We start from the raw sequence: 55,294 nt of genomic DNA on the forward strand, positions 1-55,294 counted from the left end.
GAACCCGGAAGCTAAGCCTTTCAGCGCCGATGGTACTGCAGGGGGGACCCTGTGGGAGAGTAGGACGCCGCCGAACAATTTTTCCGGGAAAGCCCCGCACCGTATGGTGCGGGGCTTTCCTGCGTTCTGATGCGCTATAGGCCGTGGACCGGGTGATCGGGCCTCACATTCGGGATTTCAGCACATCGACCTCACAGCCCGGCGCGAACGGGTCGAAGCCGTGCTCGGTCAGCCAGCGGACCGCCAGCAGGCTTCGCAACGACCACCACGCGCGGATCACGTCGAGGTCGACGTCGCCGCCGTAGCCGGCGAGGACGTCGTCGAGGTGGTTCTCGTGTCCGAGCGTGAAGGTGGCGAGGTCATACAGGGCATCGCCCCGGCCCGCCTCGGACCAGTCGATGATGCCCGTGACCTCGTCGCCGTCGACGAAGACGTGCGCGATCTGTAGGTCGCCGTGGGTGAACGCCGGAGTCCACGGCCGGAGCGCGGCCTCGGCGACCCGGCGGTTACGGGCGACCAGGTCGGCGGGCAGGAGGCCCCTCGTCACGAGCACCTCGCACTCTCCGTCGAGTTCCGCCGCCAGCGCGTCGGTGCTCCGGCCGGCCCGGCCGGGTCGGACCGGCGGCGGCGCGTCGTGCAGCGTCCGGATGGCGGCGCCCGCAGCGGCCCACGCCGACGACGCCCCGGGCGACGGCCCGGGCGACGGCCCGCCGAGGCGTCCGAGCGTCGTCCCCGGGAGCGCGGCGAGCGCGAGCACGGGAGGCTTGCGCCACAGGACCTCCGGGGTCGGGACCGGAGCGAGGGACATCGCCTCGACCTCGGCGTCGGTGCGCGCCTGATCGGCGTCCACCTTCAGGAACACGTCACCGACGCGCAGGGTCGCGCGCTCGGAGTGGGCGACGACGACTTCAACCTCATCCATGGGCGACCAGTATCCCGGGGTTGATCACCGGTGTCGCCGGATTTTCCTACGCGGGCGTCACCAGTCGGCTGTCGTAGGCCAGGATGACCGCCTGCACGCGGTCCCGGCATCCCGTTTTGGCGAGGACGCGGGTGACGTGCGTCTTCCCGGTCCGTCAGTGCGGTGATGCGCGGGTCCGAGGAGGCGGGTGGAGCGGTGTCGCCGGGCGTGACCGGAAGGTGGCGGGCGTAGGCGTCCAGGAGCCGGCGGGTCAGGGACGGGGCGACCACGGCGTCGCCGGCGGCCACGGCGCGGATGCCCGAGAGGAGCTCCTCCGGCAGGGCGTCCTTGACCAGGAAGCCGCTCGCTCCGGCGCGGAGGCCGTCGTACGCGTACTCGTCCAGGTCGAACGTCGTGACGATGAGGACGCGCGTGCGGGAGCCCGTCCTGATGATGCGGCGGGTCGCCTCGATCCCGTCCAGGCCGGGCATGCGGATGTCCATCAGGGCGACGTCGGGCTGGTGCCGGGCGATCAGGTCGATGGCCTCGGCGCCGTTGCCCGCCTCGCCGACGACGGTCATGTCGTCCTGGCTCTCCAGCAGCATGCGGAAGCCGAAGCGCTGCATCGGCTGGTCGTCAGCGATGAGTACGGTCGTCACTGGGGGTGGTCCTCCAGGGGGAGGCGGAGGTGGACGTGCCATCCGCCGTGGTCCGGCAGAGGGCCGGCTGTGGTCGTGCCGTTGTAGAGCGCCGCGCGTTCGCGCATGCCCATGATGCCTTGGCCGTGTGTGGCGGCTGGAGTGTCCTGCCCGTCCTTGCCGGTGCCCGTGCCGATGCCGCTGCCTGTGTCCGTGATGCGGGCGTCGATATGGGTGCGGGTGTAGGCGAGGGTCACCGACGCGGAGAGGGGTGCGTCGGGGGGTGTGGAAGCGTGCTTGAGGGTGTTGGTCAGGGACTCCTGGACCACCCGGTAGACGGTCAGTTGGCGGCCCGGGGTGAGTGGGACGGGTTCGCCGTGGAGTTCCAGGCGTACGGGAAGGCCCGCGCGGCGGACGCGGTCGATGAGGGGGGCCAGGTCGTCGAGGGTCGGTTGGGGGGCGCGGTCGGCGGTGGGGTGGTCGTCGCGCAGGACGCCCAGGAGGCGGCGGAGCTCGGTCAGCGCCTGTCTGCTGGTGGTGCCGATCGCCTCCAGGGCCTGGGCCGCCCGCTCCGGGCTCTTGGCGGCCGCGTAGGCCCCGCCGTCCGCCAGGCCCGTGATGACGGACAGGTTGTGGCCGATGATGTCGTGCATCTCCCGGGCGATGCGGGTGCGTTCGGCGGCCGCGGCCAGGCGGACCTGCTGGTCGCGTTCGTGTTCCAGCCGTTGGGCACGTTCGACGAGGGCCTCGGTGTACTCGCGGCGCGTCCGTACGGCGATGCCCAGAAGAGCGACGAAGACCAACCCCCATACGTACGAGACGATGTGCTGCCCCCAGACGCCGGGGAGGCTGACGGATCCCAGGAGGAGCGGGGCGCAGAACACCAGCGCCGCGGCCCCGAGCGTACGGAGGGACGAGCGCAGGGCGATGTGGAAGACGGGGATCAGCTGGAGGAGGGCGGCCTGGACCACGGCTCCCGTCCAGATGTTGACCAGGGACATCGGGGCCGACAGCAGGAGCACGGTCATCGGGTGCGTGCGGCGCCACAGCAGCGGGAGCGAGAACCACAGGCTCATCAGCAGCACCAGTGCTTCGGGCGCGGTTCCGTCCCGGGCCACGGTCCGCCAGCCGCCGGAGCTGTAGTCGAGGACGGCCGCCACGGCCCAGAACGCGGTCACCGCCACGTCCCAGACCCGTGGCCGGCGTCGGTCGAAGGCGCGGAGCCGGTCCAGTGCGCTGCGGATGGTCCGGGTGAGCGGGGCCGTGACTGTGCCGGTGTGGGGTATCGGGCCGGGGCGGGGTATCCCGCCGGGGCGGTCGCCCTCCTCGGAGTGGTCGTCCGTCACCTGCTTCTTCCTTCTCTTCTTCCCCGGCTCTTCTTGCCTGGTCTCAGGTGTCCCGGCGGTGCAGCGTCCATGCCGCCCCGCCGGGGGATTCCCGCCGTGACACCCGCCGCGGCGCGCAGGACTCCCGGGTCGGTGCCGTGCGTGTGCGCCAGTGCCAGGAGGTGGTCGCGGGCGGACCTGCCGGGGTGGACGGAGCGGGCCCCCGGTCGAGGTCCTGGACGACGGTTCGGTCGCCGTATCGCTTGGTGAGTCCGTATGCCCTGATCATGCGCTTGATCATGCGGTCGACGCTACGGAGCGGTCCCGGGGGTGGTCGTCCGACCAGGGGTGGGACGTGCGCGGGGGCGTAGTACCGGGGTACGACGGGGAGCGGCAGTGCCGGGGGAGAAGGGCGCGCGGGAGCTTGGGCGCGTCATCGGGCGGGGGTGGCCGGATCCCCTCAAAGGGCCCCCGGGGCGGGGGCGTTCAGGGGCTGCTGCCAGCGGGAGCGGCCCTGTTCCCGGGAGCGGAGCAGGGCGATCGTGGGCAGGCCCAGATCCTGGCCCTTCGCCAGCAGTTCGGGGAGCTGGGGGAGCGGGGCCACGGCGGCCACGTCGTCCAGGACCAGCGTCATTGGTGGGTCGAGCCGACCGTCGGATGACCGTGCGGCCATGCGGCGGCCGTGCTCGACCACGTGTGAGGCGAGCGCGGTGAGGAGGGGCATCGCGCCGGGGCGGGTACGGGGATCCTCGATGGGTTCACCGACCACATAGAGCGTTCCCCCCTCGCGGACGAAAGATTCCAGCGCGGACGCATCCGATCGGTTCGCCGTGCATGCCTCGCGGATGTGCACCGAGGAGAGGGCCGAGAAGGCCCGTACGTTCAACTCCTGCGCCACCTCCCGCCGTTCCGGGTAGGCCGTGAGCGCGGACTCCAGGAGCCCGGCGAGTCCGGAGGCGGCCTTGGGGTGCGTACGGAGGAGGCGTACGGGTTCGTGGGCGCCGGCCCCCGAGGCCCAGCGGGCGACCTGGCGGAAGGGGCGGCCGTCCACCGCTGCGGCGTGCAGCCAGCACTGGAGGAGCGTCTGCGCGGTGTCGGCCACCGCCGCGTCGATCCTGGCCTGCGGGCGGACCGGGGCGAGGAGGGCGGCGGCGCGTACGGCGGCCGTTTCGGGGTCCTCGCAGCCCGTGGTGGGCGGCCAGTGAAGGCGGGCGGGGGTGTCGCAGAGGTGGCCGGGGTCGTGGACGAGGACCGGGCCGAGCTTGGCGCGGGCGTCCTTCGTCTCGGCCCAGACCGTGGGGTCCGAGGTGACGACCAGGGCGGGGCCCTCGGCGTCCTGGATGGCCTGGACGACGGTGGGCCGCCGGGTGGGGGCGGAGGCGTAGACGAGGAGGGGGGTGCGGGGGGAGGGGAGGGAGAGGGGGGTGAGGGGTGCTTCCTGCGGTGTTCCCCGCAGCGATTCCTGTGGTGCTTCCCCCGGTGATTCCCGTGGTGCTTCCTGCGGTGCTTTCTGTGGTGACCGGTTGGGTGGGTGGGGCTGGGTTTCGGGGGACTTGGTCAGCGGGGGCGTGGCCGGTGTCCGGGCCGGTGCTGAGGGGTGTTCGGGGGCGGGCGCCTCGTGGGGGTGGTGGGGCTCCGGGCGCTCGTGGGGTGTCCCGTACAGGCGTTCCTCGCGGCGCTGTTCCCGTACGAGCCGCCAGCGGGCCAGGACCCCGAGGACGAACACCGTCAGGACCGCCAGCACCATCAGCTCGCCGATGAACAGGCCCCAGAACAGGCCGTAGCCGGAGAGTTGGGAGGCGGGTGTTCCGGGCCAGGCGCCGGGGAGGTCCTGGGGGGCGGTGGCCAGTTCGCGCAGGGCCAGGGGGGCCTGGGTGAACGTGACGCCGTCCGGCCAGGAGCCGTGCGCGAAGAGACCGGACAGCCCCGCGGCCGTCCAGGAGAGCACGGTGGCCGCGAGCAGGAAGCCGAGCAGGCCGACCAGCAGGCCGTCGGGGACGCCGCCGGCGCGGGCGTCGTCGTGGCGCGGGCCGGGGCGAGGGCGCGTGTGGTGCCGGGGGTCCCGCTCCGGGGCCGGTCCGTGTGCTGCTCGGCGTGCCATGTCAGGCCACCGTGGACCGGGACGACTCGTTCATACGTTGCTGGTTCTCGATCCGGGCCGCCCGTTGCTCCGCCTCCAGCTCCGCGGCGCGGATGTCCTCGGGGAGCAGGTCGTCCGACGAGCCCTCGGTCATGGCGCGGTCGGTGAAGACGAGGGGGCGTTCGGCCTCGGTGATCAGGTGTTTGACCACCTGTACGTTGCCGTTGACGTCCCAGACCGCGATGCCGGGGGTGAGCGTCGGGATGATCTCGACCGCCCAGCGGGGCAGGCCGATGACCCGGCCGGTGGCTCTGGCCTCGTCCGATTTCTGGGCGTAGATCGTGCGGGTGGAGGCCATCTTGAGGATCGCCGCCGCTTCCTTCGCCGCCGCTCCGTCCACGACGTCGCTGAGGTGGTGGACGACGGCGACGAAGGAGAGGCCGAGCCGGCGGCCGAACTTCAGCAGGCGCTGGAAGAGCTGGGCGACGAAGGGGGAGTTGATGATGTGCCACGCCTCCTCGACCAGGAAGATGCGCTTCTTGCGGTCGGGCCTGATCCAGGTGTGTTCCAGCCAGACGCCGACGATCGCCATCAGGATCGGCATCGCGATCGAGTTGCGGTCGATGTGCGAGAGGTCGAAGACGATGAGGGGCGCGTCGAGGTCGATGCCGACGGTGGTGGGGCCGTCGAACATGCCGCGCAGGTCGCCGTCGACGAGCCGGTCCAGGACGAGGGCGACGTCCAGGCCCCAGGCCCGTACATCGTCTATGTCGACGTTCATCGCCTCGGCCGACTCGGGCTTGGGGTGGCGGAGCTGCTCGACGATGTCCATCAGGACCGGCTGGCGGTCGGTGATGGTCGCGGTCACATAGGCGTGGGCGACCTTCAGCGCGAAGCCGGAACGCTCGTCCAGCCCGTGGCCCATCGCGACTTCGATGATCGTACGGAGGAGGGCGAGCTGGCCGGTGGTGGTGATGGAGGGGTCGAGCGGGTTGAGGCGGATGCCGCCGTTGAGGGCTGCGGTCGGGTCCAGGCGGATGGGGGTTATGCCCAGCTCCTGGGCGATGAGGTTCCATTCGCCGACGCCGTCCTCGCCCTGGGCGTCCAGGACGACGACCTGGCGGTCGCGGAAGCGGAGCTGGCGCAGGACGTAGGTCTTCTCCAGTGCCGACTTGCCGTTGCCGGACTCGCCGAGGACGAGCCAGTGGGGGGCGGGGAGCTGCTGCCCGTACAGCTGGAAGGGGTCGTAGATGTAGCCCTTGCCGCTGTAGACCTCGCGGCCGATGATCACGCCGGAGTCGCCGAGGCCGGGGGCGGCGGTGGGGAGGTAGACGGCCTGGGCCTGGCCCGTCGACGTACGGACGGGGAGGCGGGTCGTCTCCACCTTGCCGAAGAGGAAGGAGGTGAAGGCGTCCGACAATGCGGACAGGGGGTCTCGCATGGCGGGGCTGCCCTCTCTTCCTGCGGTTTGGGTGCGGGGTTCTTGGCGGGCGCCCGCGTCAGCGGCGGATGCCGGTGGCGAACGGGAGCGTGTTCACGAAGGCGCGGTGGTGTTCGCGGTCGCACCACTCCAGCTTGAGGTACGACTTGCCGGCCGAGGCGCGGATCGTCCGCTTGTCGCGGGCGAGGGCCTCGGGGGAACGGGACGACACCGTGATGTACCCCACCAGGTTCACTCCGGCCGCGCCGCTGGCGAGATCTTCACCCCGCTGGTCGAGCCGGCCGTGGGCGGCGATGTCGCGGGGGTCGACGGTGCGGTTCATCTTGGCCTGGCGGCTGGCCTCGGCGTCGTCGTTGGTCTTCTCGGTCAGCATGCGTTCGATGGCGACCTCGGTGGGTTCGAGGTCCATGCAGACGGCGACCGTGCGGATGACGTCGGGGGTGTGGACGAGCAGCGGGGCGAGGAAGTTGACGCCGACGGGGGTCATCGGCCACTCCTTCACCCAGGCCGTGGCGTGGCACCAGGGGGCGCGGGTGGTGGACTCGCGGGTCTTGGCCTGGAGGAACGTGGGCTCGACCGCGTCCAGTTCGGCGGGCCAGGCGTTGCGCTTGGTCATCGCCTGGATGTGGTCGATGGGGTGGTCGGGGTCGTACATCGAGTGCACGAGCGAGGCCAGACGGCTCTGGCCGAGCGGCTGGCGTACCCGGATGTCGGCCTCGGCGAGGCGGGCGCAGATGTCGGTGAGCTCGCGGGCCATGACGACGGCGAGTCCGGCGTCGCGGTCGAGCTTGCGGCCGCCGTGGGGGCGGGCGGCGCGGGCCATGGCGTTGGCCTCGGCGGCCAGTTCGCGGCTGTAGTGCATGCAGGCGACGAGGTAGGCGCGGTGCTGCTCGCTGGAGGTGGAGACCATGGACTGGAGCTGGTCGTAGGAGTCCTGGAGCCAGCCGGGGGACGCCTTGTCGCCGCGCTGGGCGACGTCCTTGGCGTGGGCGTCGGGGTCGGCGGGGAGGGTGCGGGCGAGCATCTGGAGGCGGGTGACGAAGCCGTCGCCGTTGGCCACGTGCTTGAGGAGGGTGCCGAAGCGGTCGACCAGGGCCTCCTGGTCCTCGCTGTCGCGGAGGCCGACGCCGGGGCCCTCGATCTCGATGGCGGCGGTGACGGTGCGCCGGTCGGCGTGGAGGAGTACGGCGATCTCGTCGGGGCCGAAGGGGGCGGCGAGCCAGCTGATCCGGCCGATGCCGGGGGGCGGGCCGATCTCGACCTCGCGGCCGTCCGCGCTGACGCCGGCTTCCATGGCGCTGGAGCGGTAGGCGGTGCCGCGGCGCAGGGAGCGCTTGAAGCTGCGGTTGATCTCGAACCACTTGTAGAACGTCCGGTGCTTGTACGGGACGTAGACGATGGCGAGGGCGAGCAGGGGGAAGCCCACGAGGCAGACGATGCGCAGGGAGAGGACGGGGACGAGGAGTCCGCTCATCATGCCGAGGAACGCGCCGACGATGATGAGGGCGATCTCGCCGGTCTCGCGGTTCTTGCCGACGATCGCGTTCGGCCGGGCGCGGCCGATGAGATACGTACGGCGGGGCGTCATCGTGTGGGACTGAGTCGTCAACGCCCTCCACCTCCTGTGCTCGAGTTACCTGTGGTGCCGGTGTTGCCTGTGTTGCCGAAGCCGCCTCGGGAGGAACGGCTGCTGTGGGGGGTGCTGGAGGTGGGGCCGGAGCCGCCGCTGCGGGGCGAGGGTGCGGCGGAGGGGACAGATCCGCCGCCTCCTCCGGAGGAGCGGGAGCTGTGTGCGGCGACGCCGCCGCTGACCGGGTTGGCGGAGCGGCCCCCGCCCCCGCCTCCGCTGTTCTGGTCGGTGCGGCCGCTGTGGGTCTTGATGCCCTGGGAGACGAGGGCGGCCGGGGAGCTGATCAGGGCGGCGGCCTGGGCGCCGTCGGTGGCCTGCTTGCGGTTGGTGCGGGCGCCCTGGATCTCGTCGCCGAAGCCGGGGACGAAGCGGTAGATCATGGCGGAGGCGAAGATGGCCAGCAGGATGATGGCGAGGCCGGAGACGACGGCGGAGAAGGCGTCGGGGCCCTCGCCGGCGGAGAGCGCTCCGGCGAGGCCGAGGACGATGACGATGACCGGCTTGACCATGATCACCGCGATCATGATGCCGGCCCAGCGGCGGACGTGGCCCCACATGTTCTTGTCGACGAGACCGGCGTAGACGACGATGCCGAGCAGCGCGCCGACGTAGAGCAGGGCGGCGCGGATGACGAGCTCCAGCCACAGCACGCCGGCCGCGAGGATCGAGACGAGCGAGACGACGATCAGCATGATCGGCCCGCCGCCGATGTCCTCGCCCTTCTTGAGGGCCTCGGCGAACGAGCCGAAGAACACGTCGGTCTGGCCTCCGGTGGAGGAGGCGATGACTTCGGTGACGCCATCGGTGGCGGAGACGATCGTGTAGAGGATCAGCGGCGTGAAGGCCGAGGCGAGGACGGTGAGCCAGAGGAAGCCGACAGCCTCGGAGATCGCGGTGGTGAGGGGCACGCCGCGGATGGCGCGCTTGGTCACGGCGAGGAGCCAGAGGACCAGGGTGAGGATGGTGGAGGCGGCGAAGATGACGGCGTACTGCTGGAGGAACTTGGGGTTGGTGAAGTCGACGTTCGCGGTGGACTCGACGGCCTCGCTGAGCTTTCCGACGATCCAGGCGGCGGCGTCGGCGCAGCCTCGGGCGAGGGAGGAGAGGGGGTCCAGGGAGTCGCTGGACGGGGCGGAACTTCTCTCTGCCCGACCTGGTTCATCGAGGCAGTACTCCTTGGACATGCCGTGGAGCAGGTCGCAAGCCTTGTTGTCGGCGCTGGGCTCAGGAGACGGCGTCGGCGACGGGGTCGGGGTGGGCGCGGCGGCGGCTTTGGCGGCGACGAAGAACGCGGTGGCTTGCAGCGAGGCCAGCACGGCGAGAACGGTGCGCGCGCCGCGTCGTGGGCTACCGGGCATAGGTGAAGCCTCCGAACTCCTCGATGGCCTTGCTGATCTCGTCGGAGCCGGAAGCCACCGCGTCACCGGGGACGGGAGCCGGGCCGTCCTTCTGACTGTCTTCGGTGATCTTCCAGTCGCCGTCCGACCAGGCGAGCTTCGCGGTCCATGTCTTCCACGAGGTGCTCACCGGGTCGGTCGACCCCTCGCCGGACATGCCGACGAGGCCCGTGTACCAGACGGCGACCGTCGCCGAATCGCCGCCGTAGTCGACGACGCTTGTGCCGACGGGAACGGTGCGCGAGACGAAGGTGCTCCCCCGCGGGGCGGCGCCGTCCGCGTCGAGTCCGAGTTTGGCGAGGAACTCCGCGGAATACGCGGCGTCCTGCGGCGCCTTCAGCTTGGAGGCCGCTTCAGCGGTGTAGATCGCGTCGACGATCTCGTGGCGGCTCTCCTTGCGGAACATGCCGACAGACCCCAGCGCCACCGCGTAGTTCGCCGCCGCGCTCTGCGCCCCCTGCTCGTCGTGGGCGAAGCCGGAGGCGATGCCGCCGTTCTTGCCCGTCACCGGCTTGGTGCCGGTGGCGGCGGTGGGTGCGGAGTCCGTGGTTCCTGGGCCCTTCGCCCCCCGGGAGGCGGTGTCGTCGCTGCCGCCGCCCCGGTTGGCGAAGGCGATCGCGGCGATGAGGAGGACCACGACGCCGGTGATCGTGACGAGGGAGCGGGAGTTCCTGACGGGGCGGCGGGCCGGGGAATGGCCCGTGTCGCCGTCCGGGAGACGGGTACGTGTCTGGCGGGTGCCGCCGAGGGTGCTGTACGGGTCGTCCGCGCGCCCGCCCTGGTCCCTGCCGCGATAGTCGTGCTCGTCGCCGGGGCTCATGCCGCGTTCGCTCCCTCGGTCGGGTGCGGATGCGCGCATGACGACGGGAGCTGTGCTGGTTGCCGCGTGAGCGCGGTGGAGTGACTCGACATCAGGGAGACGCAACCTCAGCCGGTGGGCACGACGGACGGATGGTGGGGAGCGGGCGGGGATGGCCCGGCACGGGCCGGCCGACGGTCGGTCAGACGGCCATTCCGTACACGATGGTGAAGAGCGTGCCCAGGGACCCGATGATGAAGACCCCGGTCAGGCCCGCCACGATCAGGCCCTTGCCCTGTTCCGCGCTGAACGTGTCGCGCAGCGCCGTCGCCCCGATGCGCTGCTTCGCCGCGCCCCAGATCGCGATGCCGAGGCAGAGCAGGATGGCGATCGCCATCACCACCTCGATCATGATGCGCGCCTCGTTGCCCAGCGTCCCGAACGGCCCCCAGTTGGGGGCGATTCCGCCGATGATGGTGGTGATGTCGCCCTTCTCTGCTGCCAGGATCATGTAAGTCACCGCCCCTGTTGGGTAGTTAGCTGCCCGTACCGTTCGGCACGGATTGCCTTCTATCTTCGCTGATGAAACCGCCCTTGCACGACGCCTTCCGGGTCTCTTTACCCGGAACTCGCACGTTCGATCGGAACAGCCGCCCTGACCTGCGGCTCGTCCCGATATCCACATGCATATACCTGGTTACTCTGTGTATCACGGAGTGTGACCGCGAGCAACGACGGGGGCCATAGGTTCGCGGTCCGGTTGCAGCGTTCGTGGGGCACGACGTGTTCGTATGCGCCGTTCGAGAGCCGTCGATGCGCCTGTGGGCCGGGGCGATGCGCCGTCAGGGGGTTTGGGGAGAGGGCGGCTTCGGGCGGCCGGGCTGGTCGACGGGCTTCTTCACGTCCGCCTCCTTCACGTTCGCCTCCTTCACGTCCGGCTCCTTCGCGCTCGGCTTCTCCATGGGCGCTTGCGCCGGCGGGCGGCGTTCGTTCCCGTACCTGACGGGATTTCCGCGCCCGGCTTCTCAACCGGCCGTCGAAGCCCTGCGACGACGGTAGTAGGACACGGTGAGCGCGCCGAGCAGCGGTCCCCAGAGGACCAACGGCTGGTACATGATGCCGACCAGGTGATGCCCGAGGCGTGTCATGTCCTCGTGCGGAAACGTCCACCACAGCGGCATCGCGCCCCAGATCGCGGTCAGGGCGACAGCGCCTGCGGCAGCCGGTACGACAGCGGCCATCGGGTGGACCCTGCGCCCGCCGACGAGGGGCAGCCGGCGCGGGAGGACCTCTCCCCAGGGGCGTACGAGGCCGAGGGCCAGGAGCGCGGCCAGTTCGGTGACCACGCTCAGCATCAGCATCCAGAGCTTCGAGCCGGGGGTGTCGAACGGTACGAAACCGGCGTCCGTGTACCCCGCCGGATACCCGAGCACCAGGGCGATGCGCCACAGGGCACTCGGCAGCACGATCAGAGCGATCAGGTGTGCGGCCCGAACCGCCCAACGAGGGGCGGCCGTGCGGGCGGGGGCAGCGGCGGCGGGCGGGGCGATCCGAGGACTGGGCATACGCCTCATCCTCGTGCCGGGCACGTGAGGTGTCGTCAGTCTCCGGTCCGGCCGTGTTCCGCCCGGCGGATGAGGGCGCCTCCGCCGTGCGGCGGAGAGCGCGAAGGGCGGTGGTGGCGGGCGATGCGGGGAGTGCGGCGGAAGCCCGTGGGTCCATCGTCCGGGTGAAACCCGTGCCCGCCCGGCGAGCCGATCGGCCCCGGGATCACGGGGCGCCCGCTCCGGAGCCGTTCACGGCGACGGCATGTCGCCCGCGCCGCCTTTGACACAGTGCCGCTCCACGATCAAGGAACGGGGTGAGCGGTGTGGGCGGAGTGACCGTGGTGGGGCGACCGGCCGGAGACCGGCCGTCGTGGGACGGGCCGCACGGCGCGGCGGCCGGGGGCGGGGACCTGAAGCACAGCGACGCACCGTGGAAACGCGCCGCGGGGCAGGCGGAGGGGCTGGTCACGCACTTCGGCCCGGTGAAGGGCGAGCTGGGGCGGGCGCACCAAGGGCTGGTGGCGGGGGCCGGAGCGCTGTCCGCGCTCGCCGAACTGAGCGCCGTACGGACTTCGTGGGAGCGCCGGATCGAGACGGCTCGCGACGAGTGCGGCTCTCTCGCCGGGAAGCTGCGGGCGGTGGTCGTTTCCCAGGCCGGGGCGAACGAAGCGGTCAAGAGCTCCTTCGCCCGGGTGCAGATTCCGGGCGTCGCCGGGGAGCGGTGAGCCGTGAGCGGGCCGATCGCTCCGGGCGCGGTGGGGACGGCGCTGACCTGGGCGGAGTTACGTGAGGTGAAGTGCGCCGAGCTGGAGGAGGCGGCGGACGGTTGGGGCAGGGTGAGCAACCGAGCCGACGCCGCCCGGCACCGCATCGACACGCAGCTCATCAACGAGCTGCGCAAGACGCAGGAGAGCGAGGCGGCGCGGGCGGCGGTCAGGCGGTTGCGCCGGCTGGCGATGAACTTCCAGTACGTCTACACGGAGTGCGGGCTGCTGCGGACCACGCTGAACAGCCTGGCCCATGAGATGAAGGCCCAGCAGCGCGCTCTCCAGCGAGCGCTGGACGATGCGGCGGCGCTGAAGTTCAGGGTGCACCCGGACGGTTCGGTGACGTACCCGGCGGGCGGCCAGGGGCTGATCGACGGCAAACCGCTGGCGGGCGGGACCGCGGCCGGGGTCCCCAACCCGGGCCTGGTCAGCCCGTCCGGTCTCGTCGCGCCCAACCCGAACGCCGGCAGGGCCCAGGACATCGCGGACCGGGTGGCCCAGGCGGTACGGACGGCGGCCGACGCGGACTGGCGGTACGCGAGGATCCTGCGGGAGCTGAAGGCCGAGGCGGGCCTGAACGTCCCGACCGCGACGTGGACGGATGCCGCGAACGACGCGGCGGCGGTACGGGAGGCGGCGAGCGGCTACCTCAAGCACGGGATCCCGCTCGACGCGTCTCCGGCCGAGCGCAAGCAGTGGTGGGAGGGCCTGACGGACGAACAGCGCGAGGAGTACCTCGCGGTGTACCCGGACCGGATCGGCAACCTGGACGGGATCCCGGCCCTGGTCCGGGATGCGGCGAACCGGGACAACCTTCAGCTGCTGATGGGGAAGCTGGCAGGGCAGGACGACGACGATTCGGCGACCAAGCTGGCGGCGCTGCGGGAGATCGACCGACAGTTGCAGGCGGTGCCGAAGCCGGGGGATCCGCCGATGTACCTGCTCGGTATCGGGGATCAGGGCAACGGGCGGGCGATCGTGTCCTTCGGCAATCCTGATACGTCGCGGAATGTGGCGGCCTATGTGCCGGGGCTGAACACGTCGTTGGACGAGGAGTTCGCCAAGGACGATCTCAAGCGGGCGCGTGACCTGGCCGTCGCCTCGAATCGCCAGGGCGCGCCCGCCGCTGCGATCACCTGGCTCGGATACGACGCCCCACAATCGCCGGACGGCTTGGGGACCCTTGCTGTCGCGTCCGGCGGCAGGGCGGAGGAAGGCGGCCGATTGTTCAACGGGTTCATGGGCGGACTCGAAGCGACCAACGAGAACAAGGACCCGCACATGACGGCCATCGGCCACTCCTACGGCTCACGGACTGTTGGCGCGGCGACGCAATATGAAGGCGGGATTCCCGGCGTCGACGACATCGTGTTCGTCGGAAGCCCGGGGGTGGGCGTCGAGAGCGCCGACGAACTGGGGGTCGGCAGGGATCACGTCTTCGTCGGAGCGGCCGCCAACGACATCGTGACCAAACTCCCGTCGAAAGGAGAGTTCGCCGCCGGGGCAGTCGGGTTCCTGGCCGGCGGGCCAGTAGCCGCCTACACCTTCGGTGACTTGGTGGACCGGGATGACGACGACGTCTGGTTCGGTAAGGACCCGGCCAGCGAGGCGTTCGGGGCGAGGCGGTTCGAGGTGGGGGACGGGCCGCCTTTGGTCGGGGCGAGTGGGCTTTCGCTCGATGCGCATTCCGACTATTTCGACCCGGAGGTCGATATGACATCGGCTGAGAACATGGCATTGATTGTTGCCGGGAACAATCACAAGATCAAAACGGAAGAGCCGCGTTGAGATTCCGAGCCAGGTCGATGTGTGTGGTTCTTGTCTTGTGTTCGTTGATGGTGGGGTGTGCCAGCATGAGAGGCGAGGATATGAATATGCAGGAGGCCGCAGAACATGCGGACAAGATCCTTGATGACGTTCTCTCGGAGATCGACCCGAAAGTGCGTTGGGTGCATGGGCCGACGACGACGGGGAGTTGCACAGTTACCCGTAGGAGAACGGTGATGACCGTTGTCTCCGCTCAGCGGCGGGGCAGCTTCCTGGGAGTGGTGGATCGTTTCTGGCGGAAGAGCGGCTATCGCATGACGGCGATCAATAACGATGTGGACGTCCCGGCGATTTATGCAAGAACCAGACAGGGATTTCAAGTGGGGTTGATTGTAGCCGACAAGGGGCAGGTGCATTTCGACGTGTACAGCCCTTGTGTCCGTCCCTCTGAGGTCACCGATTCCACCAGTCTGGCCACCGCTCCGCTCGACCCGGATCTGGAGTTCATCCCCCGCCCCAACATCCACTCCGACTTCTGGTCGGCCGAGGGCGCATGATCAGGCGTTGCGGGTGGGGCTGACGGGTGGTCAACGTCCTTGTGCGCTCCGGGTGCGCCGGTGATGTGCTGCGGATGACTCGTACACACCCTCGAAAACACTCCTGAACCGTTCCCCGATGGGGGATGGTTGTGGGGTGCGGAAAATCTGGGTCTTCGGTGGCATCGGCGTGGGCATGGCCATGTGCTTCATGGCGCTGCTCATCGTCGGTACGTACTCGGCCGCCGCCGGCCTCGCGAGGGGCGGTGGGGGTGCCGTCGCGCTGGCCAAGGGTGCGGTTCCGGCCCGGTATCAGTCGCTGGTCCAGAAGTGGGGCAACCTCTGCCCGGCCATCAACCCGGCCCTGCTGGCAGCGCAGTTGTACCAGGAGAGCGGCTGGAACCCGCGGGCGCAGAGTCATGCCGCCGCGCAGGGCATCGCCCAGTTCATCCCCGGCACCTGGGCCACGCACGGGATCGACGGCAACAAGGACGGCAAGCGGGACGTCTGGGATCCGGCCGACGCGATTCCCTCGGCCGCCTCGTACGACTGTGAGCTCGCCGGGTACGTGAAGAAGGTGCCGGGCGACCCGACGAGCAACATGCTGGCCGCGTACAACGCCGGGGCGTACGCGGTGATCAAGTACGGCGGCGTTCCCCCGTACAAGGAGACGCAGAACTACGTCAAGATCATCCGGTCCCTGGAGAAGAGCTTCGCCCGGCCGGTCGGCCGTGTCGCGCCCTCCCGGCAGGCGGCCGGAGCCATCCACTTCGCGCAGACCAAGCTGGGCACGCCCTATCTCTGGGGCGGCAACGGGACGCCGGAACAGCAAGGGCGGTTCGACTGTTCGGGGTTGACCCAGGCGGCGTACCGCACCGTGGGGATCGAGCTGCCGCGCGTCGCGAACGACCAGTACAACGCGGGGCCGCACCCCTCGCGGGACGAGTTGCTTCCGGGGGACTTGGTCTTCTTCTCTGATGATCTGACCAATTCGCGCACCATTCGGCACGTCGGGTTGTACGTCGGCGGCGGATATATGATCAACGCTCCGTTCACCGGAGCGGTGATCCGCTTCGACAAGATCGACACACCGGACTACTTCGGTGCGACGCGGGTCACCAGGGACGGGGCCGCGGCCCTCCCGAAGGACCGGCCGGAGAATCTGGCGCCGGACCTGTCGGAGGACTGACGGGAGTCGGCGGTGGCTGGAACTCTCCGTGAAGCCTGGCCCCTGAGCTGCGACGACCAGTCACTCTTCGATAACGTCATGGTGATCATTCGGTGGAGAGCGGAACGCGGATGCGCGCCGGACCGTTCCCTGAACGGGAACAGCACGCGCACTGACCATGCGTGCGCGAAGACGGGATCGCACCGGCTACGGGGGTTCGACCACGGGCGGCACGCAAGGACGCGCGTCGCCGCAGAAGAAGCAGACAAGGCAAGGGGCGGCAGCAGATGGCTGGACTCGAACTCGATGGGTCGAACCCGGACGTCAGCCTGCTCTATGACATCAACGGGCTGGCGAAGGCCGCGCCGACCTGGTTCGACCGGGTCATGGAATTCGTCGGTGAGTACGGCACCATGTTCGGCCTCGTCCTGGTGGGCCTCTGGTGCTGGTGGAGCATGCGAAAGCGCGGGAGCGCCGAGGACTCGGTGACGACGGTCGCCGCGCTCGTCTGGGCGCCGCTCGCCGCCGCGCTCGCGGTCGTGATCAACATCCCGATCCGCGGTTTCGTCGAACGGCCGCGCCCCTTCAACGATCACGACGGGCTGGAAGTCCTGATCCACGGCAAGACGGACTACTCGTTCGTCAGCGACCACTCCACCCTGGCCATGGCCCTCGCCGTCGGCATCTTCGTGGCCAACCGGAAGTTCGGCTTCGTCGCGCTCGGCCTGGCGTTCTTCGCGGGCGTCAGCCGGGTCTACATGGGCGTCCACTACCCGACCGACGTGATCGGCGGATTCGCCCTCGGCACGGCCGTCGCCCTGCTGCTGGCGCCGCCCGCGATGGCCCTCCTGACCCCGCTGATGGCCGCCGTCTCCCGCTCCGGCCGGGTCGGCTGGGTCGTCCGGTCGAAGAAGGCGGACGCCGCGTACGCCGATGAGGGCGGGGACGCGCTGGGGCTTCCCGAGCAGCGACCGGGCACGCGGCGGCGCGTCAACCCGGGGGAGAAGGACCTCGCCGCCTGATCCCCGGCCCTGTCCCTGTCCCTGTCCCTGTCCTGAGCCCGACCCGGTCCCTGCCTGACCCCGGCCGTTTCCACCGATCCCCCAGGTGCTCCGAGCACCTGGGGGATCGCGCTGTTTCCGGCCGCCCGCCGACCGCCCCGGGTCAGGGCGCCGCGCCCTCCAGGTGTTCCGCGGCGTCCGTGCGCGCCCGGTCCCGGGATCTGCGCGCCGGTCCCGCCCAGCCGCAGGTGCAGCGGGCCAGGCAGAACGAGCCGCGCTCGATGGTCGTGGCGTTGTGCCCCGCCGAGGGCGGAGAGGGGCACGGAGGGGGATGCGGGGCGGTGGTGCGGGCTGGGGCGGGGGGTTCCTCGTGCACGCGACCACGGTACTGGGGGCGGGTGACGAACCGGGGCCCGAGGACCGCACGCCCCGTGGCCGTACTGCGGAGGTTCCGGGGCCGGCGTGACGGGGAACGCGCCGAGGCCCGCGGGCGGGGGACCGGCGGGCGGGGGATGCGCCGGGGTCGGTGGACGAGGAACGTGCCGGGACCGGTGAACGGAGGACGCGCCGGGGTCGGTGGACTGGGGGACGTGCCCGGGGCGGCGTCAGGGCGGATGCCCGGGGTGGCGTGCGGGCGGACACCCGGGGCGGCGTGACGCCGGATGCCCGGGGTGGCGTGCGGGTGGACACCCGGGGCGGCGTGACGCCGGATGCCCGTGGTGGCGTGCGGGCGGACACCCGGGGCGGCGTGACGCCGGATGTCACGGGCGGCGTGTGGGTGGACGTGGCGGGGCGGCGTGACGGGGGACGCCGGTGGTCGTTATGCGAAGCGGGTGAGGGCTCGGTCGGGCGGCAGTCGTTGGGGGTTGGCAGGCGATGGTGGTGCAGCAATACAGGTACGGAGGCGGGGCCCGCGCTGCCTGCGCCCTCGCCGTGGCCGGGGTGATCGCGGTCACCGCCGGGTGTTCCGGTCGAGGCGGGGGGAGCGGCGGCAGCGACGGTTCCGGGCAGCGCGCCGTGGCCGCCGAGCGCCCCCTCGACGTGCTCGACCGGGCCGCCGGCGTACTCGCGGAAGCGGGTGGCGCGAAGGCCCGTACGTCGATGGAGACGGCGGCCGGCGGGACGCGGGTCACGATCAAGGGGCAGGGCGCGTACGACTTCCGCCGGCAGCTCGGGCGGCTCCAGGTGGTGCTGCCCAAGGACGCGGCGGGCGCGGACGACCGCCGGCCGATCACCGAGCTGCTGGCCCCCGGCGCGCTGTACATGAAGAACCGCGGGGCCGGGGTGCCCGACGACAAGTGGGTCAGGGTCGACACGACCGCCCTCAAGGACGGCAACCTCGTCACCGGCGGGGTCACCGATCCGATGGCGGCGGCCGAACTGCTGCGCGGGGCCGCCGATGTGACGTACGTGGGGAAGTCGGAGCTGTCCGGGGTGACGGTGCACCACTACCGGGGCGTCGCGGACCTCGGCCGGGCGGCGCGGGCCGCCTCACCCCTGTCGCGAGGGGCGCTGAGTGCGGCGGCGAAAGGGTTCAGCAAGGACGCCGTCCCCTTCGACGCGTATCTCGACGAGGAGGGGCGGCTGCGGAAGGTCCGCCACCGCTTCAGCTTCGCCTCCGAGGGGCCGGAGGTCTCGGTGGTCTCGACCCTGCTCCTGTACGGGTTCGGGGCGCCGGTCACCGTGACCCTGCCGGACGAGGACGATATCTATACGGGGGAGATCCGGCAGGGCTGAGCGGGGGTCCCTCCCGAAGACGCGACCCGCCACCCGGCGAAAACGCGAGCCGCCACCCGGCCAAGGCGCGCCCCGCGCCCCACGGCAAACGGGGAAAGGAGCGGGGAGAGGACGCGGGAAACAGGGAGGGGCAGCGGGAAGAGCGGGGCGGGAGGGGTCGGTTGGGAGGGGGCCTAAATGGTCCGTCCGTGCCATGCGCGGCGCACATCCGGCTCCCTACGCTAGGAAGCCGGTGCGCCAAAGGGTCGGCAAGGGCCGGCGACGGCAGATGGACGGCAGAGAGAGGTGACGCAGGTGGTGACGCTCAGCGCTCCGAACGCTCAGGACTGTATGGCCCTCGCCGAGATCGAGCTGTGCGGCGAACTCATGATCGCGGCCTCGGCGGCCCGTGAGGAACGCCTCAGTCCCGACCGTATCGACGAAGTGCTCAACGGCGGATGCGCGGATGAGTGGATGACGGTTCCCCGGCAAGGTGCGCGTCAGGATGCCCGCCAGGACGCCCGCCCGGACGCCCGGCAGGGCGCTCACCAGGGATGACGCCCCCGCGACGCTAGGGATGACGCCCCCGCGACGCTGAAGTCGGCGCGACCCTGGAATCGGCCCCGCTCGCCGTCCTCGCCCCGCTCGCCGTCCTGATCCCGCCCCCGCACCCGCCCACCCTCACGTGCGCAGCAGGCGGGCGATCGCCTTCGTGGCCTCCGCGACCTTCGCGTCGATCTCCTCGCCGCCCTTGACCGCCGCGTCGGCGACGCAGTGGCGCAGGTGCTCCTCCAGCAGCTGGAGGGCGAAGGACTGAAGGGCCTTGGTGGAGGCCGAGACCTGGGTGAGTATGTCGATGCAGTAGACGTCCTCGTCGACCATGCGCTGGAGGCCGCGGATCTGGCCCTCGATCCGGCGCAGCCGCTTGAGGTGCTCTTCCTTCTGGTAGTGGTAGCCGTGGATGCCCCGGTCGTGGTCGGTGACGATCTCCTCGGCTTCGACGACGGCCCCCGTCTCCGGGCCCGCCGGGCCCGTGGGTTCCGCTCCCGCGCCTGCTCCCGGGGTCTCGGTCGTGGTCATCTGCTTCCTCCCGTTGTCCTCATACACCCTGGTACAGCCTGCCGCACCCGGCTGGGCCGTGCGCCATGGCCTGATATGGCCCCTGCCGGTCTCCGCTGCACCCCGTGCAGCTGCCCTTGATATACCCCCGCCGGGTATATCGTAACGAATCCGGCCGAAACGTGACCGGGGGCCCGTGCTGATCACCGTTCCCGATGGGCGACACTGAAGAACGCCGGTTAGCCGTGGCCGGATGATGCGCCTAGCATCAGCCTGACCGAATCCAAAGCACCCCGAGGACCCCACGTGCGCTTTCGTCTGACCCCCAGGGAGACGAGCTTCTACGACATGTTCTCCGCGTCTGCGGACAACATTGTCACGGGCTCGAAACTCCTGATGGAACTGCTCGGGGCGGATTCTGCCTCCCGAGTCGAGATCGCGGAGCGTATGCGGGCAGCGGAGCACGCGGGGGACGACGCCACCCACGCGATCTTCCACCAGCTGAACTCCTCCTTCATCACGCCGTTCGACCGCGAGGACATCTACAAGCTGGCGTCCTCGCTCGACGACATCATGGACTTCATGGAGGAGGCCGTCGACCTGGTCGTCCTCTATCAGGTCCAGGAGCTCCCCAAGGGCGTCGAGCAGCAGATCGAGGTGCTGGCCCGGGCGGCGGAACTGACCGCCGAGGCCATGCCGGGGCTGCGGACCATGGACAACCTCACCGAGTACTGGATCGAGGTCAACCGCCTGGAGAACCAGGCCGACCAGATCCACCGCAAGCTGCTGGCCCAGCTCTTCAACGGCAAGTACGACGCCATGGAGGTGCTGAAGCTCAAGCAGATCGTGGATGTGCTGGAAGAGGCGGCTGACGCGTTCGAGCATGTCGCGAACACCGTGGAGACCATCGCGGTCAAGGAGTCCTGAACCTCGTGGACACCTTTGCGCTGATCGTGACCATCGGCGTCGCGCTCGGCTTCACGTATACGAACGGCTTCCACGACTCCGCGAACGCCATCGCCACCTCGGTCTCCACCCGGGCGCTGACCCCGCGTGCGGCTCTGGCGATGGCGGCGGTGATGAACCTCGCCGGCGCCTTCCTGGGCCAGGGGGTCGCCAAGACCGTCAGCGAAGGGCTGATCGCCACGCCCGTGGGGCAGAAGGGGATGGGCATCCTGTTCGCGGCGCTCGTCGGCGCGATCATCTGGAATCTGATCACCTGGTATTACGGTCTCCCCTCCTCGTCCTCGCACGCGCTGTTCGGCGGCATGGTCGGAGCGGCGCTGGCCGGCGGTACGGACGTCATCTGGTCCGGGGTGCTGGAGAAGGTCGTCATCCCGATGTTCCTCTCCCCGTTCGTCGGCCTCATCGCCGGTTATCTGGTGATGGTCGGCATCATGTGGATGTTCCGCAACGCGAACCCGCACAAGGCCAAGCGCGGTTTCCGGATCGCGCAGACGGTCTCGGCGGCGGGCATGGCGCTCGGGCACGGCCTCCAGGACGCGCAGAAGACGATGGGCATCGTGGTGATGGCCCTGGTCATCGCCGACATCGAGGGCCCCAACGACGAGATCCCGGTCTGGGTCAAGATCGCCTGTGCGGTGATGCTGTCGCTCGGTACGTACGCGGGCGGGTGGCGCATCATGCGTACGCTCGGCCGGAAGATCATCGAGCTGGACCCGCCGCAGGGCTTCGCCGCCGAGACGACCGGCGCGTCGATCATGTTCGGTTCGGCGTTCCTCTTCCACGCCCCGATCTCCACGACGCACGTCATCACCTCCGCGATCATGGGCGTCGGCGCGACCAAGCGCGTGAACGCCGTGCGCTGGGGCGTCGCGAAGAACATCATCCTGGGCTGGTTCATCACCATGCCCGCCGCCGCGCTCGTCGCGGCGCTGAGTTACGGCGCGGTGCTGCTGCTCTTCGGCTGAGCCGGCGAGCCGATCCCGTAGGACATCACAGACGTGCCGACGAGCTGACCCCGTGGGACGTCTCGGACGTGCCGGCGAGCTGACCCCGTGGGACATGCTCGGACGTGTCGGCGAGCCGATCCCGTAGGACATCTCAGACGTGACGTGGGTCCGCCCCCGCTCTCCGTACCAGGGAGAGCGGGGGCGGACCCTTTCGCCTTGTGGTGGCACCGCCATGCAGCACCGCAAGGCCGTCTGGGGGCGGAGGCTCAGCCGAAGCGGCCCGAGATGTAGTCCTCCGTGGCCTGGACCGACGGGTTGGAGAAGATCCGCTCCGTCTCGTCGATCTCGATGAGCCGGCCGGGCTTGCCGACCGCCGCGAGGTTGAAGAACGCGGTGCGGTCCGAGACGCGGGCCGCCTGCTGCATGTTGTGCGTCACGATGACGATCGTGAAGCGCTCCTTCAGCTCGCCGATCAGGTCCTCGATGGCGAGCGTCGAGATCGGGTCGAGCGCCGAGCACGGCTCGTCCATCAGCAGGACCTGCGGCTCGACCGCGATGGCGCGGGCGATGCACAGGCGCTGCTGCTGGCCGCCGGAGAGGCCGGAGCCGGGCTTGTTGAGGCGGTCCTTGACCTCGTTCCAGAGGTTCGCGCCGCGCAGGGACTTCTCCACGACGTCGTTCAGCTCGCTCTTGCGGTAGCTGCCGTTGAGCCGCAGGCCCGCCGCCACGTTGTCGAAGATCGACATGGTGGGGAAGGGGTTGGGGCGCTGGAAGACCATGCCGACCGTGCGGCGCACGGTGACCGGGTCGACGTTGGAGGCGTAGAGGTTCTCGTCGTCCAGGAGCACCTTGCCCTCGACGCGGCCGCCGGGGGTGACCTCGTGCATCCGGTTCAGGGTGCGCAGGAAGGTGGACTTGCCGCAGCCGGACGGGCCGATGAAGGCGGTCACGGAGCGGGGCTCCACGGTCATCGAGATGTCCTCGATGGCCTTGTGGTTGCTGTAGAAGGCGCTGAGGCCGCTGATGTCGATGCGCTTGGCCATGGAGATCACTGCTTCTTTCGGGAGGTCGCTGATGGCCGCGTCAGCGACCGGTCTTCGGGGCCTTCCAGCGCGCGATGGCGCGGGCCACGAGGTTGAGGATCATGACGAAGGCGATCAGCACCAGGGCAGCCGCCCAGGCCCGGTCGTAGGACGCGGCCTCGCCGACCTTGTACTGCTCGTAGATGTAGAACGGCAGCGAGGACTGGGCGCCGTCGAAGGGGTTCGCGTTGATCAGCTGGCTGCCGAAGACCAGCAGGATGATCGGGGCGGTCTCACCGGCGATACGGGCGATGGCGAGCATGACGCCCGTGGTGATGCCGCCGATCGCGGTCGGCAGGACCACCTTCAGGATAGTGCGCCACTTCGGGATGCCAAGGGCGAGCGAGGCTTCGCGGAGCTCGTTGGGGACGAGCTTGAGCATTTCCTCGGTGGAGCGCACCACGACCGGGATCATCAGGATCGTCAGGGCCAGCGCGCCCATCAGGCCGGAGGGCTGGATCTCGAAGATCAGCATGATCGACAGGATGAAGAGACCGGCGACGATGGACGGGATGCCCGTCATCACGTCGACGAAGAACGTGACGGCTTTGGCGAGGGATCCCTTGCCGTACTCGACCAGGTAGACGGCGGTCAGCAGGCCGAGCGGGGCGGAGATCACCGTGGCGATGCCGACCTGCTCCAGGGTGCCGATCAGCGCGTGGTAGACGCCGCCGCTGGCCTCCGAGCCGAGCACGCCGGCCATGGAGTGGGTCAGGAAGTAGCCGTCCAGGCGCTCGGAACCGCGGCTGATCGTCGTCCACAGCAGGGAGGCGAGCGGGATGACCGCCATCAGGAAGCAGACCCAGACGATGCTGGTGGCCAGGCGGTCCTTGGCCTGGCGCTTGTTCTCGACGACGCTCGTGGCGACGTACGAGATCGCCAGGAAGAGCAGCGCGGCGATCATGCCCCACTGCACCTTGCTGTGCCAGCCGGCGGCGGTGGCGATGCCGACCGCGAGCGCGATCGACACGGCGGCGAAGCCGACCGGGGCCAGCCGGGGCAGCGACCTGCTGCTCAGGCCGGACTTCGGGGCGGCGGGGCCGGCGGGCGGCGTCGGGCGTTCCTGGACGCCGGTGGATGCGTGGCTCATGCGTTGGCCCCCGAGTACTCCTTGCGGCGGGCGATGATGAGCCGGGCCGCGCCGTTGACCAGCAGGGTGAGGACGAAGAGGACGAGGCCCGAGGCGATCAGGGCGTCGCGCCCGAACTCGTCGGCCTCGCCGAACTTGGCCGCGATGTTCTGCGCGAACGTCCCGCCGCCCGGGTTGAGCACGTGCAGCGAGATGATGAAGCTCGGCGAGAGGACCGTGGCGACGGCCATCGTCTCGCCGAGCGCGCGGCCGAGGCCGAGCATCGAGGCGGAGATGATGCCGGAGCGGCCGAAGGGCAGCACCGAGAGGCGGATGACCTCCCAGCGGGTGGCGCCCAGCGCGAGGGCGGCCTCCTCGTTCATCTTCGGGACCTGGAGGAAGACCTCGCGGCTGACGCTGGTCACGATCGGCAGGATCATGATCGCGAGCAGCACGCCCACGGTGAAGAGGGAGCGGGCGACGCCGACCTCGGTCTTCTCGAAGATGTACGTCCAGCCGAAGAACTGGTCGAGCCAGAGGTTCAGGCCCTCCAGGTACGGCACCAGGACGAGGGCGCCCCAGATGCCGTAGACGATGCTGGGGACGGCGGCGAGCAGGTCGACGACGTACGCGATGGGGGCGGCCAGCTTGCGCGGCGCGTAGTGCGAGATGAACAGGGCGATGCCGACAGCGATCGGAACCGCGATGACCATCGCGATGATCGAGCTGACGACCGTGCCGAAGAGCAGGACGGCGATGCCGAAGACCGGCGGGTCGCCGGCCGGGTTCCAGTCGAAGGTGGTGAGGAAGTTGCCCTCGTCCTTCGAGATGGCGATGGCGGCGCGGTAGCTGAGGAACACGGCGATCGACGCCATGATCACGAGCAGCAGGATGCCCGAGCCGCGTGAGAGGCCCAGGAAGATCTTGTCGCCCGCGCGTCCGGTGGACTTGGGGCGGTCTTCCCGGCCCGGAGGCGCCGGCGGGGCCGGTGATGTGTCTATCGGTGTGGTGGAAGCCATGGTCTTTCCGGTCTGTGTGGGGGAGCTGTGCGCTCCCCTGGCGGCGGTGCACCGGATGGGGGTGGGGGCGGCGGGCCGGTCCGGAGGGGTGCGCCGGGCCGGCCTGCCGGGTTTCGCTCGCCGCGCGGGGTGTCCGGGTGGTGTTCCGGCCGGGACCCCGCGCGGCGGGGTGTTACGAGAGGCCCTTGACGGTCTCGCGGACCTTCGCGTTGATCTCGGCCGGGATCGGGGCGTAGCCCGCGTCCGTCAGGATCTTCTGGCCGTCGTCGGAGGCGGCGTAGGAGAGGAAGGACTTGACGGTGCCGAGGGTCTCGGCCTTGTTGCCGGTGTCGCAGACGACCTCGTACGTCACCAGGACCAGCGGGTAGGCGCCCTCGGCCTTGGTGGTGTAGTCGAGCTCCAGGGCCAGGTCCTTGCCGGTGCCCTTGATCTTGGCGGCGGCGATGGCCTTGGAGGCGTTCTCCGAGGTGGCCTTGGCCGGGGCGGAGCCGCCGGTGTCGATGTCCACGGTGGAGATGCCCTGGGACTTGGCGTAGGAGAGCTCGAAGTAGCCGATCGCGCCGTCGACCTGCTTCACCTGGGCGGCGACGCCGGACGAGTTGGACGCGGCCTGGCCGCCGGGGGCGGGCCACTTCTTCTCGGCCTCGTACTTCCAGTCGTCCGGAGCGGCGGCGCCCAGGTACTTGCCCAGGTTCTGCGTGGTGCCGGAGTCCTCCGAGCGGTGGAATGCCTGGATCGCCTTGTCCGGCAGCTTGACGCCGTCGTTGAGCTTGGCGATCGCCGGGTCGTTCCACTTCTTGATCTTCGTGTCGAAGATCTTGGCGAGGGTCGGCGCGTCCAGCGTGAGGCTGTCGACGCCCTCCAGGTGGTAACCGATCGCGACCGGGCCGCCGACCATCGGGAGGTTGATGCCCTGGCCGGTCTTGCACGCCTTCTTCGACTCGGCGACCTCTTCGGGCTTCAGCGCCGAGTCGGAGCCGGCGAAGCCCACGGTGCCCTGGTTGAAGGCGACGATGCCCTCGCCGGAGGAGGAGGAGTTGTAGTTGATCTCCACTCCGGAACAGGCGGCCATGTAGTTCTTGACCCAGAGGTCCATCGCGTTCTTCTGCGCGCTGGAGCCGGAGGCGCGGAGCTGGCCCTTGGCGTCGCCGCAGTCGACCTTGGACGCCGCGGACGTCTTCTCGCCGCTGCCCCCGGTGCTCCCGCTGCCGGTGTTGTCGTCCGAACCGCACGCCGTGAGGACCAGGGCGCCGGAGACGGCGAGGGCACCGAGCGCGGTGGCACGAAGCCGGTTCTTGCGCTGAAGCTTCACTTTTCGGGTGTTCCTTCCAGGAGCCGCCGTGATCTGTTCGTTCTACGACGGCGTGCGATGAGGTGTGGTGCTGCGGCTTGTCGCCGCGCTCCGTGTACGTCCGAAATTAGGCAGAACAGGTGAAGCCGCCTACGGGAGAGAGTGAACGGCAGGTGAACCGTGTCGGGCAGGCGGGTGTGGGCCGATCGGGTGGCTCTGCCGAGAACGTCGCACGGAGGGGGCCTCCTGCCGAGAACGTCGCACGGAAGGGGCCTCCTGCCGGGGGCGCCGGCTCAGAGGCTGGGCAGTGCGGGGAGCAGGGCGGTCAGCTGCTCGCGGTCGCGGGGCTGGGTGAGGCGGGTGCGGGCCGCCTCGGGGGAGAGCCACAGGACCCGGTCCACCTCGTCGTTGGCGATGAAGGCGCCGCCCGTGGCCTCCGCGGCCCAGTAGGCGACCTCCTTGGGGCGGCCGTCCACGAGATACCGGGCCGTGGGGAGCCGGTGGCCCGGGGCGCAGTGGTGGCCGGTCTCCTCCAGGACTTCCCGTACGGCGGCGGCGAGCGGGTCCTCGCCGCGCTTCAGCTTCCCCTTGGGGAAGCTCCAGTCGTCCCAGCGGGGTCGGTGTACCAGGCACACTTCCACCCCGCCGCCGGCCGGGGCGCGCCGCCACAGGACGCACCCCGCCGCCAGGACGGTCGTGGCCGGGGCCGGTGTGCCGCCGCTCACGGGCTCCCGGCCCGTGGCGTCCCGGCCCGTGGCGTCCCGGCCCGTGGCGTCCCGGCCCGTGGCGTCCCGGCTCACGGGGCCCCGGTTCGGTGGGCCGTCATGGCCGTCGCGTACGGCCAAGTCTCCCGGAACACCGCCCGCGCGGCCTCCACCTCGTGCCGCTGGTCCGCGTGGAGCACCCCGAGGGCGTACGCGGTGGCCGGGGCGATCCTCGGCGTACGGGCCGCCGCTGCCGCCGCCGCGGCCGCCTCCGCCGCGTCCCGGTGCAGGTCCAGGGCGTGCCCGGCCCCCGTCAGGACCGGGTCGGCCGCGCCGGCGACGACCTCGTGGGCGTACCGGTGCAGCCGCAGCAGCAGGCGGGCCTGGTGCCAGAGCGTGTCCTGCGCCTCGTTGTACGGCTCCGTCGTCGCGTCGGGCGGGAGGGCCGCCACCGCGCCGAGCAGCCGTTGTCCGGCGCGTTCGGCGGGCTCCAGGAGCGCTTCGGCCCCCCGGCCCGTGGTGCCGGGTGCGAGCGGGACCTCGGAGGCCAGCAGTGCCACGGCGTCGGCGACCGCGTGGAAGCGGGAGGAGCCGAGGGCCTGGAGCGCGGCGGAGTGGGCCCGGGTCCGGGCGAGGGTGAGCTGCCGTTCCAGCAGGGCCCCGGCCCGCGCGGTCCCGACGCCGAGGGCGGCCCGGCTCTGGGCGTCGGGGGTACCGGTGGCGGCGGACGCGGCGGAACCGGCGGCGGGGGCCTTTCCGGTGGGCCGGGAGCCGCGGGCGGCGGGGAGGGCGGCCCCCGAGAGCTGGTGCAGGGCCTCCAGGAGGCGGGCGAGCCGGGCCGCGTAGGCGTGCTCGCGGCCGAGGGTGCCGGAGAGCCAGGCCAGTTCCGTACGGAGATGGTCGGCCCAGAGCGGGTCCAGCGCGTTGCGGAAGGTGTGGAGCGAGCCGCTGATGCGCCGGGCCGAGCGGCGCAGGGCGTCGGCCGCCGCCCGGGCCCCGTGGTCGCCGGGTTCCGAGGGGGCGCTGCGCTCGCGGTGCAGGCGCAGGCTGCGCAGGAAATCGGCGGCCTGCCCCCGGAGGTAGGGCGCGAGGGCGGATTCCGCGGTGGGATCGCCGGGCCCGCGCCCGCTTGCGGGGCGGAGGTCGCCGGGCCCGCGTCTGTCCTCGGGGCGGGCGTCCCCTCGGCGGGCGTCCCCGGGACTGAGGTCCTCGGGCCCGCGCCCGCCGCCAAGGCGTCTGTCTCCGGAGCGCCCGCCTTCGGGCAGCCTGCCCTCTGGGCTTCCGCCTTCGGGCCCGCGCCCGCCCTCCGGCCCGCGCCCGCCCTCAGGGCTTCCGTCCTCGGGCCCGCGCCCGCCCTCGGGGCGAACACCCTCGGGTCCGCGCCCGCCCTCCGGCCCGCGCCCGCCTTCGGGCAGCCCGCCCTCTGGGCTTCCGCCTTCGGGCCCGCGCCCGCCCTCCGGGCGAACACCCTCGGCACGGACACCCTCGGGGCGGCCGACGTCCTCAGAGCTGAGGACCCCGGAGGGAAGGCCCTCAGAGCTGAGGCCCTCAGAGGAAAGGCCCTCGAAGGAAAGGCCCTCAGAGGAAAGGACCTGCGGGGTCCCGGCCTCCGGGCCCCCGGCCGCGGCGGGGGGCCGTCGCGTCGTCGTCTGGTGGTCAGGGCGTCGCACGCCGGCGCCTCCGGGCGTCAATGAGCATTTCCTGGACGTGCCGCAGCGGCTGTCCCTCCGCGTCCGTGGCGTGCCGGGTCCAGTTGCCGTCGGGGCCCAGGTGCCAGGAAGAGGTGGTGTCGGCCATACCGGTCTCCAGGAGTCGGCTGAGTGCGGCGCGGTGGGCGGGGTCGGTGACCCGGACCAGGGCTTCGATCCGGCGGTCGAGGTTGCGGTGCATCATGTCGGCGCTGCCGAACCACACCTCGGGCTCGCCGCCGTTGCCGAAGGAGAAGAGCCGGGAGTGTTCGAGGAAGCGCCCGAGTATGGAGCGGACCCGGATGTTCTCGGAGAGGCCGGCGACGCCGGGGCGGATCGCGCAGATCCCGCGCACCCAGATGTCGACCGGGACGCCCGCCTGGGCCGCCCGGTAGCAGGCGTCGATGATCGCTTCGTCGACCATCGAGTTGACCTTGATGCGTACGTAGGCGGGGTGCCCGGCGCGGTGGTGGACGATCTCCTTGTTGATGCGGGCGACCAGCCCGTCGCGCAGGGACTTCGGCGCGACCAGGAGCCGGCGGTAGGTCTCGCGGCGCGAGTAGCCGGAGAGCCGGTTGAACAGGTCGGAGAGGTCCGCCCCGACCTGCGGGTCCGCCGTGAGCAGGCCGAGGTCCTCGTACAGCCTGGCCGTCTTGGGGTGGTAGTTGCCGGTGCCGACGTGGGAGTAGCGGCGCAGGGTGTCGCCCTCCTGGCGGACGACGAGCGAGAGCTTGCAGTGGGTCTTCAGCCCGACGAGTCCGTACACGACGTGGCAGCCGGCCTCCTCCAGCTTGCGGGCCCACTTGATGTTGGCCTGCTCGTCGAAGCGGGCCTTGATCTCGACGAGGACGAGGACCTGCTTGCCGGACTCGGCGGCGTCGATGAGGGCGTCCACTATCGGGGAGTCGCCGGAGGTGCGGTACAGCGTCTGCTTGATGGCCAGCACGTCCGGGTCGCCCGCCGCCTGCTCCAGGAACGCCTGGACGGAGGTGGAGAACGAGTCGTACGGGTGGTGGAGCAGCACGTCCCGCTCGCGCAGGGCGGCGAAGATGTCGGGTGCGGAGGCGGACTCCACCTCGGCCAGGTCCCGGTGGGTGCCCGCGATGAACTTGGGGAACTTCAGCTCCGGCCGGTCCAGCGAGGCGATCGCGAACAGACCGGTCAGGTCCAGGGGGCCGGGCAGCGGGTAGACCTCCGCGTCGGACACCTTCAGCTCGCGGACCAGCAGATCGAGGACGTACGGGTCGATGGACTCCTCGACCTCCAGCCGCACCGGCGGGCCGAAACGGCGGCGCATGAGCTCCTTCTCCAGCGCCTGGAGCAGGTTCTCCGCGTCGTCCTCCTCCACCTCCAGGTCCTCGTTCCTGGTGACCCGGAACATGTGGTGCGCCAGCACCTCCATCCCCGGGAACAGCTCCTCCAGGTGCGCCGCGATGACGTCCTCGATGGGCACGTACCGCTGCGGGGACGCCTCCAGGAAGCGGGTCAGCAGCGGCGGGACCTTGACCCGGGCGAAGTGGCGGTGGCCGCTGACCGGGTTGCGGACGACGACGGCGAGGTTGAGGGAGAGCCCGGAGATGTACGGGAAGGGGTGCGCGGGGTCGACGGCCAGCGGGGTCAGCACCGGGAAGACGCGCTGCCGGAAGAAGGTGAACAGGCGGGCCTGCTCCTTCTCGGTCAGTTCCGGCCACCGGATGAGCTGGATGCCCTCGTCGGACAGGGCCGGGCAGATGTCCTGCTGGAAACAGGCCGCGTGCCGGGCCATGAGCTCGCGCGAACGGGTCCAGATCAGGTCGAGGACCTCGCGGGGCTGGAGGCCGGAGGCGGAACGGGTGGCGACGCCGGTGGCGATGCGGCGCTTGAGACCGGCCACCCGGACCATGAAGAACTCGTCGAGGTTCGAGGCGAAGATCGCGAGGAAGTTGGCCCGTTCCAGGATCGGCGTCGCCGGGTCCTCGGCCAGCTCCAGCACGCGTTCGTTGAAGGCGAGCCAGCTGCGCTCGCGGTCCAGGAAACGGCCCTGGGGCAGCTCGTCGCCGTCCCGGTCGGGCTCGTACGCGTCGGCGTCGGCGTCGAGGTCCGGATCCAGGTCGGCGGCGGTGGAGAAGCCGACGTTGCCGGAGGAGGAGTGCGCGACGGCGTGCGGCCGGTGCGCGGCGAGAGCGCCGACGGACGGCTGGGCGGGCTGGACCGGGACCTCGGAGCTGGGCTGCTGGCTCATGGACCTATTGTTCCGCGCGGAGGCCGAAGCAGGCGCGTCGGAGCCGGGAAAGATCGCGGAGGGCCCGGGAAACCCGGGGTCGCGGGGGGTGCCGGGGGCGCTCGGGGGCGCGTCCTTGGCCGTGGCTTCCTCGGGGGCGCGCCCCCGAGGATGGCCGGAGGCGCTCCCTCTGCGGCGGGGGGCTGGCAGAGCTGGCTGCATCCCGTGAGGGTCGCAAGGGCGTCTGAATGGCCGGTAACGGCGACATGACGTACAGGAAGCGGTGTGCCTGCGGGTGGGGCTCGCGGTGACGGCGGGAGCGCGGTTCCGTGTCGGCCCCGGCGCATGGGCGGCCTGACACGTGCGCGCCGCCCGGGGCCCGGCGTAGGGGCCCGTCACGTGCGCGCCGCCCCCGGGCCCGCCCCGCGTCGGCCCGGCATGCGGGCGCCGCCCGGGCCCCGGTGTATCGGCCCGGTACGCGGTCGCCGCCCGGGCCCACCCCACGTAGGGCCCGGACGGCGCAGGGTCTCACCCGCCCCGGACCTCAGCCGTGCCGGCGGCGCAGGATCCGGAAGGCGGCGAACACGGCGAGCGCGGCGAGGGCCAGCAGGATGCCGGTCTCGACGAGCTGGAGGGGCCAGAAGTGCGAGGCGGGGTGGTAGTCCGTGAACCACTCGACGCCGCCCAGTCGCTGCATGCAGTTGTCCGGGACGAACCCGTCGGCGTTGGGCGTGCAGTCCTCCCAGCGCACCTCCTTGCCGGAGGCGGTGAGCATGCCCGCATCCGTCGCCCAGGACTCGTTGCCGGGGTAGTCGCGCCCGAGGGAGCGTTCGGTCGGCCACAGCAGCTGCCGGCGCTCGCCGAAGCCGGTCATGACCAGGCCGAGCACGGCGGCGGTGACGGCCATCGACAGCAGCGTCCGGCGGATCAGCACGGCGCACAGAGCCCCGACCGCCACGCCGAGCAGGGTGTAGGCGGCGGCGACGGGGCCGATGCCCGGGAAGACGGCGGAGCTCAGCCATTCGAGACCGGACGCGTACGAGCTCACGCGGAGCTCGTCGCGGCCCCAGCGGTAGACGAGGGTCAGCACCGAGACCGCCGCGCCGGCCAGGACGGCGGGCACGACGAGCCGGGCGGCCAGCCACCGGGCGGGGGAGACCGACTGGGCCCACGCCATCCGGAACGTACCGCTCTCCAGCTCGCGGGCGATCAGCGGACCCGCCACGAACGCGCCGACGAGGCAGGCCAGCACCAGGAGGCTTCCGCCGCCGAGGGACAGATAGCTCTCGGCCGACGTCCGCGCGAACGTGGGCATGTACGTGTCGTCGTCGCACGGGGTCACGTCCCCGTCCGGGCACTGCTCCCGCCATGACGCGGTCCGGACCCACAGCATCAGCCCGGGCACGACACCGGCGGCGAGGAGCAGGAGGACGCCCGCCGCCCACAGGCTCCGCCGGTGCACGCGCAGCAGCACGCGGACGGACCCGCGCAGGGTGGGCGGGGACGCCTTGGCCGTGTCGGGCTTCGGCGGGGTGGTCAGGGTGGTGGTGCTCATGCCGACGCCACCGCCTCGCGGGTCCCGAGGGCTCCGGCGGCCGCGACCGACGCGGTCGGGGTGAGCAGCGGCGGGGCGTCCGGGGAGCGGAGGTGGGCGAGCAGCAGCTCCTCCAGCGAGGGTTCCGTGACGGCCCAGGCGGACTCGTCCACGGGGCCCTCCTTCCTGACGAGCGCGGTGAGTTGACGTCCCGTCGTACGGGATTCGACGACGGTGTGCGGGGCCAGGTCGTGGCCGGCCTGTCCGCTGACCAGGGCGTGCGCGCAGACGATGTCCTCGGCCTCGCCGCCGAGCCGGACGCGGCCGCCGTCGACGAACAGCAGGAAGTCGCAGGCCCCTTCCAGCTCGGTGAGGATGTGCGAGGACATCACGATGGTGGTGCCGTGGTCGGCGGCGTGCGCCATCAGGGAGCCCATCAGCTCGTGCCGGGCGAGCGGGTCGAGATCGGCCATCGGCTCGTCCAGCAGCATCAGTTCGGGCCGCTTGCCCAGGGCGAGGGCGAGGGCGAGCCGGGTCCGCTGCCCGCCGGAGAGGGTGCTGACGCGGGCCTTGCGCGGCAGGGGTCCGGCGATCCGGTCGGCGGCTTCGCCGTCCCAGCGCCCGGGGTTCAGCTCGCTCCCGGCCCACAGCGTGTCGGCCACGCTGAGCTGCGGGTACAGCGGCTTGTCCTGCGGGACGTAGGCGATGCGGTGGCGTACGTCGGCGGGGCCCTCGGAGCCCAGCACGGCGAGGGACCCCGCGCTCGGCCGGGCCAGCCCCGCCGCCAGGTTCAACAGCGTCGACTTCCCGGCCCCGTTGGGCCCCACGAGGGCGCAGACGCGTCCGGCGGGAAGGCGGAAGGAACAGTCCTCCAGAGCCCGGCGGGCGCCCCCTCCCCGCCCGTAGGTCATGGCGAGGCCGCGTGCCTCGATCGCAGCGCCTGTCATCGGTCCTGGTCCCCCTTGTACGTGCTGTCCAGTACGGCGGTGAAGAGCGCGCTGACGTCGTCCTTCTCCAGCCCGGCCGACCGTGCCCGGCGGGCCCAGTCGGCGAGTTCGGTGCGCAGCGGAGCGTCGGAGGCGGATGCCTCGGCCGCGCCGCCGAGCGTCCTGCGGACGAAGGTGCCGAGCCCGCGCCGGGCCTCGACGAGGCCCTCGCGTTCCAGCTCCCGGTACGCCTTCAGGACGGTGTTCGGGTTGATGGCGGTCGCCTCGACCACCTCGCGAGCGGTGGGCAGCCGGTCGCCCGGCTCCAGAACGCCCAGGCGCAGGGCCTGCTTCGTCTGCTGGACGATCTGGAGGTAGGTGGCGACGCCGCTGCGCCGGTCGATGCGGAATTCGACCGCTGCGGATTCTGCCATGTTCACCACCCTTTCACTAATTGAGTAGTGAAAGGGTGGCCCAAAGAAGGGGCGGCGTCAAGTGACGCCGCCCCTGTATGTGCCCGCTGAGGTCTACATGTGTCTGCGGAGGTCTACCGCGCCCGTGCGGCGCGCAGTTCCTCGTTGATGCGCTGGGCTTCTTCGAGCTGGTCCTCGAGGATGACGATGCGGCAGGCGTCCTCGATCTTCGTGCCCTGGTCCACGAGCTCCCGGGCGCGGGCGGCGATGCGCAGCTGGTAACGGGAATAGCGGCGATGGCCGCCTTCCGAGCGCAGCGGGGTGATCAGGCGGTTCTCACCGAGGGTGCGGAGGAAGGCGGGCGAGGTGCCGAGCATCTCGGCGGCCCGGCCCATGGTGTAGGCGGGATAGTCGTCGTCGTCCAGGTTGTCGGTGGGGCGGGTACCGCGAGGGGGCATAGCACCTCTTCTTTCGGGGACACGTCGGGGGGCCCGAGTGCCGTACGGCACTCGGGCCCCGAGCTTCAACACCATCTGCCGACCGACTGCGTCGGCGTTCTCTTTCCGCCGGTCCGCCCGGAGGGGCGGGTGAGCGGGGATCGCGGATGCGTGACCGGGGACCACCTTCCTATCTGGGGCCTGCGGTACCCGGGCGGTGTGCGCCTCGCCCGGGCGATCCTGATGGCGTCTGCTCCTTACCTCGTTCGGTTTGCTTCACTTCGCTGTTTCGGTACTGCGGTGCGGCCCCTGGGGCCGCCCGGCCCGGCAGCCAGCGAGGGAACCCACCGATTCCGGCTCCGCCGCTCCACTGCCGTTCCGCTCACTGCTCGTACTGCTGGCACTGCTCGTACTGCGCTTACTGCTGGTACTGCTTGCGCGGCAGTTCGTGTCTGCCGTGCCCTCTTGGATCTCTGGCTACGGGGAAAACACTAGACCCGCCACAAGCCAGATGTCTACTCCCGACGCGACAGATTTTCTTCAGAGCGGAGGAGGGGGTCGCCAGGGCCCGCCTCACGACTCCGTGCGGTACATCAGGTCCACCTCATGCGTGGTGAAGCCGATGCGCTCGTACACCGTCACGGCCGCCGTGTTGTCCGCGTCCACGTAGAGCATCGCGGTGGGCAGCCCCTCGGCGGCCAGATGATGCAGGCCGATCGCGGTCAGGGCCTTGCCGAGGCCGCCGCCCTGGGCGTCGGGCAGCACGCCGACGACGTACACTTCGCCGAGCCGCTCCTCGGCGTGCACCTTCGTCCAGTGGAAGCCGACGAGCGCGCCGGCCCGCTCGGCCAGGAAGAAGCCCTTCGGGTCGAACCAGGGCTCCGCCTTGCGGTCGTCCAGGTCCTGCTGGGTCAGCGAACCCTGCTCGGGGTGATGAGCGAAGGCGGCACGGTTCACGGCGAGCCAGGCGGCGTCGTCACGGCCCGGCTCGAAGGTCCGTACGGTGACGCCCTCGGGCAGTACGGGCTCCGCGAGGTCCAGGGGCGACAGGCTCCGCCGGAGCTGGCGCAGCTCGCGGAAGAGGGAGAGGCCGAGGACCTGGGCCAGGTGCCGGGCGGCGGAGCTGCCGCCGTGCGCCCAGACCCGCAGCCGCTTGCCGGTCGCGGCGAGGAGCGCGGAGCCGAGGGCCCGCCCGTGGCCGGTGCCGCGCCGCGCGGGGTGCACGACGAGCTCGGCGGCCGGGGCCTCGACCGGGTCGGTGTCCTCCAACTGCGCGTAACCGGCGAGGGCCCCGTCGACGGTGAGCAGGAAGTGGCGCACACCGACGCGGTGTCCGCCCCTGATGCGGAGCCTGCCCTGCTCGGAGACCGCCTGCCTGCCGTCGAACCGGGCCGCCTCGCCGAGGAGTTCGAGCACGGCGTCGGCCTGCGCCGGGTCCAGTGCGTCGAGGGCCTGAATCTCGCGTCCGGGGGAGGGGAGGGGTACGTCAGTCGTCATGAGGACGAGCGTACGGCGAGCGGGGGCGCGTACGGAGGTGCGGCGGGAGCACGGCGGGGAGCATCGTCCGACCCCGAGAGTTGTCCGACCTCCAGAGTTGTCCGACCCCGAGAGTCGTCCGCCCCCCAGAGTCGTCCGCCCCCGAGAGCCGTCCGCCCCCGAGAATCGTCCGACCCCGACCCCGACCCCGACCCCGAGCCGCGTCCGGCAGACAGCCTCACTCCCTCCCGGTGACCCCTTTTGGCCGGATGGCAACCAGGTCGTAACCCCGAACACCTGTTGCGCTACGCGCGTTGACTCTAGGCTGCGGCACGCAGGATTCCAGAAGTGACACCACTGACGTAACTGACACACAAGGGGACCGATGTCAGCGACTCCGCAGAAGAACCGTGCGTCCCGGCGGGTGCTCGCCGCCGCGGCCGGTCTGGCCACCATGGGCGCGCTCGTCGCCGCGATGCCGGCCGGGGCCCATGACCGGGGCCACGGACACGGTCATGGCCACGGCCACAAGCCCCGTACCGTAGATGTGCAGTTGCTGTCCTTCAACGACCTGCACGGCAACCTGGAGCCCCCGGCCGGTTCCGCCGGCGAAGTCTCCGAGAGGCAGCCGGACGGCACGGTGAAGCCCATCCCCGCCGGGGGTGTCGAGCACCTGGCGACCTCGCTGCGCACGGCGCGCAAGGGCAGCCCGTACTCCGTCACGGCGGCCGCGGGCGACATGGTCGGCGCGAGCCCGCTGCTGTCGGGCCTCTTCCACGACGAGCCGACGATCGAGGCGCTCAACAAGCTGAAGCTGGACGTCTCGGCGGTCGGCAACCACGAGTTCGACGAGGGCGCGGCCGAGCTGACCCGCCTCCAGAAGGGCGGCTGTCACCCGGTCGAGGGCTGTTACGAGAAGGGCAAGAAGTTCAAGGGCGCGGACTTCCCCTACCTGACGGCCAACGTCACCAAGGAGAAGACCGGCAAGTCGCTGCTGAAGCCGTACACCATCTGGAAGAAGAACGGCGTCAAGATCGGCTTCATCGGCGTGACCCTGGAGGGCACGCCGGACATCGTCACCGCCGAGGGCGTCAAGGGCCTCAAGTTCCACGACGAGGTCAAGACGATCAACAAGTACGCCAAGGAGCTCGACCGCAAGGGCGTCAAGTCCATCGTGGCCCTGATCCACGAGGGCGGGGCCCCCGCCTCGACCTCGTACAACTACAACTGCGACAGCCCCGGCGCGGGCGACGGCATCTCGGGCCCGATCGTCGACATCGCCAAGGGCATCACGCCGAAGGTGGACGCCCTCGTCACGGGCCACACCCACCAGGCGTACGTGTGCACCGTCCCGGACCCGGCGGGCAACCCGCGCATGGTCACCTCGGCCTCGTCGTTCGGCAAGCTGTACACGGACACCACGCTCACCTACGACCTGCGCACCAAGGACATCGTCCGTACGTCGGTGAAGTCCGCGAACCACGTCGTCACCCGGGACCCGGAGGGCGGGGCCAAGGACATGCGGGACCTGATCACCCGCTGGAACAAGCTCGCCGCCCCGATCGCGAACGCCCCGCAGGGCTGGATCAGCGCCGACATCAACGGCCGCGGCTCCACGGCCCCCGAGAAGCCCCTCGGCAACGTCATCGCCGACGCCCAGCTCGAAGGGCTCGCCCCGGCCGACAAGGGCGGCGCGGACGTCGCGTTCATGAACCCGGGCGGTATCCGCGGGGACCTGGTGTACAAGGCGTCCGGCAGTGAGGGCGACGGGGTCGTCACGTACGGCGAGGCGTTCACCGTGCAGCCGTTCACCAACATGATGAACGTCGTCGACCTGACCGGCGCCCAGCTGGTCACCGCACTCCAGCAGCAGGTCAGCGGCCCGAACGAGGCCAGCCCGAAGATCCTCCAGGTCTCCAAGGGCCTCACCTACACCCTCGACCTGACGAAGACCGGCGCGGCCCGCGTGGTCACCGACTCCATCAAGCTGAACGGCGCGGCGATCGACCCGGCCAAGACCTACCGCGTCGCGATGAACGAGTTCCTCGCGGGCGGCGGCGACGGCTTCCCGGCCCTCGGCCAGGGCAAGAACAAGCTGGTCGGCGCGTCGGACCTGGACCTGTTCAACGCCTACCTGGCGGCCCACTCCTCCGCCTCCGCCCCGCTGGCCCCGCCCGCGACGGACCGGATCACGGTCATCCGGTAGCTCTCTGCCCGACGTCGGCCGCGACTGACGGCTTCGATTGACGGCCCCGGCTGTCGGCTTCGACTGACGGCCGCGACTGATGGCTTCGGCTGACGGCTTCGGCTGACGAGGGGAGGGGCGGCGGGACCTACGGGTTCCCGCCGCCCCTTCGTGCTGTTCAGGGGGCGCGGAGCAGGTCGCGAAGGCCGGTGATGTGGGTACGGATGTCGGGTGCGTCGGCGGGGGCGGCAGCCGAACTGCCGTGCCCGGTAGCTGAGTCGGCGGGTTTCCGGCAGGACCGGCAGAGGCCGTCCGGGAGCGCTTCCGGACGGCCCGGTACGCCGCAGGCGGTGCATTCGACGAGTACGCGGAGGGCGGGCGCGCCGGGCGCGGGTGCGGCGGGCACGCGGGGCGGGATCTTGTCGGTGAGGCGACGGCGGACGAGGCCCACGGGGGAGCCGACGTGGGCGGGGAGCCCGGCGGTGAGGGCCTGCACCACGTAGTCGCCGTCCACGCCCCGGTCGAGCCACGCGGCGGCGAGCGCTTCGAGGGCGGTGCAGTCGGCGGCGGAGAGGGCGAGCCGGGGATCGGCCCGCCCGAGCCGGGCGAGTGCGAGGTAGGCGGGGGAGGGGGTGTCGGCGGGGGGTTCCGCGGGCGCGGGTGCCGCAGGTTCTGCTTGTGCGGATGCGGATGCGGATGCGGGTGCGGATGCGGGTTCAGGTACGGGCGCGGGGGCCGATTCGGAGGCCGGGTCCGGGTCCGGGGCCGGGTCCAGGTCCGGGCCGGAAGCCGGAACCGGGCTCAAGTCCACACGCGAGTCCGCCTCCTGGGGCGCGCCCACCGCGGCTTCCTTTCCCACGTCCCCTGCCGCTTCCCCTTCCGCATCCGGCACCCAGGGCGGTGGAGGAGCGGCGTCCTGGGAACTCAGCGGGGCGCGGGGGTCCTGGGCGGCCTCGGAGGCGAGATAGGTGTTCCACCACTCGTTGTCGCGGGCGGTGCGGGACCAGAAGGTGCGGAACGACCAGCGGATCTCGTCGCCGTGGCCGATCGGGCACCGTACGCGGCGGAGGTATCCCGCGACCGACAGGGCGGTGAGGGCGGAGCTGACGGCTTGCTGCCCGTAGAGCGGGAGCTGCCTGGCGAGGGACTTCACGCTCATCGCGGCCCCGGTGGGGAGGCGTTCGATGAACCCGGCGATGTAACGCTCGCGGACCGGGAGGAGGGCGAAGTCATCCGCCTGGCGCGGCCGTTGGCCGGGGGCGGGGCGCTTGCCGTAACCGGGTGTGGCCATGGGGTACGGGAGCGAGGATGCGGGCGCGTGCGGGGCGGCACTAAGGTGCTCTGTAACCACGGGATCGGCTTTCTATGGGGTTGATCTTGCGGTGAGACCCCGGCCTGGTGCTTCCAACACCGCGTCGGGGTCGTTTGGTTCCCGAACCGTAAGCATTCGTGACGCCGCGTCGCAAGCTGTCACGATTAGTCATACTTGCTGGCCGTTACGGGTGGGGGAGGTGGGGAGGGTTTTCCCAACCCCCTTCTTTTCCCTACCTGTTAAAGACGCGGCTCGAATCCCGGGTCTCGTGTCCCGAAGCTCGGGTCCCGGGACCCGAGCTTCGGGTCCGGACCCCACCCGCGTACACCCGCACGAGTGAATCGACGACGGGACTTCCGCTCCCGAAGCCCGGGTCTCGGGTCCCGAGCGTCGAGCCCCGGTCCGAAATCTCCCCGCCCCTCCCGCCTTCGCTCCCTGGCACGATGAATCCCATGGACGCCCGAGACGAAGAAAGCTCAGCCACCAAGTCCACGTCCCAGCCCCTGGCGGTCGAGACGCTCGCGGACGAAGCGCTGGACCTGGTCGGGACACGTTTTCCCCAGGCTGTGGGCGCGCTGCTCGGAGGCTCGGCCGCTCAGGGCCGCGCCACGGCGAGCAGTGACCTGGATGTGGCGGTGCTCCTCCCGGACGGAGACACCGGCCGACGTGAACTCCTGCGCCACCACGGCCGGTTGGCGGAGCTGTTCGTGCACACCGTGTCCGACGTGCCTGCGGCGTTCGAGCGGGACCGGTTCCAGAGGCGGGGCACGATCCTGTTCCTCTACGAGAACGGGTTGCCGCTGCTGGACCCGTACGGCCATGTGGTCAGGGCGCGCGAACGCGCCCGGCAAATCCTGGCGGCCGGGCCCCCCGCCCTCACCCCGGCGGAGTGGGAGCGGGGCCGCTACCTGCTGACCTGCTTCATGGACGACCTGGCCGACGCCCCGCCGACCGCACGCTACGAGCAACTGGCCCTGGCGGACGGGGTCCTGCGCGAGGCGGTCCACCTGCTGACCGCCCACCTCAACGCCTGGACGGGCATCGGCAGATGGCTCCCCCGCCGCCTCCTGAACGCGGATCCGGTACGGGGCAGAGCCCTGCTGGCCGGCCACCGAACCGTGGCCGAACACGCCGACCCGGCCCCGCTCGCGACCGCGGCGGCCCAGGTCCTCTCCCTGTGCGGCGGCCCGCTCCGCGAGGGATACCGCCAGACTTGGGGACCCGGCCCCGGTGACGCCGCGCCCCCTCCGCTCAGTCGCCGGAGCCCTCGCTGAGGAGCGGGGCGAGGCCGTCCAGGAGGCGTTGGAGGCCGAACTCGAAGAGGGCGTCGAGGTCGAGGTCGTAACCGGTGGTGGCGAGACGGGAGAGTGCGGGGAACCGGCCGGGGGTCAACACCGTGAGCAGCGCGGGCCCTTGGGCGTCCATCCATTCCTCGCTGTCGAGGCCGCTGTGCGCCTCGGCTTCCTGCTCCGCCTCCAGATTGAAGGCGATTCCACGGGCGTAGTTGAGCAGCATCAGGTGGGCGGTGAAAGCGGATTGAAGGTCGAGTCCGTGTGAGTGCAGGGTGTCGAGCATCCACTCGCTGTAGGCCATGGCCGAGGTGATCGTCTGGGGGCGGGTCACCGACACGGCCGGTCCGAGCCAGGGGTGGCGGCGGAACACGCTCCAGAGCTGCCGGGCCGCCAGCTCGATCGCCGGACGCCAGCCTGCCGGTGGATCGGCGGGCAGGGGATCGTTCGCGATGACCGTGTCCATCATCCGGGTCAGCAGGTCGTCCTTGTCGGCCACGTGCCGGTACAGCGACATGGGAGCCATGCCCAGATCGGCGGCCACCCGCCGCATCGAGACGGCGGCCAGCCCCTCCGCGTCGGCGATCGTGACGGCGGCGGCGACGATCCGCCCGGTCGTGAGCGACGCCTGCGCCGACGCCGTGGGGAGTGAGGCATCGGCTGACGTACCGGATGCCGCACCCGATGACGTACCGGCCGACGCATCGGACGGCGCGGCGGGTGACGCGTCGGACGACGGCCCGCCCGGACGTGATGCGGCTGCCGCTGTGGGGCGTGTGGCGCGCACCGGTCGGCTCGGCCGGGACTCCACCACGGTCCCGACCCCGGGGACGACACGGACCAGGCCCTCCCGGCGGAGCTCGGTGAGCACCTTGGTGGCGGTCGCCATCGCGACGCCCCACTGTTTGGTGATCTCGCGGGTCGAGGGCACGCGATCGCCGGGCGACAGCTCGCCCGCTTCGATGCGCTGCCGCAGTTCGTCGACGATTTGGCTGTAGCGCGGTACCGCCGCCTGCGAGCCGCCCATCGAACATCCTCCGCACTAGGGCACCTGAGAGGCGGTCATCCTAGCGGCCAAGGCCGGACGACCGCCGCGCGCGGGGGCCTTCCCTGTCTGTGTGCACTAGTACGGCACGACTCAAATAGCTGCGCTGACAAGGGAATTAGCGCTTGCGTAGTGCAGTGCGTACGGCGTATTTTCGCGTCATGACGAACAACGAGATACTTGTCAGCGGTGCGGGCATCGCAGGACCCGCCCTTGCGTACTGGCTACGCGCAGGAGGCTTCAAGGTCACCGTCGTGGAACGCGCTCCGGGACCCCGGCCGGGCGGGCAGACCGTGGATCTGCGCGGCGCGGGCCGCACCGTGATCGAGCGGATGGGCCTGATGGACCGGGCGAGGGCGGTGAGCGTGGACCAACGCGGTCTGGCGCTCGTGGACGCCTCGGGCCGGATCACCGCGCGGGTGCCCGCCGACAGCTTCGGCGGCGAGGGGATCGTCTCCGAGATCGAGATCCTGCGGGGCGATCTCGCCCGCCTGCTGTACGACTCCACCCTGACGGGCGGGTCACCTCTTCCGTACGGCTCCCCTCTTCCGTACGACTCCACTCGCCCGTACGACTCCACCCCGCCGGACACGGAGTACCTGTTCGACGACACCGTCACCGGGATCAGCCAGGGGACGGACGCCGACGCGGACGCGGTCACCGTCACCTTCGAGAAGGCCGCGCCCCGCCGGTTCGGGCTGGTCGTCGGCGCGGACGGGCCGCACTCCGTGGTGCGGGCCCTGGCCTTCGGCCCCGAGCGGGAGTTCGTCCACCCGCTCGGCCTGTACACCGCCTGGTTCACCGCCGTCGACGACGACCTGGAACTCGACGGCTGGTACATGATGCACAACGCGCCCGGCGGCCTGGTCGCCTCCGCACGGCCCGGCCGCCTCCCCGGCGAGGTCAAGGTCGGCCTCAGCTTCCGTTCGCCGCCCCTCGCCCTCGACCGCCGAGACGTCGCCGCCCAACAGGACCTCCTGGCCCGGCACTTCGCGAACGCCGGCTGGGAGACGCCGCGCCTGCTGCGGGCGATGCGCACCGCCCCGGACTTCTTCTTCGACTCCATGGGCCAGGTCCGCCTGGACCGCTGGTCTCGCGGCCGCGTGGCGCTGCTGGGCGACGCCGGATACTGCGCGTCCCCGCTGACCGGCCTGGGGACGAGCCTGGCCCTGGCCGGCGCGTACGTCCTGGCCGGCGAGATCACCGCCGCCAGGGGCGACCACCGCATCGCCTTCCGCCGTTACGACGAGATCATGCGCCCCTACGTCAGCCAGGCCCAGCAGCTCCCGCCGGGCGGCGCATCGGGGTTCGCGCCCTCGGGGCGGCTCGGGATCCGTCTGCGGGACCTGTCCATGCGGCAGATGACCCGCTGGCCGATGCGGAGCGTGCTCGCCGCGCAGTTCGCCAAGGCCGGGGACATCGCGCTGCCGGAGTACGGCCCCGCCGAGCGCGTGGGCCCGGCGGGGGGAGGGCGCTGGGGGACAGGGTGACGGGGTGGTGCGGTGCTGCGCGCGCCCTACGGAGCGGTGCTGCGCGCGCCCTACGGATGTGAGGGAGGCGGCAGCACCGCGACCGGGTGGGAGATCAGATGCTGATCGCTGGGCTGTAGTAGGTGTCGGCCGTTATCTGCCATCCGATGGCAGACTTGTCGAACCCGGGGGGGCAGGTGATCGTGCCGGAGAGGTACCCGCCGCGCGCCGAAAGGTTCTTCTTCAGGTCATAGACGCGCTGGCCCTGGCTTCCCTGGCATGTCACGCCGAACCGGCCCTTGACGGCCTTGTTCGTCTTGTTGACGAAGTTCACCCGGACCTTGTTGTTGCCGACCTTCTCGATGCACCGCGAAATCTTCACGCCGGAACAGTGCCATACGCCGGTGGCGGTGGCCGTGCCGACGCCTGCGGCGCGGGGTGCGGCTTCGGCGACGCTGACGGACGTTCCCATCAGTGCTATCGCTGCGACACCCGTGGCCATCATGCGAGCTGTAGTCTTCACGTTTTCCCCGTGCTTTCTCTGCGTGAACAGGACGGCTCTGACGGCTGGTTCCGTGCCTGAGCCGGAACCAGCCTCATCGAACAAGAACCGAGTTAATCACGGCCGTCGGCTCGGCCGCGCTCGCGCTTCCCCGCTGCGGCCGGGCACCCTCCGGGTGGCGCCGGCCAGGCCCGTAGGGCCACGCGGAGAGATTCCGGGGCGACACAGCGCCACCCTTTTGGAGCTCCCCGGGCATTGCCGCTGAATTCAAACAATTCCGGAATGTGGTACTGCCGAAACCAATTCGGGCGTCCCCGTACGCGGCCGCCGCCCCGTCCCCGTACTCTCCACTTCAACGAGGGACGCATGGCATGCAGCACGAAGTGCCGTAAAAGCGGGGGGATTACATGGAATACCGACGTGCGGTGATACCGGCACTGGTCGGAGGGCTGTTGCTCACAGGGCTTCTGTGGTGGGCGGGTGCGAGTACGGAGGCGTTGCGGCTACCGGGAGCGAGCAGTGTGCTCGGCGGGCGGGCCGCCGCCGAGCTCGAACACTGGCTCGTCCCCTGGTCGTACGAGGTACCGGCATCGGTCCGGTACGGCGCGGAGTCGTACGGCGCGGACACGCTGGACGGAAGCGGCCACTATCTGTCCCTGTACACCACGGGGATGCAGATCCGGTTCGCGGCGGTCCTCCTCTTCTTCGTCGCCGGGGCGCTGCTCCTGGTCCGCAGGCTGCCGCCGGTGAACGGCCGGATGCCGGCCGCGCTGCTCGCGGTGTGGGCCTGGGGGCTGGTGGCCGGGAACCTGGCGGTGGCCGTCTCCGCGCCCTGGCTGATCGCCGCAGCCGGGCGCGGCAGTTACCGCTTCCTGCCCCAGCTCGCGAGCGTGATCTCCTCCGGACGGCAGATCCTGGTCCTGGCCGCGCTCGTCGCCGCGGTGGTGACGGTGCTCGCGGCCCGGATCACCGCGAAGGGCGCGGGCCCGTTGCCCCAGGCGGTCGTCCCGGCCGCCGCCGCCCGCTGGGCCGCCACCGCGGGGACGGCCGTGGTCGCCGTGTCGCTGGTGGTCCTGTCGTACCAGCCCGTGGCCGCCGCCATCCAGACATCGCCCTCGGGCACCGGATTCCTCGCCGAACCGGGCGAACTCCTGCGCCAGTGGCTGCTGCTCGGCGCGTGGTCGAGCCCGGCGGGCACGCCGGTGGGCCACTGGTTCCTGTACCGCCTCGTGGACGCGCTGCTGCTCGTGGTGGTGTGGTGGTCGCTGCGGAAACTGCCCGTCCTGCTCACCCGGACCACGATCCCGGCGATGGCGGTCGGCGCGGTCTGCGCGGTCGTACTCGGGCTGCTGGTCAGCCAGTTGGTGCAGGTCGCGATGAACGACGCGGGCATGCGCTGGGGGCTGCTGCACCTGTCCGGCGTCCTCGGCGGCAACGTACCGGCCGCCATGACCTTCGGCCTGCTGGCGGGGATCACGGCCGCCGTGACGCTGCGGGTGGCGGCGGGCCTGGTGGGGACCGGCATCACGGGCTCGGGCATCACGGGCTCCGGCACTGCGGGCCCCGTCGCCGCGAGCTCCGGCTTTACGGGCCCCGTCGCCCCGAGCTCTGGCTTTACGGGCCCCGATGCCACGGGCCCCGATGCCACGGGATCCGGTGTTACGGGGCGCGAGGCGACCGGCTCCGGTGTTACGGGCCCCGATGCCACGGGACCCGACGTCCCGGACACCGGAAAGGGCCCCTCCCGGCCGTAACAGGGCCCTCCGCGCGGGACGGGGTCACCGGTCGTTGACGAGACCCGGCAGGGGAGCGCTGGGCACGATCGTGTGGCCGCGCCCGGCGAAGTGGTCGAGGAACCTGCTGCGGATGTCGGCGGTGCGCACGGCTTCGGTACTCCGGTCGGGTCAGAAGCGGTCAGGGTGGGTCGGTGGGTCGGTGGGTCGGTGGATCAGTGGGGCAGTGGGGCTGAGGCGGTCCCAGGCGGTTAGAGGTGGTCAGAGGGGCCGGGAAGGGTGCCGGGGAGGGGGCCGGGGCCGGTCGCGCGGGCCGAGGCGGTCGCTTGCGTCGGGGGGCGTGCGCCCGGGTGCAGGGCGGCGTACTCCAGCGGCGCGGACGGGTCGATGGAGACGTCCAGCGGGGCCGCCTCCGCGCCGGCCCGCACCAGCAGGTCGCCCACGGCGGCGATCATCGCCCCGTTGTCGGTGCACAGCCCCAGCGGCGGCACCCGCAGGGTGATCCCCGCCGCGCGGCAGCGCTCCTCGGCCAGCGCCCGCACCCGCGAGTTGGCTGCCACCCCGCCCACCACCACCAGCGTCCCGACCTCGTGCGCGCGGCAGGCGGCCACCGCCTTCCGGGTCAGGACGTCGGCCACCGCCTCCTGCAACGAGGCCGCCCCGTCCGCGAGCGGGATCTCCTTGCCCTGGAGGCGGTGCTGCTCGGCCCAGCGGGCGGCGGCCGTCTTCAGCCCGGAGAAGGAGAAGTCGTAGCGGGAGTCCTTCGGCCCGGTCAGCGGCCGGGGGAAGCGCACCGCGTGCGGGTCGCCCTCGCGGGCCGTGCGGTCGATGGCCGGCCCGCCCGGATAGGGCAGCCCGAACACCCGGGCCACCTTGTCGAAGCACTCTCCCGCCGCGTCGTCGACGGTGTCCCCGAGGTGCGCGATCGGATCCCGTACGAGATCCCGCACCAGGAGCAGCGAGGTGTGCCCGCCGGAGACGATCAGCACCATGCACGGATCCGGCAGCGGCCCGTGCTCCAGGGTGTCGGCGGCGACGTGCCCCGCCAGGTGGTGCACCCCGTACAGCGGCACCCCCAGCGAGAAGGCCAGCGTCTTCGCGCCCGCCAGGCCCACCTGGAGCGCCCCCGAGAGGCCGGGGCCCGTGGTCACGGCGACCGCGCCGACGTCCGCCATCCGCAGCCCGGCCCGGTCCAGCGCCTCCCGGACCACGGGCGTGAACGAGTGGAGGTGGGCCCGCGCGGCGATCTCCGGCACCACCCCGCCGAAGCGCGCGTGCTCGTCCATGCTCGACGCCACGGCGTGCCCGAGGAGCCGCCCGTCCCGCACCAGTCCCGCACCGGTCTCGTCGCACGACGACTCGATCCCCAGCACCACCGGAGAGCCCACGGCGACCTCCTCTCGCATGACGAACGCAATTGCAATCTATGTGCAATAAGGTACGCCGCCGCGATCGGGCGGCGCGGGGAGGCGTCAATCCGGAGGCGGTCGGGCGCCCTCGGGTGATAGGCACGCGACATGGACGACGACCTCACGACACCCCGACTGACACTGCACCGGCTCAGCCCCGAGGAGGCCCGCGAGCTGATCGAGTGCGGGCCGCAGCCGGGCGAGCCGGACCAACCGGGCAAACCGGACCAGCCGGGCGGGCCGGACCAGTCGGGCGGCGGGCTCAACGCGGCCCGCTGGGCCCCCGATTACCCGGACGGCGGCGATGTCTCCGCCGCCCGGCGCTATCTCGACAGCCTGGCCCGCGCCGGCGAGCGCCCGCACCCCGGGGTGTACGAGATCCGCACCCGCGAGGACGGGCGGGCGGTCGGCGGGGTGGGCTTCCACGGTCCGGCCGACGACACCGGAAGCGTCACCATCGGCTACGGGCTCGTGCCGTCCGCCCGTGGCCGGGGATACGCCTCCGAAGCCCTGCGCGCGGTCCTGGAGTCCGCCCGCCGCAGCGGCATCGCCCGGGTGAAGGGCGACGCCGACCACGACAACACCGCCTCCCACCACGTCATGACGGCGGCCGGGATGCGGCGCGTGGGCGAGGACGAACGGGTGGGCTACTACGAGAGCACCTGGACGCCCGAGCCCGCCCCGCCGGGACCTGAGGACCGCGCCTGACCCGGAGCGAGGGACCCGCCGAGCCACCAGGCCACCAGGCCGCCGAGCCTCCAGGCCGCCGACCCGCCGAGCCTCCAGGCCGCCAGGCTGCCGAGCCGCCTCCGGAACGTCAGCCCAGCGACTCCTGTGTGGCGACCACGACCCCGTAAAGGTCCCCGATGGTCGCCAGAGCGCCGGAGTGCACCTGCCCGGCGTCGAGATCGGCGCCCAGCACCGGCAGCGACCTGGTCGCGCAGGCGTCGGCCACGACCGTGGGGCGGTTGCCGTGCAGGAACGCGCCCTGCGCGGTGAACGCCACGCACATGTGCGTCATCCAGCCGGCGAGGACGACGTCCTGGCCCTCCGGAACGTGGTCGGCCAGGTCGGTGCCGTAAAAGGCGTTCGGGGCCTGCTTGACCACGACGGGCTCCCCGTCCGCCGGTGCGAGGTCCGGGTGGATGCGGCCGATCTCGGCCCTGATGTCGTACGGAGTCCCCTCGCCGCCGTCGTTGACGACGTGGACGACCTTCGCCCCCTCCCGGCGGGCGCGGGCCAGCAGGCGCGTGGCGGCGTCGAGCGAGGCCCGCCAGCCGTCCAGCTCCATCACGCCCCGGGTGTAGGTGTTCTGGAAGTCGATCAGGATCAGCGTCGAGCGGGAGAGCGCGGCCGGGGCCGGATCGAAGCCGTTGAGCTCGCGCAGGGTGGTTCTGGACATGGGGGTACCGCCTTCTGGCCGTGCTTAGGGAGGAGTTGGGGTGTCGGAGGGGACATCCGGCAGCGCCGGTGAGCTCCGGTCTCGACGCTATGACCCGCCCTGGCATGTCGGCAATGACGACTAACATGCAGATACGGACATGGGCCCACCCCGTCCGGGGCCTCAGGCCCGGAACCAGCAGCCTGAAGGGAGCCCACCATGGCCGACGCCAGCCGACTCGACGTCAACCGACTCGCCGCCAGCCGACCCGACGTCGGCCGACTCGTCGTCATCGTCCTCTTCGACGGCGTCGACCTGCTCGACGTCACCGGACCGCCGGAGGTCTTCTCGCTCGCCCGGCGCGAGACCGACGACGCGGCCGGTTACGCGGTCGTCCTCGCCGCCGGGACCATGGACCCCGTCACCACCGGGGCCGGGGTCCGCATCCTCCCGGACGCCACCTTCCGCGAGGTCGCGAGCAGGAGCATCGACACCCTGATCGTCCCCGGTTCGGTCGAGGTCGACGGCGAGCGCCGGGTCCGTGCCCTCGTCGATCCCGAACTGGTCGGCTGGGTGAAGACCCTCGCCGGACGGGCGCGGCGGGTCACCTCCGTATGCGTGGGGGCCCATCTCCTCGCCGCCGCCGGGCTCCTCGACGGTCGGCGCGCCACCACCCACTGGTCGACCGCGCGGCAACTGGCCGACGAGCACCCGGAGATCGAGGTCGACGCCGACCCGATCTTCGTCCGGGACGGCGATGTGTGGACCGGGGCCGGGATCAGCGCCTGCCTCGATCTGTCGCTCGCCCTGATCGCGGACGACCTCGGGGAGACCGTCGCACTGCGCGTCGCCCGGCAGCTCGTGATGTACCTGAAGCGGCAGGGCGGGCAGAGCCAGTTCAGCGTTCCGCTGGAGCAGGTCGCGGCGACGCGGCGCATCGACGACCTGCGGCACCACATCATGCGCAACCTCGGTGAACCGCTGACTCTCGTGGACCTGGCCGGACACGCCCACGTCAGCGACCGCCACCTCACCCGGATCTTCAAGTCCGAGCTCGGGACGACCCCGCACGCGTACATCGAATCCGTACGGGTCGAGAAGGCCCGCAACGAGCTGGAGTCCTCCGACGCCACCCTCGAACGGATCGCGTCCGTCTGCGGATTCGGTACGACGGACACCCTGGTGCGCGCGTTCCGGCGACGGCTGAACACGACGCCGACGGAGTACCGGCGCAGGTTCAGGTCCGGCTGAGGCTTCCCGCCCTCCCCGGTCTGCGTTCAGCCAAGCCCCGCCGGTGTCGTCGTACCGGTCCTGGTCTCGCCGAAGAGGCGGCGGTACGCGCCCGGGGTCGTCCCGAGGGCGGTGTGGAACCGTCGCCGCAGGTTGACCGCCGAGGACAGACCGACCCGGGCGGCGATCGTCTCGACGGGAAGATCGGTCTGTTCCAGCAGGGACCGCGCCGCGTCGATGCGCTGCTGGAGCAGCCAGTGCCCCGGGCTGGTGCCGAGCTGCCGGGCGAACCGGCGGGCGAACGTGCGCGGCGAGAGACCCGCCCGCGCGGCCAGCCGGTCGACGGAGAGGTCCGTGTCCAGGCGCGTCAGGGCCCACTCCAGGACCGGGGCCAGCGAGTCGTCCGCACTGCCGCCCGCCCCGACCGGCGCGGGCCGCTCCGCGTACTGGAGCTGGCTGCCCTCCCGGTGCGGCGGCAGCACCATGCTCCGGGCCATCTGGGCGGCATAGGCCGCGCCATGGTCGGACCGTACGAGATGGAGGCAGAGGTCGATGCCCGCACCGCTGCCGGCACTGGTCGCCACATCGCCGTGGTCCACGTACAGCACGTCCTCCACGACCGTCACCCGCGGATAGTCCTCAGCGAACTGCGCGGTCCGCCGCCAGTGCGTGGTCGCCCGGCGGCCCTCCAGGAGCCCGGCCCGCGCCAGGACGAACGCGCCGGTGCAGATCGACACGATGCGCGCGCCCCGCTCGTGCGCGGCGCGCAGGGCGCCGAGCACAGCGTCGGACACGGGCCCCCCGGGCGACGGCCAGCTCGGGATGATCACTGTCTCCGCCCGCTCCAGGGCTCCGAGACCGGACTCGATGAGCAGGGAGTGCCCGACCGTGGTCCTGATGAGACCGGGCCGCTCCGTGCAGACCTCGAAGTCGTAATGCGTCGGAATGCCGGGGTGGTCGGTGCCGAAGACCTCGGCTGCCGAGGCCAGCTCCAGCGGCGACTGCGGCTCGTTGAGCAGCGCCACCACGCGGTGGCGGGGAGCGGGCTCGGTCTCCGGCTCGGGTATGCGCAAGGACATCACCATGTCATTAAAGTACCCGTGAATGTCATTCGCGACACTCGTCCGGACGTATCGGTCGGCGGCACGATCGAGCCATGACCAACGACACGCAGACCAACGCCGAAACCCTCCTCAAGACCGTCGTCCACATCGACGACGTCGAGGCCCACCAGGTGGTCCCCGGAATCGTGCGCCGCAGGCTGCCGGGCACGGACTACGCCCGGGGCTGGCTGATCGACTTCGCGGCGGGCACGGAGTGGCCCGAGGTCGACCACCACCTCACCGAAGAGCGCTACTACGTCCTGAGCGGCGAGGTGATCGACGGCGGTGAGCGACACGGTCCCGGTACGTACGTGGTCTTCGCTCCCGGCAGCGAGCACCGCCCGAGCACGGAGACGGGCGCGCGGATGCTCGGCATCTCGCTGATGGAAGCCTGAGCCTCAAGACCGCCCGTCCGGTCCGGGGGTCCGGGCGGGCAGGCCGGGGCCCACCGGGGGCGATGCGCCCTCGGTGGGCCCCGGCGCGAGTGAAACAGCGCCGGCGAGCAGGCCGAGGGCCAGGGCCGCCACGCCGAAACCCCACGACCCGCCGGACATGCTCCCGGCCGCAGTCGCGGCCGTGCTCACCGGACCGGACAGGGTCGCGGCCAGGGTCGTGGCCGCACTCACGGGGTCGGTTCCGGCCGCCCGAGCGTGAACCAGACGACGGTGCGCCCCGGATACCGAGCGCCCCCGCTCCGCGTCCCCCACGCCTGCGCCAGGCTCTCCACGAGGACGAGCCCGCGCCCGTTCTCCTCCTCCGGCCCCACCGCCGCCCGCATCGACCCGAACGTGCCGAGCGCCGCCGCTCCGGCATCGCCCGCCCGCCCGCCGTCATCCGTTACGGCGACGGTGACCCGCTTCCGGTTGACGGCCACATGGACCCGGATCAGCGGCGTACGCGTATGACGGTGGGCGTTGGTGACCAGCTCACTGACACAGACCCGGGCGTCGTCGACCAGCCCGGGGTGCCTGCTGACGCCCAGCAGCGAGGTGACGAAGTCCCTCGCGAGCCGCGCGGCGCTGGCGGTGTTGGGCAGGGTGAGGCGGTAGTTCTCCCCGCTGAGCGGGTTGGGCTGTAGGGGCATTGGGGTTGCAGCGGTCATGTCGTTCTCCCCATGAGGTTCGTGCTGCGAACTGGTGCGCTATTCCTCGCCCTTGAGGGTCAATCCGGGGCCTGGATCTCAACGCACGTCTGTGCGGCAGCACTTCGGGAAACCTGGGCCGAAGTGCTGTGCTGGGCACGACCATAGCTTCAAGTCTCACTTGTGCGACCCATGTGCAAAATTAAGTGACCGAATGGATTACGGTGAGGTCGCCAGCCACACTGGGAGCCGACAAGAGGAGACGTCGATGCCACCAAGGAAGGCGCCGACCGCGCGGCAGCGCCGTGTGGGTGCTGAGCTGCGCAAGCTGCGGCAGAGCGCGGGACTTGCCCTCGCCGAGGCCGCCGCCCTGCTCGGCGCGGAGCGCACCACCATCAGCAACACGGAGTCGGGGCGCTTCGGCGTGAGCGGTGACCGCGTCCGTAACTGGGCGGGCGGCTATGCGTGTCCCGACGAGGCGTACGTGGAAGCGCTCGCCGCGATGGCGGAGGAGCGGGGCCGGGGCTGGTGGGAGGACTACCGCGACGACCTCACCAGCGGCGCGCTGGATCTGGCTGAACTGGAGCATCACGCGGTGGCGATCAGGGCCGTGCAGATCATGCATATGCCGGGGCTGCTCCAGACCGAGGACTACGCCCGTGCGGTACTTGCGGAGACCGTTCCGCCCCCGGCCGCGGCTCGACAGAGACGTCATCTGTCACTTCGGCTCAAGCGCCGAGACGTCCTCGACCGGCAGAACCCGCCGACCTGCACGTTTCTCATCCATGAGGCGGCGCTGCGGATGACGTACGGCGACTCCAGCGTCGCGCGCGGTCAGTTGGAGTACGTGCTGCGCGAATCGGAGCGCGACAATGTCACCGTTCGGGTGGTCCCCTTCGCCGCCGGCGGCTTTCCGGAGGCCGGAAGCTCGACGCAATATGTCTACGGACGCGTTCCGCAGTTGGATACCGTGCTGACGGACACGGCCACCGGGTCTGCGTTCCTGGACGCTGAGACACCTCTGGCGAACTATCGAGCGGCGATGGATCGGATCGAGAGGCTGTCTCTTGATCCGCCAAAGTCAAAAGACTTCATTCGTGAGGTCGCACAACAAGTGTGAGGCGTGAAGCACGTGGAAATTCAGTGGCGCAAGTCGTCGAAGTCGTCGAACGCCGAAGGTAGCGCCTGCCTGGAGCTTGCCGAGCACGACGGCGAGATCCTGCTGCGTGAGAGTGACAACCCCGACGTGGTCGTCCGCACGACGCGAGTGAAGCTCCGGGCGTTCCTGGGTGGTGCGAAGGAGGGCGAGTTCGACGACTTCGCCTGAGATTTCGCGCTTCGGCGGCAGGCGGTCCTCACCGGCGCAGGTGGGGGCCGCTTTGTCGTTCGTATCACTTGTTAATCGCTGAAAAATCACTCGTTAGACGTCAAACACTTGATACGCGCCCGCCCCGCGCGCTAGCTTCCTGATGTGCCGCCCCGTCACGTGGCGGCCAACTCCCCCTGCGTCTGCGCCCGTTGGGGGAGAGGTAAGCCGGTGCGCCCCCTCCCGCAGCTCGTCACGCCGGTCGCGGTGAGGGGGCGTTCCCGGTGCTACGTCAGGAGGCCGCGCATGCTCGAAGACGTCCCCGGCCCTGTGGGGCCCGGCCCGTTCGCGTACTGGTGCGAGCGCTACACGTACGCCTCGGAAGACCTCGACGAGCCCGACAGCCTCGCGCGGTACTCCGCCCGCACGCCCGACCTGGCGATCCAGCGGATCCGGGAGGAGGCGCGGGGCCTGCTCAGCGCTTTGCCTGCGGCCCAGCGGCCGGTTCTGGGCTGGGCCGAGGGGCCGGGGAGGGTGCGGGCCATCGGTGCGCTGCATCGGGGGCGTACCTGCGGGTTCACCCTGCGGCACGGGGCGGGGTGGAGCGAGTGGATCGTGCGCCCCTACCTCGCGTTCTCGGTGGACCCCAAGGCCCTGCTGACCGTCCTGCCCACGCGGACCGGGCCGTGCACGGCGTGCATGCCCGGTCCGCAGGGCTGCTGACCCGGAGCCGCGGTCGCAGGACTTCCGCGTCGGCTGACTACCGGACCGCCTCGGTCCGGCCGCAGGTCACGTTGGCGGCGGGAAGGGCGCCGGTACGCAGGTAGTCGACGACGGCCCGGTCGGCGCAGGGGACGGGCGTGAGGCCGTCCAGCCCGCGCCCGAACACCCCGTGGGCCCGGATGTCCGCCGTCAGCAGCCGTGAACCGGTCAGGCGGCGGTGCAGGGCGAGGGCCCCCTCGTACGGGACGTTGTTGTCGCGCCGGGCCTGGAGCATCAGCGCGGGGACGGGGTTGCCGATCACCGTGGCGGGCTCGCGGGAGGTGCTCGTCCAGAACGCGCACGGCGCGATCATGCCGTTCACGAGCGGGCCGAACACGGGCTGGCCCACGCGGCTGCTTTCCATGTTCCGCCAGTACGTCTCCGGGTCCTTCGGCCAGCCCCCGGCGGGCCAGCCGCGGTCCCCGCACATGTAGACCGCCCCGCCCAGCATGCTGTCCGCCAGGTCGGGGGAGGCGAGCATGTCCAGCACGGAGGCGAGCGCCGGGCCGGGCTCGACCGGCCGGCCCGCGGCGGCTTCGACCAGGTCGTGCACCGTGGAGGCGAGCGCCGGATCATGCTCCTCGTGCTGGATGAACTGCCTCAGCACCAGCCGCAGCAGCGGTGCCGTGAGGCGGACGCCGGAGACCACGACCGGCCGCCGTTCCGCCCCGTCGAGCAAGCCCTCGACCCGTGCGCGGACGCGGGCGGGCGTGTTGCCGAGCCGGTACGTCCTGTCGTGCCGGGCGGTCCATCCGGCCCAGGCGTCCAGTGCCTCCTCAAGGGGCAGCCCCGCCCGCTGGAAGAGCTGGTACTGGGTGGCGGCGGGATCGGTCGACGAGTCGAGGATGATCCGGTCGGAGCGGTGGGGGAACATCTGGGTGTAGACGGCGCCCAGATCGGCGCCGTACGAGACGCCGTAGTACGAGAGTCTGCGCTCGCCCAGCGCGGCGCGGATCGCGTCCATGTCACGGGCTGCGTTCCGGGACGTGGCGTGGCGCAGGAGCCGGGCGTTGTCGCCGTGCTCCTGGCAGCGGCGCGCGGTGTCCCGGGCGTCGCGCACCGTGCGGTCGAACTCCGCACGGCGGGTCGTGGTGGGACCGGGAGGGGGCGCCGGGGCGGCGGGTGCGCAGACGACGGGGGTGGACTCGCCGAGGAAGCGCGGGTCGAAGCCGATCAGGTCGTAGCGGTCGGCCGCGTCCTTCAACGCGGGCCGCAGATAGAGCGTGTTGGCCAGGCCCGGGCCGCCGGGGCCGCCCGGATTGGACAGCAGGATGCCCCGGCGCTTCTCGCGCGCCCCCGTCGCCGCGATCCGTGAGACGGCGATCTCGATCGTCGGGCCGCCGGGGTCGGCGTGGTCGAGGGGGACGGTCACCTTCGCGCAGCGTGCGCCCGCGGCGCGCAGTTCCGTCTGCCGCGCCGAACAAGGCCCCCAGACGACGGGGTGGCGCGCCGGCTCGGCGGACGAGGCGGAGGAGGCGGAGGAGTCGGACGAGTCGGACGAGGCGGACCCACGGGGCGGGGCGGACGCGGCGGACGCGGGCATGCCGCCCGCGAGTAAACAGGTCAGGCCGAGTCCCGCGGTGACCAGACGGATGACGCGCATCGTGCTCCTCGGATCGGGTGGGAGGTACCCGCACGACGCTAGGGACTCGTGTGACCTGGGAACATCGGGCCACCCGGTCGACGGAACCGGGGGGAATCCCCCCGTCACCCGCCGCAGCGGCCCCCTCGGTCCGCAACCGATGGCCAGGTCGCGTGCTGCCGTCGTGCGAGGGCTCCGCCCCGCCTGTACGGCCCTGCCCCGGCGCCCGCCCTGCCCGTGCGGGCGCCGGAGCGTCGAGCGGGGTCAGAACTCCATGGGGACGAGGAGGAAGGACTCCGAGGGACCGGAGAGCTGTGCCTTGCTCGCACGCAAGGTGTACTGGAGGGGCCCGGTGGAGGTGGTCTCCAGACTGACGAAGTT

General features: G+C 71.3%; 51 protein-coding genes, 1 rRNA gene and 2 pseudogenes (1 of these 54 cut by a window edge). 20 read left to right on the top strand and 34 right to left on the bottom strand.

Annotated features, from left to right (window positions below):
* Window positions 1–76, top strand: a 5S ribosomal RNA gene (rrf, locus tag ACLJPL_RS32520); the annotation flags it as partial.
* Window positions 77–163: 87 nt separating this feature from the next.
* Here the strand turns inward: rrf and ACLJPL_RS32525 are convergent.
* From ACLJPL_RS32525 to ACLJPL_RS32575, 11 genes and pseudogenes are all read right to left on the bottom strand, one after another.
* Window positions 164–922 (bottom strand): phosphotransferase family protein, encoded by a 759-nt coding sequence (locus ACLJPL_RS32525; protein WP_411084546.1) that lies wholly within the window; start codon window positions 920–922, stop codon window positions 164–166.
* Window positions 923–968: 46 nt separating this feature from the next.
* A pseudogene (locus ACLJPL_RS32530) lies at window positions 969–1,560 on the bottom strand (response regulator).
* A complete protein-coding gene (locus ACLJPL_RS32535; protein ID WP_411084547.1) occupies window positions 1,557–2,885 on the bottom strand; it encodes a sensor histidine kinase in 1,329 nt (442 codons plus the stop codon). The pseudogene ACLJPL_RS32530 and the gene ACLJPL_RS32535 overlap by 4 nt, the downstream one beginning before the upstream one ends.
* 43 nt (window positions 2,886–2,928) lie before the next feature.
* Window positions 2,929–3,165 (bottom strand): hypothetical protein, encoded by a 237-nt coding sequence (locus ACLJPL_RS32540; protein ID WP_411084548.1) that lies wholly within the window; start codon window positions 3,163–3,165, stop codon window positions 2,929–2,931.
* Window positions 3,166–3,324: 159 nt separating this feature from the next.
* Window positions 3,325–4,965 carry a type VI secretion protein gene (locus ACLJPL_RS32545; RefSeq protein WP_411084549.1) on the bottom strand — a complete coding sequence of 547 codons (1,641 nt, stop codon included), beginning with the start codon at window positions 4,963–4,965 and terminating at the stop codon, window positions 3,325–3,327.
* Between the two features lies 1 nt (window position 4,966).
* Window positions 4,967–6,385: an ATP-binding protein gene (locus ACLJPL_RS32550; protein WP_411084550.1), complete on the bottom strand. Its 1,419-nt coding sequence runs from the start codon at window positions 6,383–6,385 to the stop codon at window positions 4,967–4,969.
* A 58-nt stretch (window positions 6,386–6,443) separates the two neighbouring features.
* A complete protein-coding gene (locus ACLJPL_RS32555; RefSeq protein WP_411084551.1) occupies window positions 6,444–7,994 on the bottom strand; it encodes an SCO6880 family protein in 1,551 nt (516 codons plus the stop codon).
* A complete protein-coding gene (locus ACLJPL_RS32560; RefSeq protein ID WP_411084552.1) occupies window positions 7,991–9,373 on the bottom strand; it encodes a hypothetical protein in 1,383 nt (460 codons plus the stop codon). The genes ACLJPL_RS32555 and ACLJPL_RS32560 overlap by 4 nt, the downstream gene beginning before the upstream one ends.
* A complete protein-coding gene (locus tag ACLJPL_RS32565; protein WP_411084553.1) occupies window positions 9,363–10,232 on the bottom strand; it encodes a hypothetical protein in 870 nt (289 codons plus the stop codon). Before ACLJPL_RS32565 ends, ACLJPL_RS32560 begins: the two co-directional genes overlap by 11 nt.
* Window positions 10,233–10,413: 181 nt before the next feature.
* Window positions 10,414–10,722 carry a hypothetical protein gene (locus ACLJPL_RS32570; protein WP_015610155.1) on the bottom strand — a complete coding sequence of 103 codons (309 nt, stop codon included), beginning with the start codon at window positions 10,720–10,722 and terminating at the stop codon, window positions 10,414–10,416.
* A 514-nt stretch (window positions 10,723–11,236) separates the two neighbouring features.
* Window positions 11,237–11,776, bottom strand: coding sequence for a hypothetical protein (locus ACLJPL_RS32575; protein WP_411084554.1), 540 nt, complete (start codon window positions 11,774–11,776; stop codon window positions 11,237–11,239).
* 296 nt (window positions 11,777–12,072) lie between these two features.
* Between ACLJPL_RS32575 and ACLJPL_RS32580 the strand changes: the two genes are divergently transcribed.
* From ACLJPL_RS32580 to ACLJPL_RS32600, 5 genes are all read left to right on the top strand, one after another.
* On the top strand, window positions 12,073–12,483 hold the full coding sequence (locus ACLJPL_RS32580; protein WP_411084555.1) for a hypothetical protein: 411 nt from the start codon (window positions 12,073–12,075) through the stop codon (window positions 12,481–12,483).
* 3 nt (window positions 12,484–12,486) lie between these two features.
* Entirely contained in the window at window positions 12,487–14,313 is a 1,827-nt protein-coding gene (locus tag ACLJPL_RS32585; protein ID WP_411084556.1) for an alpha/beta hydrolase, read from the top strand.
* Between the two features lie 80 nt (window positions 14,314–14,393).
* Complete coding sequence (locus ACLJPL_RS32590; protein WP_411084557.1) at window positions 14,394–14,849, top strand: hypothetical protein; 456 nt, start codon at window positions 14,394–14,396, stop codon at window positions 14,847–14,849.
* A gap of 118 nt (window positions 14,850–14,967) precedes the next feature.
* Window positions 14,968–16,017, top strand: coding sequence for an NlpC/P60 family protein (locus ACLJPL_RS32595; protein WP_411084558.1), 1,050 nt, complete (start codon window positions 14,968–14,970; stop codon window positions 16,015–16,017).
* A 266-nt stretch (window positions 16,018–16,283) separates the two neighbouring features.
* Window positions 16,284–17,018: a phosphatase PAP2 family protein gene (locus ACLJPL_RS32600; protein ID WP_411084559.1), complete on the top strand. Its 735-nt coding sequence runs from the start codon at window positions 16,284–16,286 to the stop codon at window positions 17,016–17,018.
* Between the two features lie 142 nt (window positions 17,019–17,160).
* On the opposite strand, the gene ACLJPL_RS32605 is transcribed toward ACLJPL_RS32600, so the two are convergent.
* The gene (locus ACLJPL_RS32605; RefSeq protein WP_411084560.1) at window positions 17,161–17,373 is read right to left on the bottom strand and encodes a hypothetical protein; all 213 of its coding nucleotides are present in this window, start codon (window positions 17,371–17,373) and stop codon (window positions 17,161–17,163) included.
* 500 nt (window positions 17,374–17,873) lie between these two features.
* Between ACLJPL_RS32605 and ACLJPL_RS32610 the strand changes: the two genes are divergently transcribed.
* Both ACLJPL_RS32610 and ACLJPL_RS32615 read left to right on the top strand, forming a co-directional pair.
* Window positions 17,874–18,734, top strand: coding sequence for a hypothetical protein (locus ACLJPL_RS32610; RefSeq protein ID WP_411084561.1), 861 nt, complete (start codon window positions 17,874–17,876; stop codon window positions 18,732–18,734).
* A gap of 285 nt (window positions 18,735–19,019) precedes the next feature.
* Window positions 19,020–19,217 (top strand): annotated as a pseudogene (locus ACLJPL_RS32615) (hypothetical protein); the annotation flags it as partial.
* 177 nt (window positions 19,218–19,394) lie between these two features.
* On the opposite strand, the gene ACLJPL_RS32620 reads toward ACLJPL_RS32615, so the two are convergent.
* Entirely contained in the window at window positions 19,395–19,793 is a 399-nt protein-coding gene (locus ACLJPL_RS32620; protein WP_411084562.1) for a metal-sensitive transcriptional regulator, read from the bottom strand.
* Window positions 19,794–20,078: 285 nt separating this feature from the next.
* On the opposite strand from ACLJPL_RS32620, the gene ACLJPL_RS32625 reads away from it, so the two are divergent.
* Window positions 20,079–20,699 carry a DUF47 domain-containing protein gene (locus ACLJPL_RS32625; RefSeq protein ID WP_007449359.1) on the top strand — a complete coding sequence of 207 codons (621 nt, stop codon included), beginning with the start codon at window positions 20,079–20,081 and terminating at the stop codon, window positions 20,697–20,699.
* A gap of 5 nt (window positions 20,700–20,704) precedes the next feature.
* Window positions 20,705–21,703, top strand: a complete 999-nt coding sequence (locus ACLJPL_RS32630; protein WP_411084563.1) for an anion permease — start codon at window positions 20,705–20,707, stop codon at window positions 21,701–21,703.
* A 248-nt stretch (window positions 21,704–21,951) separates the two neighbouring features.
* Here the strand turns inward: ACLJPL_RS32630 and pstB are convergent, their stop codons facing one another.
* The 12 genes from pstB to mshD all read right to left on the bottom strand — a co-directional run bounded on the left by pstB (window position 21,952) and on the right by mshD (window position 35,545).
* Window positions 21,952–22,728, bottom strand: a complete 777-nt coding sequence (gene pstB / locus ACLJPL_RS32635) for a phosphate ABC transporter ATP-binding protein PstB (RefSeq protein ID WP_128846562.1) — start codon at window positions 22,726–22,728, stop codon at window positions 21,952–21,954.
* Window positions 22,729–22,768: 40 nt separating this feature from the next.
* The gene (gene pstA / locus ACLJPL_RS32640; protein ID WP_411084564.1) at window positions 22,769–23,857 is read right to left on the bottom strand and encodes a phosphate ABC transporter permease PstA; all 1,089 of its coding nucleotides are present in this window, start codon (window positions 23,855–23,857) and stop codon (window positions 22,769–22,771) included.
* Entirely contained in the window at window positions 23,854–24,855 is a 1,002-nt protein-coding gene (pstC, locus tag ACLJPL_RS32645) for a phosphate ABC transporter permease subunit PstC (RefSeq protein ID WP_411084565.1), read from the bottom strand. The genes pstA and pstC overlap by 4 nt, the downstream gene beginning before the upstream one ends.
* A gap of 172 nt (window positions 24,856–25,027) precedes the next feature.
* Complete coding sequence (pstS, locus tag ACLJPL_RS32650; protein ID WP_411084566.1) at window positions 25,028–26,167, bottom strand: phosphate ABC transporter substrate-binding protein PstS; 1,140 nt, start codon at window positions 26,165–26,167, stop codon at window positions 25,028–25,030.
* Window positions 26,168–26,439: 272 nt separating this feature from the next.
* Window positions 26,440–26,871 (bottom strand): NUDIX hydrolase, encoded by a 432-nt coding sequence (locus ACLJPL_RS32655; RefSeq protein WP_411084600.1) that lies wholly within the window; start codon window positions 26,869–26,871, stop codon window positions 26,440–26,442.
* 71 nt (window positions 26,872–26,942) lie between these two features.
* Window positions 26,943–28,115: a CHAD domain-containing protein gene (locus tag ACLJPL_RS32660; protein WP_411084601.1), complete on the bottom strand. Its 1,173-nt coding sequence runs from the start codon at window positions 28,113–28,115 to the stop codon at window positions 26,943–26,945.
* Between the two features lie 391 nt (window positions 28,116–28,506).
* Complete coding sequence (locus ACLJPL_RS32665; protein WP_411084567.1) at window positions 28,507–30,759, bottom strand: RNA degradosome polyphosphate kinase; 2,253 nt, start codon at window positions 30,757–30,759, stop codon at window positions 28,507–28,509.
* A 523-nt stretch (window positions 30,760–31,282) separates the two neighbouring features.
* Window positions 31,283–32,293, bottom strand: coding sequence for an ABC transporter permease (locus tag ACLJPL_RS32670; protein WP_411084568.1), 1,011 nt, complete (start codon window positions 32,291–32,293; stop codon window positions 31,283–31,285).
* A complete protein-coding gene (locus ACLJPL_RS32675; RefSeq protein WP_411084569.1) occupies window positions 32,290–33,219 on the bottom strand; it encodes an ABC transporter ATP-binding protein in 930 nt (309 codons plus the stop codon). Before ACLJPL_RS32675 ends, ACLJPL_RS32670 begins: the two co-directional genes overlap by 4 nt.
* On the bottom strand, window positions 33,216–33,632 hold the full coding sequence (locus ACLJPL_RS32680) for a GntR family transcriptional regulator (protein WP_411084570.1): 417 nt from the start codon (window positions 33,630–33,632) through the stop codon (window positions 33,216–33,218). The genes ACLJPL_RS32675 and ACLJPL_RS32680 overlap by 4 nt, the downstream gene beginning before the upstream one ends.
* Before the next feature lie 113 nt (window positions 33,633–33,745).
* The gene (locus tag ACLJPL_RS32685) at window positions 33,746–34,069 is read right to left on the bottom strand and encodes a MerR family transcriptional regulator (RefSeq protein ID WP_411084571.1); all 324 of its coding nucleotides are present in this window, start codon (window positions 34,067–34,069) and stop codon (window positions 33,746–33,748) included.
* A gap of 552 nt (window positions 34,070–34,621) precedes the next feature.
* Window positions 34,622–35,545 carry a mycothiol synthase gene (gene mshD, locus ACLJPL_RS32690; protein WP_411084572.1) on the bottom strand — a complete coding sequence of 308 codons (924 nt, stop codon included), beginning with the start codon at window positions 35,543–35,545 and terminating at the stop codon, window positions 34,622–34,624.
* Window positions 35,546–35,909: 364 nt separating this feature from the next.
* On the opposite strand from mshD, the gene ACLJPL_RS32695 reads away from it, so the two are divergent.
* Window positions 35,910–37,730 carry a bifunctional metallophosphatase/5'-nucleotidase gene (locus ACLJPL_RS32695; protein WP_411084573.1) on the top strand — a complete coding sequence of 607 codons (1,821 nt, stop codon included), beginning with the start codon at window positions 35,910–35,912 and terminating at the stop codon, window positions 37,728–37,730.
* A gap of 157 nt (window positions 37,731–37,887) precedes the next feature.
* Here the strand turns inward: ACLJPL_RS32695 and ACLJPL_RS32700 are convergent, their stop codons facing one another.
* Window positions 37,888–39,060, bottom strand: a complete 1,173-nt coding sequence (locus ACLJPL_RS32700; protein ID WP_411084574.1) for a MarR family transcriptional regulator — start codon at window positions 39,058–39,060, stop codon at window positions 37,888–37,890.
* Window positions 39,061–39,473: 413 nt separating this feature from the next.
* Here ACLJPL_RS32700 and ACLJPL_RS32705 point away from each other — a divergent pair, with 413 nt between their 5' ends.
* Window positions 39,474–40,295, top strand: a complete 822-nt coding sequence (locus ACLJPL_RS32705; RefSeq protein WP_411084575.1) for a nucleotidyltransferase domain-containing protein — start codon at window positions 39,474–39,476, stop codon at window positions 40,293–40,295.
* Here ACLJPL_RS32705 and ACLJPL_RS32710 read toward each other — a convergent pair.
* Window positions 40,273–41,337, bottom strand: a complete 1,065-nt coding sequence (locus ACLJPL_RS32710) for a TetR/AcrR family transcriptional regulator C-terminal domain-containing protein (RefSeq protein ID WP_411084576.1) — start codon at window positions 41,335–41,337, stop codon at window positions 40,273–40,275. The genes ACLJPL_RS32705 and ACLJPL_RS32710 overlap by 23 nt on opposite strands.
* A gap of 179 nt (window positions 41,338–41,516) precedes the next feature.
* On the opposite strand from ACLJPL_RS32710, the gene ACLJPL_RS32715 reads away from it, so the two are divergent.
* Window positions 41,517–42,845 carry an FAD-dependent monooxygenase gene (locus tag ACLJPL_RS32715; protein WP_411084577.1) on the top strand — a complete coding sequence of 443 codons (1,329 nt, stop codon included), beginning with the start codon at window positions 41,517–41,519 and terminating at the stop codon, window positions 42,843–42,845.
* 94 nt (window positions 42,846–42,939) lie between these two features.
* On the opposite strand, the gene ACLJPL_RS32720 is transcribed toward ACLJPL_RS32715, so the two are convergent.
* Window positions 42,940–43,326: a hypothetical protein gene (locus tag ACLJPL_RS32720; protein ID WP_411084578.1), complete on the bottom strand. Its 387-nt coding sequence runs from the start codon at window positions 43,324–43,326 to the stop codon at window positions 42,940–42,942.
* A 407-nt stretch (window positions 43,327–43,733) separates the two neighbouring features.
* Here ACLJPL_RS32720 and ACLJPL_RS32725 point away from each other — a divergent pair, with 407 nt between their 5' ends.
* On the top strand, window positions 43,734–45,080 hold the full coding sequence (locus ACLJPL_RS32725; RefSeq protein ID WP_411084579.1) for a hypothetical protein: 1,347 nt from the start codon (window positions 43,734–43,736) through the stop codon (window positions 45,078–45,080).
* Between the two features lie 230 nt (window positions 45,081–45,310).
* Here ACLJPL_RS32725 and tsaD read toward each other — a convergent pair whose 3' ends face one another.
* The gene (tsaD, locus tag ACLJPL_RS32730; RefSeq protein WP_411084580.1) at window positions 45,311–46,447 is read right to left on the bottom strand and encodes a tRNA (adenosine(37)-N6)-threonylcarbamoyltransferase complex transferase subunit TsaD; all 1,137 of its coding nucleotides are present in this window, start codon (window positions 46,445–46,447) and stop codon (window positions 45,311–45,313) included.
* Window positions 46,448–46,576: 129 nt separating this feature from the next.
* Between tsaD and ACLJPL_RS32735 the strand changes: the two genes are divergently transcribed.
* The gene (locus ACLJPL_RS32735; protein ID WP_411084581.1) at window positions 46,577–47,176 is read left to right on the top strand and encodes a GNAT family N-acetyltransferase; all 600 of its coding nucleotides are present in this window, start codon (window positions 46,577–46,579) and stop codon (window positions 47,174–47,176) included.
* Window positions 47,177–47,285: 109 nt separating this feature from the next.
* Here the strand turns inward: ACLJPL_RS32735 and ACLJPL_RS32740 are convergent, their stop codons facing one another.
* Window positions 47,286–47,870: a cysteine hydrolase family protein gene (locus tag ACLJPL_RS32740; protein WP_411084582.1), complete on the bottom strand. Its 585-nt coding sequence runs from the start codon at window positions 47,868–47,870 to the stop codon at window positions 47,286–47,288.
* Between the two features lie 198 nt (window positions 47,871–48,068).
* Here ACLJPL_RS32740 and ACLJPL_RS32745 point away from each other — a divergent pair, with 198 nt between their 5' ends.
* Window positions 48,069–49,100, top strand: coding sequence for a GlxA family transcriptional regulator (locus ACLJPL_RS32745; protein ID WP_411084583.1), 1,032 nt, complete (start codon window positions 48,069–48,071; stop codon window positions 49,098–49,100).
* 26 nt (window positions 49,101–49,126) lie between these two features.
* Here ACLJPL_RS32745 and ACLJPL_RS32750 read toward each other — a convergent pair whose 3' ends face one another.
* Complete coding sequence (locus ACLJPL_RS32750; RefSeq protein WP_411084584.1) at window positions 49,127–50,164, bottom strand: GlxA family transcriptional regulator; 1,038 nt, start codon at window positions 50,162–50,164, stop codon at window positions 49,127–49,129.
* 71 nt (window positions 50,165–50,235) lie between these two features.
* Here ACLJPL_RS32750 and ACLJPL_RS32755 point away from each other — a divergent pair, with 71 nt between their 5' ends.
* Window positions 50,236–50,577, top strand: a complete 342-nt coding sequence (locus ACLJPL_RS32755) for a cupin domain-containing protein (protein ID WP_411084585.1) — start codon at window positions 50,236–50,238, stop codon at window positions 50,575–50,577.
* 227 nt (window positions 50,578–50,804) lie between these two features.
* On the opposite strand, the gene ACLJPL_RS32760 is transcribed toward ACLJPL_RS32755, so the two are convergent.
* Window positions 50,805–51,284 carry an ATP-binding protein gene (locus ACLJPL_RS32760; protein WP_411084586.1) on the bottom strand — a complete coding sequence of 160 codons (480 nt, stop codon included), beginning with the start codon at window positions 51,282–51,284 and terminating at the stop codon, window positions 50,805–50,807.
* 247 nt (window positions 51,285–51,531) lie between these two features.
* Here ACLJPL_RS32760 and ACLJPL_RS32765 point away from each other — a divergent pair, with 247 nt between their 5' ends.
* The 3 genes from ACLJPL_RS32765 to ACLJPL_RS32775 all read left to right on the top strand — a co-directional run bounded on the left by ACLJPL_RS32765 (window position 51,532) and on the right by ACLJPL_RS32775 (window position 53,292).
* A complete protein-coding gene (locus ACLJPL_RS32765; RefSeq protein WP_411084587.1) occupies window positions 51,532–52,383 on the top strand; it encodes a DUF5753 domain-containing protein in 852 nt (283 codons plus the stop codon).
* Between the two features lie 12 nt (window positions 52,384–52,395).
* On the top strand, window positions 52,396–52,590 hold the full coding sequence (locus ACLJPL_RS32770) for a DUF397 domain-containing protein (protein ID WP_411084602.1): 195 nt from the start codon (window positions 52,396–52,398) through the stop codon (window positions 52,588–52,590).
* Window positions 52,591–52,875: 285 nt separating this feature from the next.
* A complete protein-coding gene (locus ACLJPL_RS32775; protein WP_411084588.1) occupies window positions 52,876–53,292 on the top strand; it encodes a hypothetical protein in 417 nt (138 codons plus the stop codon).
* 37 nt (window positions 53,293–53,329) lie between these two features.
* Here the strand turns inward: ACLJPL_RS32775 and ACLJPL_RS32780 are convergent, their stop codons facing one another.
* Together ACLJPL_RS32780 and ACLJPL_RS32785 are read right to left on the bottom strand one after the other, a co-directional pair.
* Window positions 53,330–54,934 (bottom strand): alpha/beta hydrolase, encoded by a 1,605-nt coding sequence (locus tag ACLJPL_RS32780; RefSeq protein WP_411084589.1) that lies wholly within the window; start codon window positions 54,932–54,934, stop codon window positions 53,330–53,332.
* Between the two features lie 243 nt (window positions 54,935–55,177).
* Window positions 55,178–55,294: the final stretch of a fascin domain-containing protein gene (locus ACLJPL_RS32785; RefSeq protein WP_411084603.1), read on the bottom strand. The gene runs 579 nt beyond the window's last position; only the last 117 of its 696 coding nucleotides appear in the window; the start codon falls outside the window, past its right edge; it ends in the stop codon at window positions 55,178–55,180.

Origin of the sequence: Streptomyces sp. cmx-18-6, assembly GCF_046548915.1 — a bacterium.
In the GTDB taxonomy this organism is placed as follows: Bacteria; Actinomycetota; Actinomycetes; order Streptomycetales; family Streptomycetaceae; genus Streptomyces.

Excerpts from the sequence above, each read along its gene's own strand:
- ACLJPL_RS32680 (WP_411084570.1), bottom strand. The coding sequence starts at position 33,632 with ATGGCAGAATCCGCAGCGGTCGAATTCCGCATCGACCGGCGCAGCGGC.
- pstA (WP_411084564.1), bottom strand. The coding sequence starts at position 23,857 with ATGAGCCACGCATCCACCGGCGTCCAGGAACGCCCGACGCCGCCCGCC.
- ACLJPL_RS32590 (WP_411084557.1), top strand. The coding sequence starts at position 14,394 with ATGAATATGCAGGAGGCCGCAGAACATGCGGACAAGATCCTTGATGAC.
- ACLJPL_RS32595 (WP_411084558.1), top strand. The coding sequence starts at position 14,968 with ATGGGGGATGGTTGTGGGGTGCGGAAAATCTGGGTCTTCGGTGGCATC.
- ACLJPL_RS32565 (WP_411084553.1), bottom strand. The coding sequence starts at position 10,232 with ATGAGCCCCGGCGACGAGCACGACTATCGCGGCAGGGACCAGGGCGGG.
- ACLJPL_RS32775 (WP_411084588.1), top strand. The coding sequence starts at position 52,876 with ATGCTCGAAGACGTCCCCGGCCCTGTGGGGCCCGGCCCGTTCGCGTAC.
- ACLJPL_RS32600 (WP_411084559.1), top strand. The coding sequence starts at position 16,284 with ATGGCTGGACTCGAACTCGATGGGTCGAACCCGGACGTCAGCCTGCTC.
- pstC (WP_411084565.1), bottom strand. The coding sequence starts at position 24,855 with ATGGCTTCCACCACACCGATAGACACATCACCGGCCCCGCCGGCGCCT.
- ACLJPL_RS32570 (WP_015610155.1), bottom strand. The coding sequence starts at position 10,722 with ATGATCCTGGCAGCAGAGAAGGGCGACATCACCACCATCATCGGCGGA.
- ACLJPL_RS32750 (WP_411084584.1), bottom strand. The coding sequence starts at position 50,164 with ATGGTGATGTCCTTGCGCATACCCGAGCCGGAGACCGAGCCCGCTCCC.
- ACLJPL_RS32755 (WP_411084585.1), top strand. The coding sequence starts at position 50,236 with ATGACCAACGACACGCAGACCAACGCCGAAACCCTCCTCAAGACCGTC.
- ACLJPL_RS32670 (WP_411084568.1), bottom strand. The coding sequence starts at position 32,293 with ATGAGCACCACCACCCTGACCACCCCGCCGAAGCCCGACACGGCCAAG.
- ACLJPL_RS32675 (WP_411084569.1), bottom strand. The coding sequence starts at position 33,219 with ATGACAGGCGCTGCGATCGAGGCACGCGGCCTCGCCATGACCTACGGG.
- ACLJPL_RS32715 (WP_411084577.1), top strand. The coding sequence starts at position 41,517 with ATGACGAACAACGAGATACTTGTCAGCGGTGCGGGCATCGCAGGACCC.
- ACLJPL_RS32620 (WP_411084562.1), bottom strand. The coding sequence starts at position 19,793 with ATGACCACGACCGAGACCCCGGGAGCAGGCGCGGGAGCGGAACCCACG.
- ACLJPL_RS32780 (WP_411084589.1), bottom strand. The coding sequence starts at position 54,934 with ATGCGCGTCATCCGTCTGGTCACCGCGGGACTCGGCCTGACCTGTTTA.
- ACLJPL_RS32575 (WP_411084554.1), bottom strand. The coding sequence starts at position 11,776 with ATGCCCAGTCCTCGGATCGCCCCGCCCGCCGCCGCTGCCCCCGCCCGC.
- ACLJPL_RS32720 (WP_411084578.1), bottom strand. The coding sequence starts at position 43,326 with ATGGCCACGGGTGTCGCAGCGATAGCACTGATGGGAACGTCCGTCAGC.
- ACLJPL_RS32735 (WP_411084581.1), top strand. The coding sequence starts at position 46,577 with ATGGACGACGACCTCACGACACCCCGACTGACACTGCACCGGCTCAGC.
- ACLJPL_RS32765 (WP_411084587.1), top strand. The coding sequence starts at position 51,532 with ATGCCACCAAGGAAGGCGCCGACCGCGCGGCAGCGCCGTGTGGGTGCT.
- ACLJPL_RS32550 (WP_411084550.1), bottom strand. The coding sequence starts at position 6,385 with ATGCGAGACCCCCTGTCCGCATTGTCGGACGCCTTCACCTCCTTCCTC.
- ACLJPL_RS32725 (WP_411084579.1), top strand. The coding sequence starts at position 43,734 with ATGGAATACCGACGTGCGGTGATACCGGCACTGGTCGGAGGGCTGTTG.
- ACLJPL_RS32665 (WP_411084567.1), bottom strand. The coding sequence starts at position 30,759 with ATGAGCCAGCAGCCCAGCTCCGAGGTCCCGGTCCAGCCCGCCCAGCCG.
- ACLJPL_RS32710 (WP_411084576.1), bottom strand. The coding sequence starts at position 41,337 with ATGGGCGGCTCGCAGGCGGCGGTACCGCGCTACAGCCAAATCGTCGAC.
- ACLJPL_RS32560 (WP_411084552.1), bottom strand. The coding sequence starts at position 9,373 with ATGCCCGGTAGCCCACGACGCGGCGCGCGCACCGTTCTCGCCGTGCTG.
- ACLJPL_RS32685 (WP_411084571.1), bottom strand. The coding sequence starts at position 34,069 with ATGCCCCCTCGCGGTACCCGCCCCACCGACAACCTGGACGACGACGAC.
- ACLJPL_RS32760 (WP_411084586.1), bottom strand. The coding sequence starts at position 51,284 with ATGACCGCTGCAACCCCAATGCCCCTACAGCCCAACCCGCTCAGCGGG.
- pstB (WP_128846562.1), bottom strand. The coding sequence starts at position 22,728 with ATGGCCAAGCGCATCGACATCAGCGGCCTCAGCGCCTTCTACAGCAAC.
- ACLJPL_RS32610 (WP_411084561.1), top strand. The coding sequence starts at position 17,874 with ATGGTGGTGCAGCAATACAGGTACGGAGGCGGGGCCCGCGCTGCCTGC.
- ACLJPL_RS32695 (WP_411084573.1), top strand. The coding sequence starts at position 35,910 with ATGTCAGCGACTCCGCAGAAGAACCGTGCGTCCCGGCGGGTGCTCGCC.
- mshD (WP_411084572.1), bottom strand. The coding sequence starts at position 35,545 with ATGACGACTGACGTACCCCTCCCCTCCCCCGGACGCGAGATTCAGGCC.
- ACLJPL_RS32745 (WP_411084583.1), top strand. The coding sequence starts at position 48,069 with ATGGCCGACGCCAGCCGACTCGACGTCAACCGACTCGCCGCCAGCCGA.
- ACLJPL_RS32740 (WP_411084582.1), bottom strand. The coding sequence starts at position 47,870 with ATGTCCAGAACCACCCTGCGCGAGCTCAACGGCTTCGATCCGGCCCCG.
- ACLJPL_RS32540 (WP_411084548.1), bottom strand. The coding sequence starts at position 3,165 with ATGATCAAGCGCATGATCAGGGCATACGGACTCACCAAGCGATACGGC.
- ACLJPL_RS32525 (WP_411084546.1), bottom strand. The coding sequence starts at position 922 with ATGGATGAGGTTGAAGTCGTCGTCGCCCACTCCGAGCGCGCGACCCTG.
- ACLJPL_RS32545 (WP_411084549.1), bottom strand. The coding sequence starts at position 4,965 with ATGGCACGCCGAGCAGCACACGGACCGGCCCCGGAGCGGGACCCCCGG.
- ACLJPL_RS32705 (WP_411084575.1), top strand. The coding sequence starts at position 39,474 with ATGGACGCCCGAGACGAAGAAAGCTCAGCCACCAAGTCCACGTCCCAG.